54 protein-coding genes and 6 pseudogenes (2 of these 60 cut by a window edge) are annotated in these 55,723 nt (G+C 62.6%); 34 read left to right on the top strand and 26 right to left on the bottom strand.

All coding sequences use genetic code 11. From position 1 onward, the window contains the following. From iscA to AC07WT_RS24590, 9 genes are all read left to right on the top strand, one after another. Positions 1-181 carry the 3' portion of an iron-sulfur cluster assembly protein IscA gene (gene iscA, locus AC07WT_RS24630; RefSeq protein ID WP_492593489.1) on the top strand. 143 nt of this gene lie to the left of the window's left edge, so only the last 181 of its 324 coding nucleotides appear in the window; its start codon lies beyond the left edge, outside the window; the stop codon is at positions 179-181. A gap of 23 nt (positions 182-204) precedes the next feature. Continuing rightward, complete coding sequence (gene hscA, locus AC07WT_RS24625) at positions 205-2,079, top strand: Fe-S protein assembly chaperone HscA (RefSeq protein WP_494948945.1); 1,875 nt, start codon at positions 205-207, stop codon at positions 2,077-2,079. 17 nt (positions 2,080-2,096) lie between these two features. After that, positions 2,097-2,432 carry a 2Fe-2S iron-sulfur cluster-binding protein gene (locus tag AC07WT_RS24620; RefSeq protein WP_492593491.1) on the top strand — a complete coding sequence of 112 codons (336 nt, stop codon included), beginning with the start codon at positions 2,097-2,099 and terminating at the stop codon, positions 2,430-2,432. Positions 2,433-2,716: 284 nt separating this feature from the next. Further along, positions 2,717-3,853, top strand: a complete 1,137-nt coding sequence (gene nifV, locus AC07WT_RS24615) for a homocitrate synthase (protein WP_494948944.1) — start codon at positions 2,717-2,719, stop codon at positions 3,851-3,853. Positions 3,854-4,007: 154 nt separating this feature from the next. Then, positions 4,008-4,346, top strand: coding sequence for a nitrogenase stabilizing/protective protein NifW (gene nifW, locus AC07WT_RS24610; RefSeq protein ID WP_492593493.1), 339 nt, complete (start codon positions 4,008-4,010; stop codon positions 4,344-4,346). A gap of 16 nt (positions 4,347-4,362) precedes the next feature. Beyond that, on the top strand, positions 4,363-5,211 hold the full coding sequence (locus AC07WT_RS24605; RefSeq protein WP_494948943.1) for an electron transfer flavoprotein subunit beta/FixA family protein: 849 nt from the start codon (positions 4,363-4,365) through the stop codon (positions 5,209-5,211). Further along, the gene (locus AC07WT_RS24600) at positions 5,208-6,311 is read left to right on the top strand and encodes an electron transfer flavoprotein subunit alpha/FixB family protein (RefSeq protein ID WP_494948942.1); all 1,104 of its coding nucleotides are present in this window, start codon (positions 5,208-5,210) and stop codon (positions 6,309-6,311) included. The genes AC07WT_RS24605 and AC07WT_RS24600 overlap by 4 nt, the downstream gene beginning before the upstream one ends. A 119-nt stretch (positions 6,312-6,430) precedes the next feature. Then, positions 6,431-7,741 carry an FAD-dependent monooxygenase gene (locus tag AC07WT_RS24595; RefSeq protein ID WP_494948941.1) on the top strand — a complete coding sequence of 437 codons (1,311 nt, stop codon included), beginning with the start codon at positions 6,431-6,433 and terminating at the stop codon, positions 7,739-7,741. Next, complete coding sequence (locus AC07WT_RS24590; RefSeq protein WP_492593497.1) at positions 7,738-8,037, top strand: ferredoxin family protein; 300 nt, start codon at positions 7,738-7,740, stop codon at positions 8,035-8,037. The genes AC07WT_RS24595 and AC07WT_RS24590 overlap by 4 nt, the downstream gene beginning before the upstream one ends. A gap of 120 nt (positions 8,038-8,157) precedes the next feature. On the opposite strand, the gene AC07WT_RS24585 is transcribed toward AC07WT_RS24590, so the two are convergent. Further along, complete coding sequence (locus AC07WT_RS24585) at positions 8,158-9,615, bottom strand: NCS1 family nucleobase:cation symporter-1 (protein ID WP_494948940.1); 1,458 nt, start codon at positions 9,613-9,615, stop codon at positions 8,158-8,160. 654 nt (positions 9,616-10,269) lie between these two features. Here AC07WT_RS24585 and AC07WT_RS24580 point away from each other — a divergent pair. Then, on the top strand, positions 10,270-11,898 hold the full coding sequence (locus tag AC07WT_RS24580) for a hypothetical protein (RefSeq protein WP_494948939.1): 1,629 nt from the start codon (positions 10,270-10,272) through the stop codon (positions 11,896-11,898). Between the two features lie 99 nt (positions 11,899-11,997). Here AC07WT_RS24580 and gcvA read toward each other — a convergent pair whose 3' ends face one another. Further along, positions 11,998-12,891: a transcriptional regulator GcvA gene (gene gcvA / locus AC07WT_RS24575; protein ID WP_492593500.1), complete on the bottom strand. Its 894-nt coding sequence runs from the start codon at positions 12,889-12,891 to the stop codon at positions 11,998-12,000. A gap of 203 nt (positions 12,892-13,094) precedes the next feature. On the opposite strand from gcvA, the gene AC07WT_RS24570 reads away from it, so the two are divergent. The 7 genes from AC07WT_RS24570 to AC07WT_RS24540 all read left to right on the top strand — a co-directional run bounded on the left by AC07WT_RS24570 (position 13,095) and on the right by AC07WT_RS24540 (position 21,899). Beyond that, a complete protein-coding gene (locus AC07WT_RS24570) occupies positions 13,095-13,940 on the top strand; it encodes a transketolase (RefSeq protein ID WP_494948938.1) in 846 nt (281 codons plus the stop codon). Further along, on the top strand, positions 13,937-14,935 hold the full coding sequence (locus tag AC07WT_RS24565; RefSeq protein WP_494948937.1) for a transketolase family protein: 999 nt from the start codon (positions 13,937-13,939) through the stop codon (positions 14,933-14,935). Before AC07WT_RS24570 ends, AC07WT_RS24565 begins: the two co-directional genes overlap by 4 nt. Before the next feature lie 66 nt (positions 14,936-15,001). Further along, a complete protein-coding gene (locus AC07WT_RS24560) occupies positions 15,002-15,766 on the top strand; it encodes an SDR family NAD(P)-dependent oxidoreductase (RefSeq protein ID WP_494948936.1) in 765 nt (254 codons plus the stop codon). A gap of 143 nt (positions 15,767-15,909) precedes the next feature. Further along, the gene (locus AC07WT_RS24555; protein WP_494948935.1) at positions 15,910-16,953 is read left to right on the top strand and encodes a TRAP transporter substrate-binding protein; all 1,044 of its coding nucleotides are present in this window, start codon (positions 15,910-15,912) and stop codon (positions 16,951-16,953) included. Continuing rightward, positions 16,950-18,818: a TRAP transporter large permease gene (locus tag AC07WT_RS24550; protein ID WP_494948934.1), complete on the top strand. Its 1,869-nt coding sequence runs from the start codon at positions 16,950-16,952 to the stop codon at positions 18,816-18,818. The genes AC07WT_RS24555 and AC07WT_RS24550 overlap by 4 nt, the downstream gene beginning before the upstream one ends. A 105-nt stretch (positions 18,819-18,923) precedes the next feature. Then, on the top strand, positions 18,924-20,912 hold the full coding sequence (gene tkt / locus AC07WT_RS24545) for a transketolase (RefSeq protein WP_494948933.1): 1,989 nt from the start codon (positions 18,924-18,926) through the stop codon (positions 20,910-20,912). Between the two features lie 30 nt (positions 20,913-20,942). Continuing rightward, on the top strand, positions 20,943-21,899 hold the full coding sequence (locus AC07WT_RS24540) for a D-2-hydroxyacid dehydrogenase (RefSeq protein WP_494948932.1): 957 nt from the start codon (positions 20,943-20,945) through the stop codon (positions 21,897-21,899). Between the two features lie 8 nt (positions 21,900-21,907). On the opposite strand, the pseudogene AC07WT_RS24535 reads toward AC07WT_RS24540, so the two are convergent. The 6 genes and pseudogenes from AC07WT_RS24535 to AC07WT_RS24510 form a co-directional block, all read right to left on the bottom strand. Next, a pseudogene (locus tag AC07WT_RS24535) lies at positions 21,908-22,096 on the bottom strand (AMP-dependent synthetase); the annotation flags it as partial. 32 nt (positions 22,097-22,128) lie between these two features. Continuing rightward, complete coding sequence (locus AC07WT_RS24530) at positions 22,129-23,034, bottom strand: SDR family oxidoreductase (protein WP_494948931.1); 906 nt, start codon at positions 23,032-23,034, stop codon at positions 22,129-22,131. A 160-nt stretch (positions 23,035-23,194) separates the two neighbouring features. Further along, positions 23,195-23,370: pseudogene (locus AC07WT_RS24525) on the bottom strand (ABC transporter substrate-binding protein); the annotation flags it as partial. Beyond that, complete coding sequence (locus tag AC07WT_RS24520) at positions 23,345-25,591, bottom strand: xanthine dehydrogenase family protein molybdopterin-binding subunit (protein ID WP_494948930.1); 2,247 nt, start codon at positions 25,589-25,591, stop codon at positions 23,345-23,347. The pseudogene AC07WT_RS24525 and the gene AC07WT_RS24520, both read right to left, overlap by 26 nt. A gap of 10 nt (positions 25,592-25,601) precedes the next feature. Then, positions 25,602-26,075, bottom strand: coding sequence for a (2Fe-2S)-binding protein (locus AC07WT_RS24515; RefSeq protein ID WP_492593510.1), 474 nt, complete (start codon positions 26,073-26,075; stop codon positions 25,602-25,604). 57 nt (positions 26,076-26,132) lie between these two features. Next, positions 26,133-26,972, bottom strand: coding sequence for an SDR family oxidoreductase (locus tag AC07WT_RS24510; RefSeq protein WP_494948929.1), 840 nt, complete (start codon positions 26,970-26,972; stop codon positions 26,133-26,135). Between the two features lie 103 nt (positions 26,973-27,075). On the opposite strand from AC07WT_RS24510, the gene AC07WT_RS24505 reads away from it, so the two are divergent. The 4 genes from AC07WT_RS24505 (at position 27,076) to AC07WT_RS24490 (ending at position 29,959) form a co-directional block, all read left to right on the top strand. After that, positions 27,076-28,017 carry a LysR family transcriptional regulator gene (locus AC07WT_RS24505; RefSeq protein ID WP_492593512.1) on the top strand — a complete coding sequence of 314 codons (942 nt, stop codon included), beginning with the start codon at positions 27,076-27,078 and terminating at the stop codon, positions 28,015-28,017. Positions 28,018-28,346: 329 nt separating this feature from the next. Continuing rightward, on the top strand, positions 28,347-28,664 hold the full coding sequence (locus AC07WT_RS24500) for a hypothetical protein (RefSeq protein WP_494948928.1): 318 nt from the start codon (positions 28,347-28,349) through the stop codon (positions 28,662-28,664). A 167-nt stretch (positions 28,665-28,831) separates the two neighbouring features. Beyond that, positions 28,832-29,092 carry a transcriptional regulator gene (locus tag AC07WT_RS24495; protein ID WP_494948927.1) on the top strand — a complete coding sequence of 87 codons (261 nt, stop codon included), beginning with the start codon at positions 28,832-28,834 and terminating at the stop codon, positions 29,090-29,092. Between the two features lie 297 nt (positions 29,093-29,389). After that, entirely contained in the window at positions 29,390-29,959 is a 570-nt protein-coding gene (locus AC07WT_RS24490) for a YdeI/OmpD-associated family protein (RefSeq protein ID WP_492593515.1), read from the top strand. Between the two features lie 331 nt (positions 29,960-30,290). Here the strand turns inward: AC07WT_RS24490 and AC07WT_RS24485 are convergent, their stop codons facing one another. Genes AC07WT_RS24485 through AC07WT_RS24470 form a run of 4 tightly spaced genes read right to left on the bottom strand, consistent with a single transcriptional unit; the run spans position 30,291 to position 32,279 of the window. Continuing rightward, entirely contained in the window at positions 30,291-30,569 is a 279-nt protein-coding gene (locus AC07WT_RS24485; RefSeq protein WP_494951035.1) for an aldehyde dehydrogenase family protein, read from the bottom strand. A gap of 56 nt (positions 30,570-30,625) precedes the next feature. Further along, positions 30,626-31,039: a DoxX family protein gene (locus tag AC07WT_RS24480; RefSeq protein ID WP_492593516.1), complete on the bottom strand. Its 414-nt coding sequence runs from the start codon at positions 31,037-31,039 to the stop codon at positions 30,626-30,628. 37 nt (positions 31,040-31,076) lie between these two features. Further along, a complete protein-coding gene (locus tag AC07WT_RS24475; protein WP_494948926.1) occupies positions 31,077-31,949 on the bottom strand; it encodes an NmrA family NAD(P)-binding protein in 873 nt (290 codons plus the stop codon). Positions 31,950-32,003: 54 nt separating this feature from the next. After that, a complete protein-coding gene (locus tag AC07WT_RS24470; RefSeq protein WP_494948925.1) occupies positions 32,004-32,279 on the bottom strand; it encodes a hypothetical protein in 276 nt (91 codons plus the stop codon). A gap of 112 nt (positions 32,280-32,391) precedes the next feature. Between AC07WT_RS24470 and AC07WT_RS24465 the strand changes: the two genes are divergently transcribed. Continuing rightward, on the top strand, positions 32,392-32,811 hold the full coding sequence (locus AC07WT_RS24465; protein WP_492593519.1) for a winged helix-turn-helix transcriptional regulator: 420 nt from the start codon (positions 32,392-32,394) through the stop codon (positions 32,809-32,811). A gap of 375 nt (positions 32,812-33,186) precedes the next feature. Here the strand turns inward: AC07WT_RS24465 and AC07WT_RS24460 are convergent. After that, a pseudogene (locus AC07WT_RS24460) lies at positions 33,187-33,402 on the bottom strand (tyrosine-type recombinase/integrase); the annotation flags it as partial. Positions 33,403-33,501: 99 nt separating this feature from the next. Here AC07WT_RS24460 and AC07WT_RS24455 point away from each other — a divergent pair. Further along, positions 33,502-33,999: an ester cyclase gene (locus AC07WT_RS24455; protein ID WP_492593521.1), complete on the top strand. Its 498-nt coding sequence runs from the start codon at positions 33,502-33,504 to the stop codon at positions 33,997-33,999. Between the two features lie 348 nt (positions 34,000-34,347). Here AC07WT_RS24455 and AC07WT_RS24450 read toward each other — a convergent pair whose 3' ends face one another. Both AC07WT_RS24450 and AC07WT_RS24445 read right to left on the bottom strand, forming a co-directional pair. After that, positions 34,348-34,830: a lipocalin-like domain-containing protein gene (locus AC07WT_RS24450; protein WP_492593522.1), complete on the bottom strand. Its 483-nt coding sequence runs from the start codon at positions 34,828-34,830 to the stop codon at positions 34,348-34,350. 415 nt (positions 34,831-35,245) lie between these two features. After that, the gene (locus tag AC07WT_RS24445; protein WP_494948924.1) at positions 35,246-35,755 is read right to left on the bottom strand and encodes a DUF1269 domain-containing protein; all 510 of its coding nucleotides are present in this window, start codon (positions 35,753-35,755) and stop codon (positions 35,246-35,248) included. A gap of 130 nt (positions 35,756-35,885) precedes the next feature. On the opposite strand from AC07WT_RS24445, the pseudogene AC07WT_RS24440 reads away from it, so the two are divergent. The 6 genes and pseudogenes from AC07WT_RS24440 to AC07WT_RS24415 form a co-directional block, all read left to right on the top strand. Beyond that, positions 35,886-36,160, top strand: a pseudogene (locus AC07WT_RS24440) (transposase); the annotation flags it as partial. A gap of 301 nt (positions 36,161-36,461) precedes the next feature. Continuing rightward, on the top strand, positions 36,462-37,610 hold the full coding sequence (locus tag AC07WT_RS24435) for a c-type cytochrome (protein ID WP_492593529.1): 1,149 nt from the start codon (positions 36,462-36,464) through the stop codon (positions 37,608-37,610). Positions 37,611-37,623: 13 nt separating this feature from the next. Beyond that, on the top strand, positions 37,624-39,378 hold the full coding sequence (gene ctaD / locus AC07WT_RS24430) for a cytochrome c oxidase subunit I (RefSeq protein ID WP_494948923.1): 1,755 nt from the start codon (positions 37,624-37,626) through the stop codon (positions 39,376-39,378). Further along, the gene (locus AC07WT_RS24425; protein WP_494948922.1) at positions 39,375-39,986 is read left to right on the top strand and encodes a cytochrome c oxidase subunit 3; all 612 of its coding nucleotides are present in this window, start codon (positions 39,375-39,377) and stop codon (positions 39,984-39,986) included. The genes ctaD and AC07WT_RS24425 overlap by 4 nt, the downstream gene beginning before the upstream one ends. After that, on the top strand, positions 39,983-40,690 hold the full coding sequence (locus AC07WT_RS24420) for a heme-copper oxidase subunit III family protein (RefSeq protein ID WP_492593532.1): 708 nt from the start codon (positions 39,983-39,985) through the stop codon (positions 40,688-40,690). The genes AC07WT_RS24425 and AC07WT_RS24420 overlap by 4 nt, the downstream gene beginning before the upstream one ends. An 8-nt stretch (positions 40,691-40,698) precedes the next feature. Next, complete coding sequence (locus AC07WT_RS24415) at positions 40,699-41,040, top strand: cytochrome C oxidase subunit IV family protein (protein WP_172167237.1); 342 nt, start codon at positions 40,699-40,701, stop codon at positions 41,038-41,040. Positions 41,041-41,196: 156 nt separating this feature from the next. On the opposite strand, the gene AC07WT_RS24410 is transcribed toward AC07WT_RS24415, so the two are convergent. From AC07WT_RS24410 to AC07WT_RS24400, 3 genes and pseudogenes are all read right to left on the bottom strand, one after another. Then, entirely contained in the window at positions 41,197-41,754 is a 558-nt protein-coding gene (locus tag AC07WT_RS24410) for a hypothetical protein (RefSeq protein WP_494948921.1), read from the bottom strand. A 95-nt stretch (positions 41,755-41,849) separates the two neighbouring features. Then, on the bottom strand, positions 41,850-42,194 hold the full coding sequence (locus tag AC07WT_RS24405) for a DUF1488 family protein (RefSeq protein WP_494948920.1): 345 nt from the start codon (positions 42,192-42,194) through the stop codon (positions 41,850-41,852). Then, a pseudogene (locus AC07WT_RS24400) lies at positions 42,191-42,385 on the bottom strand (hypothetical protein); the annotation flags it as partial. The gene AC07WT_RS24405 and the pseudogene AC07WT_RS24400, both read right to left, overlap by 4 nt. 489 nt (positions 42,386-42,874) lie before the next feature. Here AC07WT_RS24400 and AC07WT_RS24395 point away from each other — a divergent pair. Further along, entirely contained in the window at positions 42,875-43,396 is a 522-nt protein-coding gene (locus AC07WT_RS24395; protein WP_492593536.1) for a hypothetical protein, read from the top strand. Positions 43,397-43,475: 79 nt separating this feature from the next. Here AC07WT_RS24395 and AC07WT_RS24390 read toward each other — a convergent pair whose 3' ends face one another. Further along, positions 43,476-43,628: a hypothetical protein gene (locus AC07WT_RS24390; RefSeq protein WP_494948919.1), complete on the bottom strand. Its 153-nt coding sequence runs from the start codon at positions 43,626-43,628 to the stop codon at positions 43,476-43,478. 180 nt (positions 43,629-43,808) lie between these two features. Between AC07WT_RS24390 and AC07WT_RS24385 the strand changes: the two genes are divergently transcribed. From AC07WT_RS24385 to AC07WT_RS24375, 3 genes are all read left to right on the top strand, one after another. Beyond that, entirely contained in the window at positions 43,809-45,734 is a 1,926-nt protein-coding gene (locus tag AC07WT_RS24385) for a SulP family inorganic anion transporter (protein ID WP_494948918.1), read from the top strand. Positions 45,735-46,021: 287 nt separating this feature from the next. Further along, positions 46,022-46,432: a hypothetical protein gene (locus AC07WT_RS24380; protein WP_494948917.1), complete on the top strand. Its 411-nt coding sequence runs from the start codon at positions 46,022-46,024 to the stop codon at positions 46,430-46,432. A 122-nt stretch (positions 46,433-46,554) separates the two neighbouring features. Continuing rightward, positions 46,555-46,743, top strand: coding sequence for a hypothetical protein (locus tag AC07WT_RS24375; protein WP_494948916.1), 189 nt, complete (start codon positions 46,555-46,557; stop codon positions 46,741-46,743). Between the two features lie 670 nt (positions 46,744-47,413). Here AC07WT_RS24375 and AC07WT_RS24370 read toward each other — a convergent pair. From AC07WT_RS24370 to AC07WT_RS24355, 4 genes are all read right to left on the bottom strand, one after another. After that, positions 47,414-49,183 (bottom strand): histidine kinase, encoded by a 1,770-nt coding sequence (locus tag AC07WT_RS24370; protein WP_494948915.1) that lies wholly within the window; start codon positions 49,181-49,183, stop codon positions 47,414-47,416. Positions 49,184-49,269: 86 nt separating this feature from the next. Then, the gene (nosR, locus tag AC07WT_RS24365; RefSeq protein WP_494948914.1) at positions 49,270-50,685 is read right to left on the bottom strand and encodes a response regulator c-di-GMP phosphodiesterase, NosR family; all 1,416 of its coding nucleotides are present in this window, start codon (positions 50,683-50,685) and stop codon (positions 49,270-49,272) included. A gap of 143 nt (positions 50,686-50,828) precedes the next feature. Then, on the bottom strand, positions 50,829-51,032 hold the full coding sequence (locus AC07WT_RS24360; protein ID WP_494948913.1) for a sensor histidine kinase: 204 nt from the start codon (positions 51,030-51,032) through the stop codon (positions 50,829-50,831). 212 nt (positions 51,033-51,244) lie between these two features. Continuing rightward, the gene (locus AC07WT_RS24355) at positions 51,245-52,633 is read right to left on the bottom strand and encodes a sialidase family protein (protein ID WP_494951034.1); all 1,389 of its coding nucleotides are present in this window, start codon (positions 52,631-52,633) and stop codon (positions 51,245-51,247) included. 535 nt (positions 52,634-53,168) lie between these two features. Between AC07WT_RS24355 and AC07WT_RS24350 the strand changes: the two are divergent. Beyond that, positions 53,169-53,599 (top strand): annotated as a pseudogene (locus tag AC07WT_RS24350) (DUF4382 domain-containing protein); the annotation flags it as partial. Between the two features lie 293 nt (positions 53,600-53,892). On the opposite strand, the gene AC07WT_RS24345 reads toward AC07WT_RS24350, so the two are convergent. The 3 genes from AC07WT_RS24345 to AC07WT_RS24335 all read right to left on the bottom strand — a co-directional run. Then, positions 53,893-54,297: a hypothetical protein gene (locus AC07WT_RS24345; RefSeq protein ID WP_494951033.1), complete on the bottom strand. Its 405-nt coding sequence runs from the start codon at positions 54,295-54,297 to the stop codon at positions 53,893-53,895. A 275-nt stretch (positions 54,298-54,572) separates the two neighbouring features. Then, positions 54,573-54,869, bottom strand: coding sequence for a hypothetical protein (locus AC07WT_RS24340; RefSeq protein ID WP_494948912.1), 297 nt, complete (start codon positions 54,867-54,869; stop codon positions 54,573-54,575). A gap of 12 nt (positions 54,870-54,881) precedes the next feature. Then, positions 54,882-55,723, bottom strand: partial view of a methyl-accepting chemotaxis protein gene (locus AC07WT_RS24335; protein WP_494948911.1) — the 3' portion only. 892 nt of this gene lie beyond the right edge of the window; the window shows 842 of its 1,734 coding nt (coding positions 893-1,734); the start codon falls outside the window, past its right edge; its stop codon occupies positions 54,882-54,884.

The following is a 55,723-nucleotide window of genomic DNA, read 5'->3' as shown; positions in this document are numbered from 1 at the left end:
CAACGACGAGGACCAGCGCTTCGAAGCGCACGGCGTGACCGTGGTCGTCGATCCGCGCAGCCTGACCATGCTCGACGGCACGGAACTCGACTTCGTGCGTGAAGGGCTCAACGAAGGCTTCAAGTTCCACAACCCGAACGCCAAGGCGAACTGCGGTTGCGGCGAAAGCTTCGCGGTCTGACACTCGAGCACAAGGACGCGCACATGGCCCTCCTGCAGATCGCCGAACCCGGACAAAGCGCCGCGCCGCACCAGCACCGTCTGGCGGCGGGGATCGACCTCGGCACCACGAACTCGCTGGTCGCCACCGTGCAGAGCGCGGTGGCCCGGGCATTGCCCGATGAGGACGGTGCATGGCTGTTGCCGTCGGTCGTGCGCTACACGCGAGCCGCTGAGCCGGAGGTCGGCCGCCCGGCGCAGACGCGCCAGGCCGAGGACCCGGTCAACACGATCGTTTCGGTCAAGCGCTTCATGGGACGGCGCCTGGCCGACCTGCCGGAAGCCGACTCACTGCCCTACCGCTTCGTCGACCAGACGGGCATGGTCGGACTCGCCACGGCTGCCGGCGAGCGCTCGCCCGTGCAGGTGTCGGCTGACATTCTGCGGACCTTGCGGGTACGCGCCGAAGCGTCGCTGGGCGGCGAACTGGCGGGCGTCGTCATCACGGTGCCGGCCTATTTCGACGACGCGCAGCGCCAGGCAACCCGGGACGCGGCACGCCTCGCTGGCCTGACGGTGCTGCGGCTGCTCAACGAACCGACTGCCGCCGCGATCGCGTACGGCCTCGACCACGCAGCCGAAGGCGTGTTCGCGATCTACGACCTCGGCGGCGGCACCTTCGACATCTCGATCCTGCAGTTGTCGAAGGGCGTGTTCCAGGTGCTGGCCACTGGCGGCGACTCGGCCCTCGGCGGCGACGACTTCGATCGCGCCATCGCGCAGTGGTTCTGCAACCGGCACGGTGTCGCCAGCCTCGCCATGCTGGCTCCGTCGGCGCAGCGCAGTCTGATGATGGCCGCACGCGCGGCGAAAGAGGCGTTGTCGCAGGCCGGGACGGCGGTCATCGCGCTCGCGCAGGCCGATCGCAGCATCTGGCACGCGGCGCTGTCGCGAGCGCAGTTCGCCGAACTGGGCGCCGCGCTCGTCGCACGGACCCTCGCCGCTACGCGGCGCGCGCTGCGCGACGCGAAGCTCGGCATTGCCGATATCGACGGCGTGGTGCTGGTCGGCGGTTCGACGAGGATGCCGCTGGTGCGGGACGCCGTGCAGGAATTTTTCGGTCGCGAACCGCTCGCCGACATCGATCCCGACCAGGTGGTCGCGCTCGGCGCGGCGATCCAGGCTGATGTGCTGGCCGGTAACGGCAATGGCGACGGCTGGCTGCTGCTGGACGTCTGTCCGCTGTCGCTCGGCATCGAAACGATGGGCGGGCTGGTCGAGAAAATCATCCCGCGCAATTCCACGCTGCCGACCGCGCGCGCGCAGGAGTTCACCACGTTCAAGGACGGACAGACGGCGATGTCGTTGCATGTCGTACAGGGCGAACGGGAGAGCGTCGCGGACTGCCGTTCGCTCGCCCGCTTCGAGTTGCGCGGTATCCCGCCGGCGGTTGCCGGAGCGGCGCGCGTGCGCGTGAGCTTTCAGATCGACGCGGACGGCCTGCTCGCGGTCACCGCGCGGGAACAGACCACCGGCATCGAGACGCAAGTCGAGGTCAAGCCGTCCTACGGACTGACCGACATCGAGATCGCCGCGATGCTGCAGCAGGCCATCGAGGCGTCGCTGCCCGACATGCAGTTGCGCACGTTGCGCGAAGCGCAGATCGACGCACGCCGTCTGCTCGATGCAACCGAAGCCGCGCTGGACAGCGATGCTGCGCTGCTGTCCGCCGACGAACTGGCAGCCGTGCGGCGCGCGATGTTCCAGGTCGGCGAGGCGCTGGAGACCGCTGCGCCCGTCGATCTGCTCAAGGCTGCGTCGACGGGTCTCGCGTCCGTGACCGAAGAGTTCGCTGCACGGCGCATGAACGCGTCGATCCGCAACGCACTCGCCGGACGCAACCTCGATACCCTCGTCTGAGCCGGGAACCCGACCCCATGCCGCGCATCCGCATTCTTCCCCACCCCGATCTCTGCCCGCACGGACAGGACCTCGACGTGCGGCGCGGCACGTCGCTGTGCGAGAGCCTGCTCGCGTCCGGCGTCGCGATCGAGCACGCTTGCGAGATGGTCGCTGCGTGCGCCACCTGCCATGTGTACGTGCGCGAAGGCGGTGCGTCGCTGGCGCCTCCTGACGACGAGGAGAACGACCAGCTCGACCATGCGTGGGGCCTCGACGCGCAATCGCGTCTCGCATGCTGCGTGAAGCTGCGCGACGCCGACCTGACGATCGAACTGCCGCGACATACACGCAACCTCGCGCGCGAGCATTGAGGGGATGCATCGCGTTGATCCCGTCAGCGCCGCTTGGCTGATCGCGCGCATCGCGTTGGGCATCGCGTTTGGCATCGCGTTTGGCAGCGCTTTCTGCAGTGCTGCGTTCATCGCTTCACCTGGCTGTTCGAAACAAGACATTCGCGACAGGTCTTCGTTGCGACCGTTTCATCGGAACACCGATGAATCCCGGAAAGCACCCACTGCAGGCGCCAATACAAGACAACCACGCATGGCACAGCACTTGCAAACAGTGTGATCAAAGGCCAAAAGGACAACTTCTCATGTCGAATCCGATCATCAACGACACCACGCTGCGCGACGGCGAACAGACCGCTGGCGTCGCCTTCACGGTTGCCGAAAAATGCGCGATTGCCGAGGCGCTCGCACGCGTCGGCGTACCCGAGCTTGAAATCGGCATCCCTGCGATGGGTGCCGAGGAAATCAATTGCATCCAGACCATCGTCGCGCTGAATCTCGACGCCGATCTGATGGTCTGGGGCCGTCTCACCGACGCGGACCTGGCGTCGGCCCTGCGCTGTAATCCCGACATCATCCACCTGTCGATTCCCGTTTCCGATATCCACCTTCAACACAAGTTGCGCCAGCCCCGCTCATGGGTGCTGGCGCAGGTGAATCGCGTGATCAGCGCCGCCGTCAAAAGCGGCCGTAAGGTTTCGCTGGGCGCGGAGGATGCCTCGCGCGCGGACCCCGCGTTCCTCGCCGACGTGGCGCGGCGCGCGCAACAGTGCGGCGCGCAACGCATCCGCTTTGCGGACACGCTCGGCGTCCTCGATCCGTTTTCGACCTATGAAGCGATTGCGCGACTGCGCGACGCGGTCGATCTGGAAATCGAAATCCACGCGCACAACGACCTCGGGCTCGCGACCGCGAACACCCTCGCCGCACTGCGCGCCGGCGCAACCCACGCCAACACCACCGTCAACGGTCTGGGCGAACGCGCCGGCAATGCCGCACTGGAGGAGATCGTGATGGGTGTGCGCCATATCATGGGCCGCGACACCGGCGTCGACACGACCGCGCTATTGAGCATCTCGCGGCTCGTCGAGCGGGCTTCAGGACGCCAGGTCGCGCTGAACAAGAGCATTGTGGGCGGCGGCGTATTCACGCACGAGTCCGGCATCCACACAGACGGGCTCGCGAAGAATGCCTCGACTTACGAGAGCTTCGATCCCGCCGAACTCGGCCGCGAGCGCTCGGTCGTGCTCGGCAAGCATTCGGGTTCGCAAAGCGTGCGCCAGGCTTATGACGCGCTCGGCCTGCCCGTCAGCGAAACGCTTGTCGCGCTGCTGCTCAGCCGTATCCGCCACCATGCGGCCCAGCACAAGCAGGCGCCCAGCGCCGCCGACCTGTATCGCTTCCTGATCGAGGTGCGCGACACCGCCGGGGAATTGTCATGAGCGACGACGTGGCCGGCGTCACGAAGCGCGTCGCGCACCCCGAACCGTCGGGCACGACACCGCCGTGCGCCACGAGCGGCGCCTGCGACAGGTACTGCGCCGAGCTGACGTTCTCCCCACCCCCATCCTCATCCGCTTGCGAGGAGTAAACGCGATGGAAAGCTTTGTCCAGCAACTCAAGGCGCTGTCCTCAGCCGAGGACTTTCTGCAGTTCTTCGGCATTCCGTTCGACCAGAAGGTCGTCAACGTGAGCCGGCTGCATATCCTCAAGCGCTTTTTCCAGTACATCCGGCAACAGGACGCGCTGCCGGAAAGCGACGAGCCCGCGCTGTTCGCGTCGTATCACGCGCTGCTGCTGAAGGCTTACGGCGACTTCGTCACTTCGACGCCGGCCCAGGAAAAAGTGTTCAAGGTGTTCCAGGACACCCATGGGCGGCAGCACGTTTCACTCGACAGTCTGCGCGCGTCGCTGCCCGCGCGCACCGTTGCCTGACAGGCGGAGCAAGACCATGCACATCGTCGTCTGCATCAAGCAGGTCCCGGACTCGGCGCAGATCCGCGTTCATCCGGTCACCAACACGATCATGCGCCAGGGCGTCCCGGCGATCGTCAACCCGTACGACCTGTTTTCACTCGAAGAAGCGCTGCGGCTGAAGGACCGCTTCGGCGGCAGGGTCACGATGCTCTGCATGGGGCCGCCGCAGGCCGAGGATGCGCTGCGCAAGTGCATCAGCTTCGGCGCCGACGACGCCGTGCTGGTCACCGACCGTGCGTTCGCGGGCGCGGACACGCTGGCTACGTCGTACGCGCTGGCGGCAGGCATCCAGCAGATCGCGAAGGAGCAGGCGGTGGACATCGTGTTCACCGGCAAGCAGACGATCGACGGCGACACCGCGCAAGTCGGCCCCGGCATCGCCAAACGCCTCGGGCTGCAACTGCTGACCTACGTGTCGCGCATCGTCGAGACCGATCTCGACGCGCGCACGATTACCGTCGAGCGACGCGCCGAGGGCGGCGTGCAGGTGCTCAGGACCGCGCTGCCGTGCCTGATCACGATGTTGGAGAACACCAACGAACTGCGCTTCGCGACGCTGCCCGCGATGATTCACGCGGCCGGCTATCCGGTGCGCAAATGGAACCGCGAACAGGCCGGCATCGAAGACCTCAGCAAGATCGGCCTGAAGGGCTCGCCGACGGTGGTCAGCAAGGTCTTCGGCCCGACGCCGCGCAGCGAGAAAGCCGAGCTGCTCGATCTCGACGCATCGAGTCTGCGCGACGTGTCGGTGAACCTGCTGCAGAAGATCTTCACGCGCCATCCCACCCTGGAAGCCGACCTGCTGATGAAGGAGGGATCATGAACGCACCCGCCGCCCCCGCGAAGAAACCTGCCGGCCGCGCAGGACGCAACCTCGAACTGCCGGAACATCTGAAGGCCTACAAAGGCGTCTGGGTCTTTATCGAGCACGACCGCGGACATGTGCACAGCGTCTCGTGGGAACTGCTCGGTGAAGCGCGCAAACTGGCCGACACGCTCGGCAGCCGCGTGGGCGTCGCCGTGCTCGGCGGCGCGGACGAACCGCTCGAACAGTTCGCCGCGCAAGCCTTCACTTACGGCGCGGACGATGCTTACATCGTCCACGACCCGGTCTTGCACGGCTACCGCAACGAGCCGTTCACGAAGGGGCTGACCGATCTCGTCAACCGGCATCAGCCCGAGATCCTGCTGCTCGGCGCGACGTCGATGGGCCGCGACCTCGCCGGCTCCGTAGCCACGACGCTCCTGACCGGGCTGACCGCCGATTGCACCGAACTCAACATCGATCCCGCCTCGCGCGCGCTGGCGGCGACGCGCCCCACCTTCGGCGGCTCGCTGCTGTGCACGATCATGACGCTCGCGTACCGTCCGCAGATGGCAACGGTGCGTCCGCGCGTGATGCCGATGCCGCCGCGTGACACCGCGCGCACCGGCAACATCGTCCAGGCAACGCTGGGGATGATCGAGACGGACATCGTCACGCGGCTGCTCGACTTTATCCCTGACGCGAGCAGCAACCGGATCAACCTGCCCTATGCGGACGTGATCGTCAGCGGCGGCAAGGGGTTGAAGAATCCGGAGAACTTCAAGCTGGTGTTCGAACTGGCGAATCTGCTCGGCGGCGAAGTGGGCGCGACCCGGCCCTGCGTGCAGGCCGGCTGGGTCGAAGCGGAACGCCAGGTAGGACAGACCGGCAAGACGGTGCGGCCCAAGCTCTACATTGCCGCCGGCATCTCCGGGGCGATCCAGCACCGCGTGGGCATGGAAAGCGCGGACGTAATCGTGGCGATCAACACCGACCCGAACGCGCCGATCTTCGATTTCGCGCACTACGGCATTGTCGGCAACGCGCTGCAAGTGTTGCCCGCGCTGACGCAGGCTTTTGCGGAGCATTTGTCCCGGCGCCGCAAACAGGCTGCCTGAGGAGCGCCCCCAGACCTGTCGCTGCGCGCCAGGCCCCCCGAGGGGGTGCGATCCCCCAGGGGGACTTCCTTCGGGGCGGAAAACTTGGGGCGGCCCGGCATTTTCTCAGGAGAATCACGATGAAAAAACCTTCACAGTTCGATGCGATCGTGGTCGGTGCCGGTCCGTCCGGCAACGCCGCCGCTTACACGATGGCCAAGGCAGGCCTGAAAGTGCTGCAGATCGAGCGCGGCGAATATCCCGGCAGTAAGAACGTGCAGGGCGCGATCCTGTACGCGAAGGCGCTCGAAGAGATCATCCCGGACTTCCGCGACGATGCGCCGCTGGAGCGCCACATCATCGAGCAGCGGATGTGGATGCTCGACGACACGTCGTTTGTCGGCACCCATATGCGCAGCGAGGAGTACAACAAGCCGCCCTACAACCGCTACACGATCATCCGCGCGCAGTTCGACAAGTGGTTTTCATCGAAAGTGCGCGAAGCCGGCGCACTGCTGATCTGCGAGACCACGGTGAAGGAACTCATCATGGACGGCGATCAGGTCGTCGGTGTGCAGTGCGATCGCGAGCATGGCGATGTCTACGCGGACGTGTTGGTGCTCGCCGACGGCGTGAATTCGACGCTCGCGCGCAAGGCGGGCTTTCATGGAGAGATCGAGGCCGGCAACGTCGCGCTCGCGGTCAAGGAGATTCTCTTCATGCCCGAGGAGACGATCCGCCAGCGCTTCAACATCGGCGAGGACGACGGCGTCGTGATCGAGATGGCCGGCAGGATCACCGACGGCATGATGGGCACCGGCTTCCTTTATACCAACAAGGAATCGCTCACCATCGGCGTGGGCTGCATGCTAAGCGACTTCAAGAAAAACCCCAACCGCACGAGCCCCTACGTGCTGCTCGAAAAGATGAAGCGGCACCCGTCGATCGCACCGCTGATCGCGGGCGGCGAGATGAAGGAGTATTGCGCGCATCTGATTCCGGAAGGCGGTTTTCACGCGATCCCGCAGGTCTACGGCAACGGCTGGATGATCGTCGGCGACTCGGGTGGCTTCGTGAACGCCGCGCACCGCGAAGGCTCGAATCTCGCGATGACCACAGGGCGCCTCGCCGCCGAAACGGTGATTCACGCGAAAGCTGCGGGTCACGGCTACCGCGCGGGCACGCTCAAGGCCTACAAGGCCGCGCTCGATCAGAGCTTCGTGATGAAAGACCTGCACAAGTACCGCGACATGCCGGCCGTGCTGCACCAGAATCCGCAGTTCTTCACGACCTACCCCGACCTCGTGGCGCGCGCCGCGCGCACGATGATCACGGTCGACGGCAAAGACAAGAAAAGCAAGGAGCGCGAAATCTTTTCGAGCTTCCGCAAAGCCCGTTCGCTTGCCGGCATGGTGGGTGACGCCTACAAACTCCTGAGGGCCTTCCGATGAGCACCCTACCCGTCAACGTAGAGGACAAGCTGTTCCAGAACCGTTACCGCGTCGATGCAGGACGGCCGCACATCCGCATCAAGGATGCCGACGTCTGCCTGAGCGAGTGCAGCGCGAAGAGTTGCACCTTCGTCTGCCCCGCGTCGTGCTACAAGGCCGAAGGCAACGGCGCGGTGACGTTGATCACCGACGGCTGCCTCGAGTGCGGCAGTTGCCGCATTCTCTGTACCGATCACCAGAACATCGAGTGGGACTACCCGCGCGGCGGCCACGGCATCCTGTTCAAGTTCGGTTGAGGGACACGCCATGGCAGACAGCGCAATGCTGTCGTTGTGTCAGCGAGGTAGGCTGTCTGTTGGAAGCCGATGCGATGGAGCTGGACGCGGATCATCACGTCCAGCTACCCATCAAGACCCTCAAGCGCGGGTCGGTGCGACCGCGGTACGCGGCCGCAGCGTGGCCATGATCAGGTACATGCCGCCGCCGATCAGCACGCCGAAGAACCAGCCATAGGTATTCCACCAGACCGGCAGCAGGTTGGTGAAGTTGGGCAGGAAGGTCGAAAACACGCTGCCGACCGCCGTCGCGGCCAGCGCGTTGACGTTCCAACCGCCTTCGTAGCGGTACTCGCCGTGCTCCTGGTAGAGCGCCGCGACGTTGATATTGCCCTTGGCGACCAGATAATAGTCCACCAGGATGATCCCGAGCAGCGGGCCCATCGTGGCGCCGATGGCGTTGACGAAGTGCGCGGCGTTGCCTTCCCACGGCGCGAACGGGTAGAGCACCAGCGCGATGACCGCGGCGATGTAGCCGCCCTTCTTGAAGCTGACCCGCTTGGGGAACACGTTGGAGATGTCGAACGCCGCCGAGACGAAATTGGCCACCACGTTGATGCCCAGCGTGGCGACTGCGAAGGTCAGCGCCGCGATGAGCGCCAGCACCCAGCTGTCGAACCTGGCTGAGATCTGCTCGGGGTGCAGCAGCACGTCGCCGTACACCTTGAACGCGGCGATGGTGGTGACGCCGGCGACCAGCGAGAACGCGATCAGGTTGACCGGCAGGCCCCACAGATTTCCTTTCTTCACGGCGTTGCGGTTCTTCGCGTAGCGCGAGAAGTCGCAAAAGTTCAGGTACAGCGCCGCGAAGTAGGTAATCCAGGTCGCGCCCACTGCCATCAGCGCCCAGAACGAGCCGGGCTCGCCGCTGACGCCGGCGTCTCTGGTCTTCTCGAGCAGCACGTTCATCGGAATGCCATGGTCGAACGAGAAGCCGCGTGCCTTGACGCACAGGCCGATCGCCAGGATCAGCATCGCGACCCACACCGCCGGTCCGGCCCAGTCCTGGAATTTGCGCACCGTTTCCATGCCCTTCTGGATGATGAGCAGCTGCAGCGCCCAGATGATCACATAGCAGATCACCTCCAGCCCCGAGTGGCCGAGGAAGTGCGTGCCCTTGTGGAACGCCATCAGGCTGTCGCTGCGGATCAGCAGCGCGAGCACCGCGCCCGAAGCCGCTGCCGTCTGCGCGCCGTACCAGAAGCAGGCCACCACGGCGCGCACCAGCGCCGCCAGGTTAGCGCCCCACACGCCGAAGGAGGCTCGCGCCAGCACCGGGTAAGGCACGCCGGTCTTCTCGCCGGCGTAGCCGATCAGGTTCATCAGCGCGAAGATCACCAGCGAGCCGAGCCCGATCGCCAGCACGAAGTTGATAAAGCTGCCGCACAGCAGGAACAGGCTGGCGGCGAGGTAGTAGCCCCAGAGGCTGTGCACGTCCGAGGTCCAGACGTTGAAGATGCTAAAGGCACCCCAGTTGCGCACCCTGGCGGGCGCGAGATCTTCGTTGTACAGGCCGGGAGAAGGGTTGCGAATTTCCATCTGTGATCTCCTTTGAGTTCGTGGAACTGAGGAAACACCGCCAGACGCCCCTGGGCGGCGATGCCCCCGCGTCTGAAACAAGCTCGTATGCAAGAACTGTATGTACTTTGCCGCACAGTTATGAATGGGTTAACCCTTAATCCAGATACATGCCGGCGCAAGCCAACCGTTCGATCCCACGCACAATGAACGCAATCGCAAGTTCGTCGTTGCTGTCTATATGACCGCGCCGATCAATAAAATTGTGCGCCACTCACCGTTGCTGCGTCCGGTCCTCATCCATCAGCGGCCATTCGATTGGCGACGATGCAAGTCGCTTCATCGGCCAATGGATGCGGCTGTGCCTTGTGTCCAATTCCACTCGAGCGACTGCGTTGGGGGCTAGTGGCCGAGCGGCTGCGATCGGTCTGCGCGTTCGATCCGTTCGTGAAAATGTGAAGCAGCTTAGGGTTTCCGAGCTTGTTGGCACGTATCGCCTTGGCTAGAACAAAGAGAGTTCGCCAATCAACTCCTCCTGTCAGAGTCGTCCGCGGCGACCCGAGCCCTCTCAAACAGCAATGTCACCGCGACGGGCAACACCGCCTGGCCGCCCAGCACCACCATTTGCGACGATCTCGCGTGAGGTTTGCCCTTCGCCCTGCGGAGGAGGTCATCATGCATCACAAGCAGCTAATCAGCGCATGCGTGCTCGCGGCCCTTGCGGCCGCTCCGGCGCTTGCCCAACACGAAGAACACGCCGCTGCGGAGACGGGTGGCGAGAAGTTCGGCACCGTGAAGTTCCCCACTTCATGCAGCCCTGCGGCACAAGTCCAGTTCGAGAAGGCACTGGCGATGCTGCATTCATTCTTTTACCCGTCGACGCTCAAGGCGTTCGAGGCCGTGACCCGGATCGATCCGCAATGTGCAATAGCGTACTGGGGCCTTGCGATTGCCCAGCGCCAGAATCCGCTGGTCCCGCCTTTCGACGAGGCGGCACTCAAGCGCGGCTGGGAAGCAGTGGAAAAGGGCTTGGCGCTGGATCCCAAGACCGAACGGGAGCGCGACTGGCTACTGGCAGCCGAGGCGTTTTACAAAGACTACGACAAGGTCCCCCAAAGCCAGCGAACGTTGGCGTACGAGCACGCGATGGCGCGCTTGACGCAGAAATATCCCGACGATTCGGAAGCCGCGATTTTCTACGCGCTTGCGCTCAACGAGGCCGCGCAGCCCAGCGACAAGACGTACGCTAATCAACTCGAGGCTGCAGCGATCCTGGAGAAAATCTACCGTGAGCAGCCCGACCACCCCGGTGTCGCGCACTACTTGATCCACAGCTACGACTACGCACCGCTCGCGCAACGCGGGCTGCCGTTTGCCAACAAATACGCGCAAATCGCCCCGGCGGCGCCGCACGCACTGCACATGCCCTCACACATCTACTCGATGCTCGGCATGTGGGAACCATCCATCAAGTCGAACGAAGCGGCGCTGAAGGTAATGCAGGAAGAAGCCGCCAGAAGCTGGCCGGGCGCCACCCACCCATCGGCACCCCATTCATGGGATTTCATGGAGTACGCCTATCTACAGCTGGGCCAGGACGCGCGTGCACGACAAGTCCGTGACGACGCCAATGCTGCCACGAAATTTCCATTTGACCGAGTGGCAACCTATACCGCGCTGGCAGCCATTCCGGCACGCTACGCACTCGAGCGCGGCGCCTGGCAAGAGGCGGCCACGCTCGAGCCGCGCGCCAGCCGCTGGCCGCAAGCCGAGGCAATCACGTATTTCGCCCGCGCGCTAGGCTGCGCTCGCAGCGGGAAGGCGGACATGGTGCAGACGAATATCGACATGCTCACGCAGTTGCGCGCCAAGCTCGAACAGTCAAACCAGCCTTACTGGGCCGAGCAGGTCCAGGTGCAGATCCTGGCCGCTTCGGCGTGGCTGGCGCATGCCCAGCGCAAGGACGATCAGGGGCTCAAGCAGATGCGCGCCGCGGCCGACCTGGAGGACAGCAGCGAAAAGCACGTCGCGATGGAGAACAGGCTTTACCCGATGCGCGAGCTGCTGGGCGAGATGTTGCTCGATCTGAAGCGACCTGCCGATGCGCTGAAGGAATACGAGGCATCGATGCAAGCAACCCCCAACCGGCTGCGTGGCCTGTATGGCGCGGCGAAGGCGGCAGACCTGGCGCACGATAAACAGAAGGCGCAGCTCTACTACGGGAAGCTCGTCACGCTCACGCAAAACGCGGACACGGTACGGCCGGAGGTACACCTGGCCAAGCTGTATCTTGACCAGCATTAAGGCGGCCAGCATTGACCGATGCACCTTGAAAGCTGTCGTTGAGGCATCCCCAACACCAGCCGCAATAACAGGAATAGCAAGCGCCTTTCCACCCGCCACTTAGTCTGCCTCAAGCTCCGCAAACAGCCAGTCCTGAAAGCTGCGCAGCTTCGGCAAATCCGCACGCGACTTCAACAGATTGAGCGTGTAGCCATTGACCTTCAATCCTTCGAAACCCAGCGGCGCCACCAGCGTGCCCGTCTGCAATTCCCGTTGCACCAGCAGCAGGCTCTCGAGACACACGCCCATGCCATCGGCCGCCGCGCTGATTGCCATGAAAGAGCGGTCGAAGCGTGGGCCGCGTGTGATGTCGAGGACGATCCTGCGATACATGCGCATCCAGTCCCGCCACCCCACGAGACACCCTTCGCTATGGATCAGCGTGTGATGCCGCAGATCCGCCACGCTGCGAATCGGATGCTCGCCATTCGCAAGCCGCCGCGAGCACAGCGGCACGATGGTTTCGAGCGGCAAGTCGAGCACCATGGTGCCCGCCGGCTGCAGCCGCCGCGCGCCATAGCGGATATCGATATCGACGGATTCCTTGATCAGGTCCACGGGCGCCGACGAAGCGTTCAGGCGAACGTCGATGTCCGGATGCAACGCGCTGAAACGCGCAAGGCGCGGCATCAGCCATTGCGTCGCGAAGCTCGGCGTCGCGTGCACGGTGAGGATATCGCTCTTCTCGACCCGGCCGATGTCGCGCGTCGCCTTGTCGATGCGCGCGAACGCCGCGCCGATTTCCTCTGCGTATTGGCGGCCCGTGTCAGTGAGGATCACTGCGCGATGCACGCGATGAAAGAGCCGCACGCCCAACTGGTCCTCGAGGAGCTTGATCTGATGACTGATCGCGGAAGGCGTCACGAACAGTTCGTCTGCCGCAAGTGCGAACGACGAAAGGCGCGCAGCGGCCTCGAAGGCCTGAATGGATTTGAGTGTGACCCGGTTGTGCATCGCAGCACCTGCATGAATTCAATTCACCGATGAGCCACTTTAATTCGTTTGAGCCGATCTGTTCAAGCGGATACGCTTTTACTCACTCGCAGCGCTCTTGAAACAAGGGATTACCCGAATCTGCGAGCACGACGAAATATCCCGCCACGAACCACCTGGCGTCTGGCTTCTGACAAGCCGGGCGCTGCCAGAAGGAGACACGCGTGAATACGAGCGAAGCCGGGCGCACCGCCCAACTCGCGGAACACGCCTACCGCATCCGCCGCAATGCGCTGCTGATGGGCGAAGTACAGGGCCAGGGCTATATCGGCCAGGCGCTCGACATCGCGGACGTGCTGTCCGTCGCCTACTTTGGCGCGATGCGCTACCGCCCCGAAGATCCCGAATGGGAAGGACGCGACCGCTTCCTGCTGTCCAACGGCCACTACGCGATTGCGCTTTACGCCGCGCTCTTCGAAGCCGGCATCCTGCCCGCCGATGAACTCGAAACCTACGGCAGCGACGATAGCCGTCTGCCAATGTCGGGCATGGCGAGTTACACGCCCGGCATGGAAATGTCCGGCGGCTCGCTCGGCCAGGGTCTCACGATCGCCGTCGGCCGCTGCCTTGGTCTGAAGCGCAAGGGCTCGGACGCTTTCGTGTACACGCTCTTCTCCGACGGCGAACTCGACGAAGGCGCGATCTGGGAAGGAATCATGTCCGCGGCGCACTGGAAGCTCGACAACCTGATCGCCATTGTCGACGTGAACAACCAGCAGGCCGACGGTCCGTCGACGCAGATCATGGCGTTCGAGCCGCTCGTCGAGAAGCTCGAAGCCTTCGGCTGGTACACGCAGCGCGTGGACGGCAACGATATCGAAGCCGTCGCGCGCGCGTTCGACAACGCCCGCAATCACGACAAGCCGCAGCCGCGCATCATCGTCTGCGATACGAAGATGGGTTGCGGCGTGCCGTTCCTCGAAGAACGCGAGAAGAACCATTTCATCCGTGTCGATGCGCATGAGTGGAAGCTCGCGCTCGAAGCACTCGACGCCGGGAGACAAGCATGAGTACCCTCGAAAAGAAGCCGCGCCTGAAAACCTCCGCGATGATCGCATCGATTGCGTCCGAAGGCCAGGCCACGCGTTCCGCGCCGTTCGGCCATGCGCTCGCCGAACTGGCGCGCACGAAGACGAACGTGATCGGCATGACGGCCGACCTCGGCAAATACACCGACCTGCACATCTTCGCGAAGGAATTCCCCGAGCGTTACTACCAGATGGGCATGGCCGAGCAATTGCTGATGGGCGCCGCGGCGGGCTTCGCGCACGAAGGCGCACAGCCCTTCGTCACGACCTATGCCGTGTTCGCCACGCGCCGTGCGTACGACTTCATTCACCAGACGATTGCCGAAGACAACCTCGACGTGAAGATCGTCTGCGCGCTGCCGGGCCTGACGACAGGCTACGGCCCGAGCCACCAGGCGGCGGAAGACCTCGCGCTGATGCGCGCGATGCCGAACCTGACGGTGATCGATCCGTGCGATGCGCTCGAGATCGAGCAGATGGTGCCCGCGATCGCCGCGCACAAAGGCCCTGTGTATGCGCGTCTGTTGCGCGGCAACGTGCCCGTCGTGCTTGACGAATACGACTACCGCTTCGAGCTCGGCAAGGCGAAGCTGCTGCGCGACGGCAACGACGTGCTGCTGATCTCGTCGGGCATCATGACGATGCGCTCGCTCGAAGTCGCGGCAGCACTCGCGGCCGACAACATCGGTGTCGGCGTGCTGCACGTGCCGACCATCAAGCCGCTCGATACCGCGACGATCCTGCGCGAAGCAAAGCGCACCGGCCGCATGGTAATCGTTGCCGAGAACCACACGGTGATCGGCGGGCTGGGCGAAGCGGTTGCGCGCACGCTGCTCGGCGCGGGCGTCACGCCACCGTTCCGGCAGATCGCGCTGCCCGACGAGTTCCTCGATGCCGGCGCACTGCCCACACTGCACGACCGCTACGGCATCTCGACGGAAACGATGTGCGACACCATCAAACACTGGCTCGGCTAGGCAACGCCGCCAGCCGCCACAACGACCCTACTGGATTCACTCATTTACTATCAGGAGAACAGCATCATGTCAGAGTCGCGTCTTCTCGACGGCAAGGTCGCCGTCATTTCCGGTGCGGCATCGCTCCGCGGTATCGGCATGGCCACCGCGCGGATGTTTGCGAAGCACGGCGCAAAGGTCGCCATCCTCGACCTCGACGCCTCGGCGGCACGCGACGCGGCGGCATCGATCGGCCCTGAGCATCGCGGCTACGCCTGCAACGTCACCGACCGGCAGGCGTGCCAAAGCGTCGTCGAACAGATCGTCGCCGACTTCGGCGCGATCGACGCGCTCATCAACAACGCGGGAATCACCCAAGCCGTCAAGCTGCTCGACATCGACTCGGAAAGCTGGGACCGTATCCTCGACGTGAACCTGCGCGGCGTGCTGTATCTTTCACAGGCCGTCGTGCCGCAGATGAAGAAGCAGAAGAGCGGTTCGATCAGCTGCATGTCGTCGGTATCGGCGCAACGCGGCGGCGGCATTCTCGGCGGCCCGCACTACTCGGCCGCGAAAGCGGGTGTGCTCGGCCTCGCAAAAGCGATGGCGCGCGAACTCGGCCCCGACGGCATTCGCGTGAACTGCGTGACGCCCGGCCTGATCCAGACCGACATTAACGCGGGCAAAATCGACGACGACAAGCGCGGCGAGATTCTCGCGGGCATTCCGCTGAACCGTCTCGGCGTACCCGACGATGTCGCGGGCGCATTCCTGTTTCTCGCGTCGCCGATTTCGTCGTACATCACGGGCGCCGTCATCGACGTGAACGGCGGCATGCTGATTCACGGTTGATGCAGTACAAGCGCGTGCGGCCGGGTCCGGCCAGCCGCACGTGTAAAACAGTGGCCGGGCACAGACAAGCGCGCCGCAGAGCGTGTCGTCGCAAAAAGACAATTACACCGATACATCACCAATCCGTATTGGAGGAGCACATCATGAGAACCCGCTCGATCATCCGCAGCGGCATGAACCGACGCACGTTCCTGAAAGCGAGCGCGAGCGTTGCCGCCGCCGCACCGCTCTGGGGCTTGTCGCCGCGCCGCGCATCGGCCGCCGACTTCTCGTACAAGCTCGCGACGGGCCAGGACCCGACGCACCCGGTCAACGTCCGCGCGCAGCAGGCGTGCGACAAGATTCGCGCCGCGACGGGCGGCAAGCTCGACATCAAGGTCTTCCCCGCGAACCAGCTCGGCTCGGATACCGATCTGCTGTCGCAGGTGAGAAGCGGCGGTGTCGAGTTCTTCAATCAGGCCTCGTCGATTCTCGCGACGCTTGCGCCCGCCGCAGGCATCGTCAACACGGGCTTTGCGTTCCCCGACTACGACACCGTGTGGAAAGCGATGGACGGTGATCTCGGCAGCTACATCCGCTCGCAGATCGAAAAGACGGGCATCGTCACCGTGTCGCGTCCGTGGGACAACGGCTTCCGTCAGGTGAGTTCGTCGACGCGCGTCATCAAACAGCCGGAAGACCTGAAGGGCTTCAAGATCCGCGTGCCGCAGGCGCCGATGCTCACGTCGCTCTTCAAGGCGCTCGGTGCCGGCCCTGCACCGATCAATTTCAATGAACTGTATTCGGCGCTGCAAACGGGCGTCGTCGAGGGACAGGAGAACGCGCTTCCCATCATCGCGACAGCCAAGCTCTACGAAGTGCAGAAGTCGATCAGCCTCACGTCGCACGTGTGGGACGGCTACTGGATTCTCGGCAATCGCCGCGCGTGGGAAAAACTGCCCGCCGACATGCGCGCCATCGTCACGCGCGAATTCGAGGCGGCGGGGATGCTGCAACGCGCGGACATCGCGAAGCTGAACGGCACGCTGCGCAATGACCTGAAGGCCAAGGGCATCAACCTCGTCGATGTCGATCGCCAGTCGTTCCGCGATGCCTTGCGCAAAACGAGCTTCTATAGCGACTGGAAAGCGAAGTATGGCGACCAGGGCTGGAGCCTGCTCGAAAAGTACGTCGGAAAACTGGTATGAACACCATGCACACCGTTACTTTCCCTCATCCGTCGCCGCGCCGCATCGCCGGTGCGATCGATACCGTGCTCGGGCACATCGTGGAGATTCCGGCTGCGCTGCTGGTGGTTGCTGAAATCTTCGTGCTGCTGGCGGGCGTGACGAGCCGCTATCTGCTGCACACGCCGCTCGTCTGGTCCGATGAACTCGCGTCGATGCTGTTCCTGTGGCTCGCGATGCTCGGCGCCGTGGTCGCCTTGCGGCGCGGCGAGCATATGCGGATGACAGCGCTCGTCGGCAAGGCGTCGCCTTCCGTGCGCGCGTTTCTCGACGTGGTGGCCATCGCCGCGCCGCTCGCCTTCCTGCTGCTGGTGATCGGCCCCGCTGTCGACTTCGCGCAGGACGAAGGCTTCATCACGACGCCCGCGCTCGAAATCTCGAATGCGTGGCGCGCGGCGGCGCTGCCGGTCGGCTGTGCGTTGATGCTTGCCGTCGCGTGTCTGCGCCTGATCCGCACGGCCAACTGGCAAATGACGGTCGCCGCGCTCGCGCTGGTGGCCGCGATTGCGGGCGGCTTCGTCGCGGTGAGTCAGCTGCTGCACGATCTGGGCAACGTGAACCTGCTGATCTTCTTCGTGGGCCTCGTCGCGTTGTGCGTGCTGTCCGGCGTGCCGATCGCATTCTCGTTCGGGCTCGCAACGTTCGGTTATCTCGCGCTGACGACGAGCACGCCGCTTAGCGTCGTCGTCGGCCGCATGGACGAAGGCATGTCGCATCTGATCCTGCTGTCGGTGCCGCTCTTCGTGTTCCTCGGGCAACTGATCGAGATGACGGGCATGGCCAACGCGATGATCGCCTTCCTCGCGAGTCTGCTCGGCCATGTGCGCGGCGGGCTGTCGTATGTGCTGGTCGGCGCGATGTATCTGGTGTCGGGCATCTCCGGCTCGAAGGCCGCCGACATGGCAGCTATCGCACCCGTGCTGTTCCCGGAGATGAAGGCGCGCGGCGCCAAGCCTGGCGATCTGGTCGCGCTGCTCGCCGCCACCGGCGCACAGACCGAGACCATTCCGCCGAGTCTCGTACTGATCACGCTCGGCTCGGTGACGGGCGTGTCGATCTCCGCGCTCTTCACGGGCGGCATGCTGCCAGGCATCGTGCTCGCCATCACGCTGTGCGCCGTCGTCTGGTGGCGCTACCGCAGCGACGATTTGTCGGGCGTGCGTCGCGCAACGCGCGGCGAGGTGCTGCGCAAACTGGCTATCGCCACGCCCGCGCTTGCGCTGCCGTTCGTGATTCGCCTCGCCGTTGTCGAAGGCGTCGCGACGGCGACCGAAGTGTCCACGATCGGCATCGCGTATGCAGTGCTCGCGGGCCTGCTGATCTATCGACGCTTCGAATGGGCGCGCCTGAAGCCGATGCTGATCGACACGGCCGCGCTGTCCGGCGCGATCCTGCTGATCATCGGCGCGGCAACGGGCATGGCATGGGCGCTCACGCAGTCCGGCTTCTCGGGCCAGCTCGCGCAGACGATGGCAGCCCTCCCCGGCGGCACCGCGATGTTCATGGCCGCGTCGGTGCTCGTGTTCGTCGTGCTCGGCAGTGTGCTCGAAGGCATTCCCGCCATCGTGCTGTTCGGCCCGCTGATGTTCCCGATCGCCCGGCACATGGGCATTCACGATGTGCACTACGCGATGGTCGTGATCCTGTCGATGGGCGTGGGTCTGTTCGCGCCGCCGTTCGGCGTCGGTTACTACTCGGCGTGCGCGGTGAGCCGCATCCATCCTGACGAAGGCATGAAGCCGATCGTCGGCTATATCGCGGCGCTGGTGATCGGCCTGATCGTGGTCGCCGCCGTGCCCTGGATTTCGATCGGGTTCCTGCACTGACGCACTGCGCTGCGTCTGGCAACCGGCGCAGCGCCCTTTCCACTATCCATTTTTTTCACTCAAGCGATAGCCGCCGCCCGACGGGCGCAGCGGCAAGGAGAAGTCATGTCCGCACTCATGCCGTTGCGCGAAACGCTGCCGCTCGCCAACGCGATCCGCTTTCTAGCCATCGACGCCATCGTGCGCGCCGGCGAAGGCCATCAGGGCGTGCCGCTCGGCATGGCCGAAATCGCGACGGCGCTGTTCACGCAGCATATGAAGTTCAACCCCGCCGATCCGCAGTGGCCCGACCGCGACCGCTTCGTGCTGTCGAACGGACACGGCTCGATGCTGCTCTATGCGCTGCTGCATCTGACGGGATATGCGCAGTTCGGCATCGACCAGATCAAGACCTTTCGCGAGATGGGTTCGCATTGCGAAGGCCATCCAGAATTCGATCCGGCCGCCGGGATCGAAGTGACGACGGGGCCGCTCGGACAAGGCATCGCGAACGCGTTCGGCATGGCCGTCGCAGAGGCTTATCTGAATGCGAAATTCGGTCCCGGCATCGTGAACCACTACACGTATGCGTTCGTCGGCGATGGCTGTCTGCAGGAAGGCGTCGGCCAGGAAATGATCTCGCTTGCGGGGCATCTGAAGCTCGGCAAGCTGATTCTCTGCTGGGACGACAACCGCATCACCGATGACGGCAGCACGTCGCTGTCGATCAGCGAGGACGTGAGCGAACGCTTTCGTGTCGCCGGCTGGCATGTGATCGAAGTCGACGGACACGATATGGAGACTGTTTCAGCAGCGCTGGCGGAAGCGAAACGCGATCCGCGTCCGTCGATGCTCGCCTGCCGCACCGTCATCGGGCGCGGCATTGCACGCCTGCAGGGGCAACGCGGCGGACACAGCGGCAAACTCTTTGAAGCCGATGCCGACGTCGCGCGCAACGAACTCGGTTGGCCGCATGCGCCGTTCGAAATCCCGCACGACGTACTCAAGGCATGGCGCGCCGCCGGCCGAAGCAGCGAAAACGAATATCGCGCATGGCACGAACGTCTGGCCGCATTGCCCGACGATGCGCGCGCCGAATTCGAGCGCATTCAGGCAGGCCGCCTGCCCGAGGGCTGGCAGCGCGTGCTTGACGACTATCGCCACCAGGTTGTCGAACGTGGGGAAGCCCAGGCGGGCATCATGATTTCTGCCGAGATCAACGATCTGCTCGCGCTATTGCCGGAACGCATGGTCGGTTGCGCGGACCTCGAAGCGCCGACCAGCCACAAGCGCAGCCTGCATGCGTTCACCGCCGAGGATCGCAGCGGCGCATACGTGCACTGCGGCGTGCGCGAGCATGTGATGGGCGCGATGGCGAACGGCATGGCTGCGCACGGCGGCGTGATACCGCTTGCCGTCACTTACCTCGCCTTCTCCGACTATGAGCGGCCCGCCATGCGTATGGCCGCGCTGATGGGCCTACCCGTGAAGTTTGTATTCAGTCACGATTCGATTGGCGTCGGCAAGAACGGGCCGACGCATCAACCGGTGGAGATTCTTGCATCGTTGCGCGCGATGCCGAACATGTATGTGTTCCGTCCCGCCGATGCCGTCGAAGCCGCCGAATGCTGGGCGCTCGCGTACGAACATCGCAGCGGGCCGAGCACGATGGTGTTCGCGCGGCAGACGCTGCCGCTCGTGCGCACGCGTCATAGCGCCGACAATCTGTGCGCACGTGGCGGCTATGTGCTTGCCGAGGCCGAAGGCGGCAAGCGGCGTGTCACGTTGCTCGCGACAGGGTCGGAAGTCGCGCTCGCCGTCGCTGCGCGCGAACAGCTACAAAAGGAAGGCGTGCCGACCGCGGTCGTTTCGCTGCCGTGCTGGGCGTTGTTCGACGAGCAGGACCGCGGGTATCGCGACGCGATGCTCGGCGTGAATACGGTGCGCGTCGGCATCGAAGCCGCCGTGCGCTTCGGCTGGGACCGTTATCTCGGCGAGCGCGGCGGTTTTGTCGGCATGACGGGATTTGGCGCGTCGGGGCCGGCCGATGCCTTGTACGAGCACTTCGGCATCACGCCGGCGCATATCGTCGCAGAAGCGCGGCGTCATTTCTAATCCGCTTCAATCCGCTCAACAGGATCCAGCATGCAAAAGATCGTCTTTCTCGACCGCGCCACGCTCGCACCGCAAATCAGGCTGCCGCGCCCGGCATTCGAGCACGAACTCGTCGAATACGACCATACGCAAGCCGGTCAGGTCGCCGCGCGCCTCGATGGCGCAACCATCGCGATCACAAACAAGGTGCCAATAACTGCCGACGTGTTCGCGAAGCTGCCGGCATTGAAGCTGGTGGCCGTCGCGGCCACGGGCACCGACTGCGTCGACAAGGACGCATGCAAGAGGCATGGCGTCGCGGTTTCGAACATTCGCGGCTACGCGATGAATACCGTGCCCGAGCATACCTTTGCGTTGATGCTCGCGCTGCGGCGCAATCTGATCGCGTATCGCGATGACGTGCTGAACGGGGAATGGCAGAAATCCGGGCAGTTCTGTTTCTTCAATCACGCGATTCACGACCTGGGTGGCATGACGCTCGGGATCATCGGCGAAGGCGTGCTCGGCCAACGCGTCGCGGAGATTGCGAAGGCGTTCGGCATGCGTCCGCTGTTCGCGGCGCACAAGGGGCGCGAAGGGCTCGGACCGCTCTATACCCCGTGGGACGAAGTGCTCGCGACAAGCGACATCATCACGATTCACAGCCCGCTTACGCCGCAAACGCGCGGCATGCTGGCGATGCCGGAATTCCATGCTATGAAGCGAAAGCCGCTCATCATCAATACGGCGAGAGGCGGGCTTGTGGATGAAGAGGCGCTGGTGCAGGCGCTTGACGACCAGTTGATCAGTGGCGTGGGGTTCGATGTATTGGCGAGTGAACCTCCGGATGCCAATAATCCGTTGATGCGAATCGCGGGGCTGCCGAACGTGATCGTGACACCGCATGTGGCGTGGGCTTCGGACGAGGCGCAGCAGAGGTTGGCGGATCAGCTGATGGAAAACATTGGCAGCTTCGTGCGCGGGGAGTCGGTGAATAGGGTTGTTTGAGGGGACCCCGACAGCGATTTCAGCTGATCGAACGAATACTTCGTCGCCTTCCCCTCATGGTCCTCATAAATGAGGGCAAGGCGCCCGCTACCGTCGGCCGACTTGTCGCAGGCGTCCACACCGATGTTGTAGTTTGCAGGGATATTCCACGCAAAGTCCGCTGTAACACTCCTGTACGTCTGTCCTTCTAGCTTCATCTCCGCCCCCAACTATCAAAGTACCTCTGTGCTTAGTCCTGGAGCCCTTTAGGCGGTTCGTAGCGAGGGAACCCGTTATATTCGGTGATTCGCTCAGCGTTGGCGAGCGGCCAGGAATGTCGGGCGTTGGGAACCCCGCCGTCCACGCGGATCACTGTACCGTTAATGAAGGCCGAGGCCTCCGAGAGTAGGAAAACCGCAGCGCTCGCGAGCTCAGATTCGGTACCAAAACGTTGAAGCGGCACTTTATGCTTCAGTTGGCGAAGCAATGCCTGGTATTCTTCGTTATAGCTGTCCATGCCTGCGGAGGCGATCCACCCCGGCGCCACGGCGTTCACCCGAACGCCGGCATGCCCCCATTCACAGGCTGCCGTCTCGGTCAAGTTCCAGACACCCGCCCGTGCGGCGCCCGAATGACCCATCCCGGGCATGCCTCCCCAAATATCCGCGAGCATATTCACGATCGCACCACCGTGACCCGCCATCCATTGGGTAAAGCACTCGCGCGACATGAGGAATGTCCCGTGCAAGTTGTTACGCACTACAGCGTCCCAGCCATTCAGTGAGATTTTTTCCAGCTTTGCTGGGAATTGTCCACCGGCACAATTAAACAGGCCATCGATGTGACCGAAGTCCGCGAGAGCCGCCGCAACCGTCTGTTTCACGCTGGCTTCATCGCGAATATCGCAAGAATATAAGCCGATTCGGTCCGCACTTTCCGGATAGTCCACATTAAGCTCGTCACGAACCGCAGTCAGTTTGTCCGGATTCCGTCCGACCATGATCAGCGTCGCGCCCAGCGAGGTAAGCTCATGCGCCGTGCAGCGACCAAGGCCACTTCCGGCACCGGTTATCATCACAACTTTTCCATCAAACAGGCCCGGTCGAAACACCGACCGGTAGCGGGCACTGACTGGTTCATTTACGCGGTCCTTCATATCGTCTCTCCGAATTGGCGATGCGGGCGCCCGGCCTTTGCTGCCGACTGTTCCGTAAAAAGGAACTCCGTGAATCGGCTGCAGGTTCAATCATGTTGCTCGATCACAGTCCGAGCTTTGCCTGCAAATTAGTACCTTTAAAGACCTGAAATACGAGAAATTAATTGCATAGTTTGCAGCGCGTCTCTGCCTTGGTGGTAAAGGCCTGCTCGCCAGGGATAGTGGCTCGGCAGGCGTTTTAACCCGCATCAGATACATATCGTGAATCATGCTTCCATCTGGGTGGATATCCGCCGCTGACTGCATCGGGTCAGGCCAGGTTGAACGGCAACTGGCGCTGCGGCTTGCCGGTCAGCCGTGCGATGGCGTTGGCAAACGCCGGCGCCAGCGGTGGCAGGCCGGGCTCACCCATGCCGGTGGGTGCATCGGCGCTGGGCACGATGTGGACATCGAACTCCGGTATGTCGGTGATGCGGGCCACGGTGAAGTCGCCGAAGTTGCTCTGCTGCACTTCACCGTCCTTCAATGTGATGGCAGCGCCAGGCAGACACATAGACAGCCCCATGACCGCCGCGCCCTGCACCTGGGCCTCGACACTGCGCGGGTTCACGGCCAGGTTGCAATGCACCCCGCCGGTGACGCGATGCAGCACCGGATGCCCCTCTTGCACCGAGGCCTCCACCACATAGGCCACCACCGAGTCGAAGGACTCGTGCACGGCCACGCCCCAGGCGCGGCCGCTGGGCAACTGCTTCTTGCCATAACCGCTCTTGTCGACCGCCAGTTGCAGCGCGGCACGGTGGCGCGGGTGCTTGTCGCCGAACAGGCGCATGCGGTAAGCCACCGGATCCTGCCTGGTCGCGCGCGCGATATCGTCGAGCAAGGTCTGCATCACGTAGGCGGTGTGGGTGGAACCCACGCTGCGCCACCACAGCACGGGCACGTTGGGCCTGGGATGGTGCACGGTCAAGCGCATCGGCAGCGGGTAAGGACCGCGCATGCCCTCTGTGGCTGTGGCGTCGACGCCGTTCTTCACCTGGAATTGCTCGAATACCGTGCCTGACGTGATGGACTGCCCGACGATGACATGGTCCCAAGCCAGCACGTTGCCGCGCTCGTCGAAGCCGATGCGTGCGCGGTGCAGATGCATCGGGCGATAGTAGCCGCCCTTGATGTCGTCCTCGCGGCTCCAGAGCGTACGCACCGGCACGTTCAGGCCAGCGGCGCGAGCGGCCTTGGCGACTTCGCAGGCCTCGACCACGTAGTCGCTCGTGCCCACGAAACGCCGGCCAAAGCCGCCGCCCGCCATCTGCACGTGCATCTTCACCTGCTCGGGCTTGAGACCCAGCGCGCGCGAGGCCGCGACACCGTCCAGACCTGGACACTGGGTGCCGACCCACAGATCGGCGTGCCCGTCCGATAGATGGACAGTGCAGTTCAGCGGCTCCATCGGCGCGTGGGCCAGGTAGGGGAACACGAACTCGGCTTCCAGCTCGTGCGGGGCAGTGGCCAGCGGTGCCATATCGGCGTCGAACTGGCGTGGGCCGGGGCGAGCGGCCAGCTCGCGGTACTGGGCCAGCAACTGTTCGCTGCTCACCTTCTCCACCGAGGCCGTGTCCCACTGCAGCTTCAGCGCATCGCGTCCCTGCTTCGCCGGCCAATAGCCGTCGGCCAACACGGCCATCCCTTCGCCACCGCGGTCCAGCGGTACGCGCAGCACTGCCTTCACTCCCTTGATGGCGCGCGCGGCGCTGTCGTCCACCGTGGTCAGTCGCGCGCCGAACACGGGCGGATGCGCCACCACGGCAGTGAGCTGGCCGGGCAGGTGTGTATCGATGCCGAAGTCCTGACGTCCGCTGCTCTTGGCACGCGCATCGAGGCGCGTGGTGGGGCGGCCGATGATGCGGAAGTCCTTGGGGTTCTTCAGCGTGACCTTCTCGGGCACGGGCAGCGCCATCGCGGCCTCGGCCAGTTCGCCGTAGGTCAGCTTGCGACCGCCCGGGCCCAGCACCGTCCCGGCTTGCGTGCGCAGCGCGGCAACGTCCACGTTCCAGCTCGCTGCCGCCGCGGACAGCAACATTGCCCGGGCACGCGCGCCAAGCTCGCGGTACTGCGTGAAGCTGTTCTTGACCGAATGGGAACCGCCGGTGAGGTGAATGCCGAAGAGCGGGTCAACGTAAGCAGCGTCGTTCGAACCGTGCTGGCTGCGCACCAGATTCCAGTCCGCGTCGAGTTCCTCGGCCAGGATCATCGGCAACGCAGTCTGCACGCCCTGGCCGAACTCCAGCCGGTTGACCGTCACCGTGACCTCGCCATTCAGGGAGATCTGCACGAAGGCCGATGGCTGTTGCGTTGGCTTCAGGGCGCTGGCCGCCTGTCCGTTGCCGGTGGTTTGGCCAATGGCCCGGTAGGGAAACACGCCAAGCGCCAGTCCGCCGGCACCCGCCAGCTTCAGGAAGCTGCGGCGCGGCAGCGTGGCGGCTTCGTCGGCTTGGCCCCGGGTCAGCAGGCGCTGCAGCGCGCGCGGCATTTCGCTGTAGTCGAAATTGGGCAACATGGCGGTTCCTTCAAGCGAGGGCCCTGGCGGCGTCGGCCACCGCGGCGCGGATGCGGGCGTAGGTGCCACAGCGGCATATGTTGCCGGCCATGGCCGAGTCGATCTCGGCGGCGGTAGGTTGCTTGCCGCGGGGCAGCGACTTCAGGAACGCCGTGGCGCTCATGATCTGGCCGCTTTGGCAGTAGCCGCACTGCGCTACATCGTGCTTGACCCACGCTGCATGCACGGCGGCGCCGACTTTGTCGCTGCCATCGGTGGTGGCTTCGATGGTGGTGATCTGCCTGCCCTCGGCCGCCGAGATCGGCGTAATGCAGGAGCGGATGGCCTGCCCGTCCAGGTGCACCGTGCAGGCGCCGCACAGCGCGGCGCCGCAGCCGAACTTCGTGCCGGTCATGCCCAGCGTGTCGCGCAAGGCCCAAAGAATGGGGGTGTCCGGGGGGACGTCGACCGTGTGCTCACGACCGTTGACGTGGAGCGTGCTCATGATGGGTCAGTCCTTCGCAGGTGAGGTGTGTCGTGGCAAGGGCAACTCGCCTCGCGATCAGAAGCTGCCGTCCGTCGACCTCGAAAGCGCCTCGAAGGCGTGCACTGCCTTCAATCGAGCCTCCACAGCCGGCCCGACCGCCGCCAGTGCATCGCTTCCGGCCACGAACACTCTGGGCGGAGTGTCCATGCCCACAAGCTTTACCAGCACCTGGCCGAGCTTGTCCGGATCGCCTGGTTGCCTGCCGGCGTAGAGAGACCACATCGCCTCGGCGCTGACCTCGGCGGCTGCGTAATCGTCGATCCGTTTGTCCGGCCATTTGGCGTTGGCTGCGTCCAGCAGATCCGTGCGGAAGAATCCAGGCTCGACCACCGTGATCTTGATGCCGAACTTTCCGACCTCCTCGGCCACGGCAAGTGAAAGGCCCTCCACGGCAAACTTGCTCGCGCTATAGGCGCCGCAGTGCATCAGGCCGACAGCGCCTGCCACGGAACTGACGTTGATGATGTTGCCTGAGCGCTGCTTGCGCATGACCGGCAGCGCTGCCCGCATCACGTTGCTCACGCCCCAGAAGTTGGTCGCGAACAGGTGTTGAATGTCTTGCGTTCCCAGTTCCTCGAAATTGCCCAGCAGGCTGTAGCCGGCACAGTTCACGACTACATCGATACGACCGAACTTTTTTTGCGCTTCGTCCACCACGGTCGTTGCCTGGGCCTCGTCGGAGACGTCCAGCCGGAGAACCTCCAGGTTCTCGCCGGCGACGTCGCGCAAGGCATTGCGCACTTTCTCCAGGTTCCTGCCCGTGGCGACGACGCGATCACCGGCCTTCAACGCGGCCCTAGCCGTGCCGGTGCCGATACCGCTGCCTGCACCCGTGATAAACCAGACCTTGCTCATGCTCGAACTCCTTGTTCCTTTTCTATGCCCTTCACTCTAGGCAGATCGATTGAGAAGAAAAATACCCTAGTACTGAATACCGTTTGAAGATATTCTTCAAAGAATGAGACTCAACCAGCTTGATGGACTGCTCGCATTCTGGAAGGTCGCAGAGCACCGCGGGTTCTCTGCCGCCGCGGCAGCGCTCGAGGTCTCGCCTTCTGCGCTCAGCCAGGCGATCCGCCATCTGGAGGCCCGGCTCGGCGTCAGGCTTCTCAACCGGAACACGCGCAGCGTCAGCCTCACTGAAGCCGGACAGGCATACCTGACCCGGATTGGGCCAGCGTTGAGCGACGTGCTAGAAGCCGGAGAGCAGCTTCATGAGCTTCAGGGCCGGCCATCGGGCGTTCTGCGCATCAACGCAGCGCGAATCTCGACCGCCATGGTCCTCCAGCCGCTGTTGGCCGGGTTCCTGAAAGCCTACCCGGACGTCCAGGTCGAGCTGACCAATGATGAGGGCTACGTGGACATCGTCGAAAGAGGGTTCGATGCAGGCGTTCGAATGGGGGAGAGTGTCCAGAAGGACATGGTGGCCCTGCCTCTCGGTGGCCCGGTTGCGGTATCCATCGTTGGATCGCCCGAGTACTTCAAGGAGCATCCCGTTCCACAGCACCCCTCCGATCTGGTACACCACAACTGTGTGCGGTTCAGGTTTTCAGGCAGCGGGGCCATTCACAAGTGGGAACTCGAGGTCGACGGCCGTATCGTCGAGTACGAGATCAGCGGCAATCTCACGATCAGCGACTCATTGTTCTCGGTTGAGGCTGCGCTGGATGGGATTGCACTGGCGTACACGTTCGAGCAGCTCGCGCTTCCTCACATCCGGGCCAGGAAGTTGAAACGCGTCTTGAGCAGCTTCTCACCGACGTTTCCCGGGTTCTACCTGTACTACCCGAGCAGGCGGCAGCAGCCTGCCAAGCTGAAGGCTCTGGTGAACTACGTACTGGCGCATTCCAGTCCCGAGACGATTGGAATGTCAGCGACCGTGCCCGCGACAGACGTGTAGTAGTACGTCCATTTTTTCGGTGACCGAAAGTCTGCGTCGGACCGATAAGTTCCGGACGAAGGTTGGCATCGCGCGACCATTAGACGGTGGAAAAAACCGCCGACTGTACCGACGGCCATTCGAATCAGGATGCAAAATTCGAATGGCCGGTTTGCCCCAATCAATGGTCAACCGTTACACGAACGTGATCGGCCGCTTGTGGCCGTCTGTTGCCTGTCGTTGCCACGGCATCCAATCCCTTTCAAGAGCGGGCACGAGCGGCCTGCTATTACGGCTTTCGTGGTTGCAATGGGGCTACACTGAAAGAGCAATCGAAGCAGGAGAAAGCCATGACAAACTCTGACCCTACAAGCACCTTCCGAGGGCTGCCGCTTACCGCGGAACAGGACGCGGAAGTAAGACACTACATAAAGGTCCGAACGCAGCGTGGCCTGCCGTGGGATACGTCTGAACTGAACGCGATGCTCAAAGACATGCTGCAGCCCCCAGGTGACGGCAACGACGAACTCGATGCCCCGGCAGACGAAACGAAAGCTGCCGCCGAGCGCGCAATGGCGTCGGTTGACGAAGCGATGGAACCCATCGAGGCGAGCGAGGAACGGAATGCGGCCATGGAGTCGGAAAGCATGAAAGGGCCCAAGCGATAGAACGGCAAGCAATTATGACGCTTGCTTCCTGGCAGCACCGATACGGGGGCGATTACGACGCGTACCTCATGGGTAGGGTGCGCAGATTTCCACACTTGAGCGGGTGTCGTCGGTCCTCATAACGATAGGGCTCCACGACGTCTCCGTTGAACACAAGGGGGCCGAACATGCGGCTGATCGAACCGGATGAACACAAAGACTTTCTAGCGACCCTGGAGCGCAGTGGTTTGGCAGAAAGCGATTTCGCTCTTCTGGAAACAGATACGACGGACCCGAAAGGTGACGAGAACCTTGGTCTACAGGGCTACGTCACCATAGCCCGGCTATCGACGCAGGTTACGAAGGAATACGTGATCGGCGACGAAAGCAATTGGCTACAGCATTTCGCGAAAGATCTCGAAGCGGGCGTCTTCAACAGGCCGGAATGAGAATTCGAATGCTATCGAAGTGCAGGTGAAAGATGACCTGGCCACGCGGGTACTCGGACAAAAAGCGGCATATTCAAGCCGCACTCGGCAGAACAGCTTCGTCTCCGGCGCACCGGCTGCGTCTGGCCGGGCTGCGGCCGTCGGCACTGACGGCCCTCGACCCAAGACGGCCGGCCGGCGAGTGGCTACTATGCGTGCGGTCTTCGGCCGAACACCGGACGTTGAGGTCCGTATAAACGCTGCTAGACTGCGGACGAAGCACCCCCGCACAGAACTCCAACCATTCGGCATAGTGACATGACTGAATTCCCTCTAACGTTTATCAGCCAGACCGAATGGGAAGGCTGGTTAGGGCAAAACGGCGGCACTTCGACCGGAGCATGGCTGCGCCTAGCGAAAAAAGGCGCCGAGCAGCCAACCGTAACGTACGAACAGGCGTTGGAAAGCGCCCTCTGCTATGGCTGGATTGATGGTCAAAAACAGGCCGAGAGCGAGAAATACTGGTTGCAACGCTTCACTCCACGCTCCGCAAAAAGCATCTGGTCCAAACTTAACAAAGACAGGGCTGAAGCGCTAATTGCCGCAGGCAGAATGCGCCCACCTGGCATGAGGCAGATCGAGAAAGCTAAGAAGGACGGCCGCTGGGAGGCAGCCTACACGTCGGCCGGTAACTCGATAGTGCCGGGCGACCTACAGGTAGCCTTGGACGCAAATCCGGGAGCCAAGACGTTTTTTTCAACACTGAATAGCCGCAACCGCTATGCCATCCTGTTTCGCGTACAGAATGCCAAAAAGCCAGAAACACGGGCGCGTAAAATCGAGGAGTTCGTCAACATGCTGAACCGTGGCGAAGCCTTCTATCCCTAGATCCTTTCACTTCTGACGGAAATTTTGCCGAATGGACATGTAACCTCTAATGACCGCTTCGGCCGAGCAGTCATCATTCGCGGGTACACGCCCGAGGGGCCGCTCCTGGCCGGTCCCTGCCTGACGACGATCGACAGCACGCGACCCTGAGCGGCCGTTGAGCTTCACGGCGGCTGAACGACGGCTTCTTGCGGTTCAGGGGACATTGGGAGCCAAAAACTTGCGGGGGGAGCCGGGCTACCTCTCCCCCCGCCGGGAACGCGCCAGTACGTTCACGATTGTCCGTGGACGACAATGCGCAGGTCGTGCCTTGCATCAGCGTTGAGCGGATCTACTTCCGGACCAACACGGTTTTCGGATTGGTGAAGAGCTGCCGGCCTTCAAAGCCATGCTCCGTGCCGAGGCCGGATTGCTTGTGGCCTCCGAACGGAATATCGACGCCTTGGGTGTGGATTTCATTCACCCGTACCATGCCCGTCTCCAGACGATTCGCGACAGCAACTGCTGCCTTCGTGCCGCGACCCCACACCGAACCGCACAATCCGAAAGGGCTGTTGTTTGCACGCGCGATCACATCTTCCACATCGTCATAAGCGATGATTGGAACAATGGGACCGGTAATAGCATTTCCGGCAGGCTTTTAAGTTCTTCAGAGCCGCGTAACGTTTAGGCCCGTGCCATGGAACCGGCAGCGAGCCGCTTGCGCCAAGCGATCCAGCCGACAACAATCGACAGTGTCGCCACGACAAGCGGCGCCACCCCATGCCCGTATTCGCCGTGGAGTGCGACGGTCGCGAGCGCAGCCAACATCACGGTGCAGCCGAGCGCCGAGCCCCACAGCCGCGTCCGTGCCCGCGCCAGCAGGACGGCGGTCATGAGTTCCAGCGAACCGGTCACGAAATGGAACCAGTGCGGATATCCCCACTTCAGGTATTCCTCAATGATGGATCGCGGGCCGACGATGTTGCTGAGCGATCCCACGACGAAAAAAGCGGCGAGAACCAAAGGTAATACTTGGCGCCAGGAAATCTTGGAGAGCCGTCCGGTGCCGCCCGTTGCACCCAAAATAAAAACCTTCATGTTAGACCTCGATCTTTCTTGGTGTGAATGCCGCAGTTCATGGCGTAGCGGCCTTGTGGGCCGCCGCAAAGACGTCGCGAGGCGACGTCGTGCCCGCGACATGCTCCGTACCCTCGACGCCGAGGTCCATCCAGCCCGCGTTGACGGCCTCGAACATCGCTTCGGCCGGTCCGGTCTGGCCCTTCGGGATGCCGAACTGTTCGAACGCTGCCGGCCACCCGACCCGCGGGATGGCAAAGGCCTTGACGTCGCGCTGCATGACTTCGCCCAGTTGAGCCGCGACTTCATCCGCGCTGACCATCGAGCCAAGCTCGACGACGCGATGCCCGGACCACGCCGGCCCGGTCAGCAGCGTCGCCACCTCGGCGCCGATATCGTCGGTCGCGACCATGGTCGATTTCCGACTCGTCGGGTTGTAGTAGACGGGGAGCGTGCCGCCCTGGGCAACGTGCAAGCCGTAAAGGAAGTTTTCGAAAAACCCGCCGGCTCGCACATAGGCGGTCGGCAATGTCAGGTGGCGAAATCCTTGCTCCAGAAGCGACAGGGCCGTGATCATCCCCAGCCCGCTGGTTCTGTTCGCCCCCATCGACGAGAGCACAACCACCCGCGGCGGCGCTGCCTTGGTCAGCGCCTCGACATAGTTCGCGATCACGCTCTTTGCTTCTTTGAAATCAGGCGAGGGTGCCCAGACAGCTGGCAGCATGACAAATGCACCTTCGACCCCTTCGAGCGCCCGCTCGACGGCGGCCGCATCATTCCAGTCGCCGTCGACCAGTTCCACACCTTGATCCGCCCAATTCGTCGCCTTCTCGCGATTGCGGACCATTGCGCGTACTTTCTTACCTTGCGCCAACAGATGTTGGGCCGTTGCGCCGCCCACGCGTCCCGTAATTCCCATTACCAAAAACATATGTTTCTCCTGAAATTAGTATTGCCTTTAAACGCCAACTCGCGATCGGGAGATTCATCCAAATACGCTGTTGTTGGAAAGAATGATGTCGCCCAACCCATCGATGGAGATGATCAGCAGGCGCTCGACTCTGGCAAAAGCCGCGGCGAGCGTGGTTGGATCGTTGAAATCTGCTTTAACCTTCGCGGCGAAGCGACTCAATTTCTGCGGGCTACAGCAGGATGCGGTGATATTGGAATCTCCGGCATCCATCAGCAACTTCACAGCACGGCGGCCCAGATGTCCGCCGGAGCCTGGGTATAGAAGGCGGGCGGGAACAGGGTCTGACATGAGAGCTCCTTAAGGAATGGTCTATGTTTGAGGGCAGGTCTATCATAGAGACCTATGCCTCGCGCCGTAAGGAGGCAGTTTTTTGTTACCAGAAGAGTTAAAGGGAACCCGAATGAGCACCGCACAGAATGCGATCGAGAGATTCAGCCGATATCAACGTCAATTGAGCGATGCCCAGTCCGCACACTGCGCGGTTCGCGACGTGCTCGACCGCATCGGCGACAAATGGAGCATGCTCATGATCATGGAACTCGCGACGCGATCGCAGCGCTTCAGCGAGCTTCACCGGGCCATCCCTGACATTTCCAAGCGCATGCTTACTCAGACACTCCGCGATCTGGAGCGCGACGGACTAATCACCCGCCATGTTTTTCCCACCAGGCCGCCGACCGTCGAATATCGTCTGGCCCCGCTAGGCCAATCCCTATTGGACCCGATGGCGGCCCTCATCGATTGGGCCGATCGTCGTTATTCCGACATCCATGCCGCGCGCGTCCGCTTTGACGGCGCACCCGGTGATGTCCCGCGCTAGATGCTCAGCCCGATGTGAGGTGGGGGCGAAAGCCTGAAGCGGGCAGTTCATATGTCCTGGCTTTGCAGATGGCGCGGAAGGACGTATCACGCGTTCCGTGCTCGTCGCCTCCGCTGAAAGAGGACCAACTTACCAATCAAAAAAAGACCGCCGTGAAATCTGAATTTGCTGTTTGGCCAACTTGGGAGGCCCGGGGCAGCATTCAGAATTGTTTTGCGACCGGAACCGCGGCTGTGAACGCGCTACCGGCGTCACGTCGCCCGGTTAATGTCCGTTGTCGACGGATCTGCGGGCGTCCAACCGTCCATGAGCAGTGGTCGACGAAGATCCGATTGTGGCCGGACAGCGACCGATTACCGTCCGGCCGACCGCGGCTCAAACCTCGGTCTGCTCTGCCATCTCGAGCGCATCATCGACCTCGATGCCGAGGTATCGCACCGTACTTTCAAGTTTCGTGTGACCAAGTAGCAGCTGTACCGCTCGCAGGTTTTTCGTGCGGCGGTAAATCAGCGACCCTTTGGTTCGACGCATGGTGTGCGTCCCATATGCCGTATCGTCAAGCCCGATCGACCCTATCCAGCGATGCACCAACGCCGGAGAACGCGGCTCATCTGATGCTGTCGACAATTCTTGACTCTGCGTGAATGGGCGAATACGCTCGTACGCCCTGACTCTTGAAAAGGAGCGCTCATGGACAGGCGAAACATGATGCGCGGCCTGGTGATTTCCGGTGCCGGATTCTCGGTCATGACGCCGTCGCTGGCCGCGCCAGACCTGATGGTAAAGACTCTCGCTGAGCAATTCGCCGGGACTTTGAGCGCGCATGATATCGACGCGTTCGCGGCGCTGTACGCAGACGATTTCGTCAATCACCAGAGAACTGCCGCCTTGCCGCCTCCGCCAGTCGGCACGCGACCAAAGGATGCGGTGGTGGCGTACTTTGCGAGCCGCCTCAAAGGAATGCCCGACCTCGCCGTGTCGATCGAGGTGATGGTGGGCAATGGGGATATGTTCGCGGCCAGCTTCGTCTACGAGGGCACGCATCAGGGCGTGTATTTCGGTATCGCGCCGACCGGCAAGAAATTGCGGTTCACGTCCTGCGACATCTTTCGTGTCGCCGACGGAAAGATCGCGGAGCACTGGGGTATGGGCGACATCGCGGGCACGCTGGCGCAATTGAAATCGTAAGAGACGGCGGCGACGTCAGTTCAGCAGGGGGCTCCACGACGGGTCGCTCGCAGAGGACGGGGTTGGCACAGCGAATTCCTGGCGGCCGAGAATGCCCATCATGTAGATTTGGCGACGTTGATGCCGCAGGTGTTTGCCTGCGGCGTCCGCTTCATATCCACAGGATTCCTCCACGGGATAAGGGCTTGAATAATCCCGCAATGCGAATTCAATCCGAGCCTGGAACCTTTAATTAGCAACACTATCGGCACGGTAAGTGCCCGTCAGCCAGAAAGGGCTGATCGATAAAAACCAGCCCCACTTGCTCGGGGCTGCGGCATGCAACAACGAACGCGCTTCAGCGCAATGCTACTTGACGCGCGCCCAGACTACGTCACTCTGGCCACCGCCGCTCGATGGTGCGTTGACGGTATAGGTCAGTTGATCCCCGGAAACCTTGAACGCCCGCTTGAACGTACTGCCGTCGTAATTCGCGAATGTGCTGACCTCGACGTTGAATGTAATGGTTTTGTCGTTCGCGTCCACCGTGTACTTGCCGAAATGCGCGATGCTGCCGCCTACGATCGCCTTATTTTCCTCTGCGGTCCCTTTGACTCGCGTACCCGCGGCGACTTTCGGCAGCGTCGCGCGTGCGAGGATGATGGAATAGTGGCCGTCCGGTCCCAGGATCAGCTGGCCGCGCGGATTGTCGCCGAACTGCGCGGCCGAGACGAGGGTATAAGTGCCGGCGACGCTCCTGGCGTCCTGCGCGGCAGCGTTCCCGGTAGACAATGCGAATGCCGCGATCAGCAGCAAAGCGGAAACTGCGGAAAGGTTGTTGCTGTTATTCATGGTCATCCTCGCAGGTGTTTTGGCGCCACGGGCTCAGCCCCAAGCGTCCTTAAACAGGATAGGTGAGTTAGAGCAGATTAGAGAAGCCGTGGTCGAATTTTGTCTCGGTGCACCGCATCGAGAAGGCAAGCGGCCGCTCTCTCCTGCTTAATTCCGTACGAATTGTTTTGCAAATCGTGGCACGAACCTATCCGGCTTTCACCCGTACCCACTACTACATCCAGGATGCTGATAGGAACGGCACGAACTACCTGTCTGTCCATGCGGGGGGCGTTCACTATGGGTCTATGCTGACTGTCCGCTCCTGGCCGATCACTGCCTCATGCGTTCGGCACAGATTGGCCGGCCTCTGCCTTTCTGCAATCGGCTGCAGTCGACCCAAAGGGGGCGCCGATGGCCTCGTCTCGACTGTTTCTCAGGGGAAGATCGGTGTCGTGGGCTCCGCGCCTTCGAGATCGGCCGTCGGAAAATGCTGCGCGACCATCTGCTCGATCTCCTGTTCGCGCGATCCAGGCACGTCGGCCATGATCAAGAGCTGGCCGTCACGTATGGCGCCACGAAAGCGCTCGAGTCGTGCATTCGGTTCGTCGACGCCGATCATCGCGGCCGTCCAGGCCCCGAAGCCGGCACCTGCCAACGTCAATGCGACGACGGCTCCGCCCGCAATTGCGAGCTCCGCGGGAGGAAACACCAGTGCCACGAGGCCGAGAAGCGCGCCGGTCGCACCGCCGAGCGCCACGCCGCGTTCGAGCGCGTGCACGACGTCGCTGCTTTGCAGCAAGGATGCCTCGGGTAACTGTTCGAGTGCGACACTGTGATTCGCGAGGACATGGATATGTCGCCATGTGATCCGCGCCCGCAGCAAGTCGTCTACGATCGCCTTCGCCGTCGTCGTGTCAGGTACGAGGAAATAAAGACGTCTCATGTCGGCTCTCCATCAATCAAGCATTCCCCCAACGGGTCGATGCTGTTTATCGTACGCCTGCCGCAGGCAATCAGGGGGCGTAGGTGACCTGCCCTGGAATTTTCGGACCAGCTGAAACTTGAGAGAATGGAAGCACGGGATCAGCGAGCAGACGATCTACAACTGGCGGCAGCATTTCGGCGGTCTGGAGGCTACCGATGTGAAGCGGCTCAAGCAGCTCGAGCAGGAGAATGCGCGGCTGAAGAAGATGCTGGCGGAGCGGGATCTCGAGCTGGACGTGATGAAAGAGATCAACGCAAAAAAGTGGTGAGCGCGCCCGCCCGACGCCAGCAGGTTGCCTGCGCGAAAGCACGGGGCCTGTCGGAGCGACGTGCGTGCACGCTGATGTCGGTCGCGCGGTCAGCGCGCACGTCGCACACGTGAACAGACCCTAAACACCTGGCGCCCTCGGGAGACGGCCGCCTCGGCAACCAATGCTGGAGGCGGCCGTTTTGCATTGCATCGCAGCAAGTGACTCCTCCATTCGCGCGATCCGTATATGGGGCGCGCTTCCCCCTTGCGCTGCCTTGCACGATGCAGAGGAGAGGACTACCTTTGCTCTATAGACGTGCCGGCGCAGACAGTACCGAAGTACGGCAAGGCGGCACAACGACGCCAGGAGCGTTTTGTTAGCGGCTCCAGCGAGTGACACGCAGCGAGGTGGCCTATGTCGCTTGCGATTGCCCTGATCCTGATCATCGCATTGGCGGTGGGGTTTCACTTTGCCAGTCCCTGGTGGATCACGCCGATCGCCTCGAACTGGGTGCGCATGGACGACATGCTGACGATCACGATCGTCATTACCGGCGCGTTTTTCATCGCGATCAACCTGTTCATCGTGATCGCACTGGTGCGCTACCGCCACCGCAGGGGTCATCGCGCTGCTTACGAGCCGCACAACAAGCGGCTGGAATGGTGGCTGATCGGCCTGACCGCTGTCGGCGTGGCAGCGTTGCTGGCACCGGGGCTCTTCGTCTACGCGGACTACATACGGCCGCCGCGCAACGTGCTGCAGATGGAAGTGTTCGCCCAGCAATGGCAATGGCGCTTCCGCTTTGCCGGCCCCGGTGGCAAGCTGGGCACGACGGACGTGCGCTACATCAGCAACGACAACCCCTTCGGCCTGAACCCCGGCGACCCCAACGGCCGTGACAACTACCTGATCGAGACGCCCGAGGTGCACCTGCCGCTCAACCGGCCGATCCTGGTCCTGACACGGTCGCGCGACGTGCTGCACGACTTCTACGTACCGCCGTTCCGTGCGCGCATGAACATAGTGCCCGGCATGGTGACCACCTTCTGGTTCACGCCGACCAAGGCAGGGCGTTACGACATCCTGTGCGCGCAGCTTTGCGGTATCGGGCACGCCAACATGCGCGGCGTGGTGGTGGTGGAAGACGAAGCATCGTTCTCGCGCTGGCTGGCGCAGCAGAGCACGTTCGCGCAGCGGCAGCAGGCCAAGGTGCAGGCCGCACCCGCCGCTGCAGGCGGCAGCGCCCAGGCGCTCGCTGACCAGGGCAAGACGCTCGCAGAGGCCAAGGGCTGCATCGCCTGCCATACCGTGGACGGCAGTCCGCGCGTGGGCCCCACCTGGAAGGGCCTGTACGGCAAGACCGAAACGATGGCCGACGGCAGCACCGCGAAGGTGGACGAAGCCTATCTGCGCGCCTTCATCCGCGACCCGAAGGCCCGCGTCGTGAAGGGCTTCGCACCCATCATGCCGAACTTCGACCTGAGCGAGCAGGAGCTGACCGCGCTGGTGACCTACATCGAATCGCAAGGCGGCCCGGCCGCCAGCAGCGCAGCCCAACCCTAGCGGAGCAGACGCAATGTCCTACGCGCACACCGACCACGTCCCGCAAAGCTTCTGGACCCGCTATGTCTGGAGCCAGGACCACAAGGTCATCGCCGTGCAGTATTCGCTGACGGCCATCGCCATCGGCCTGGTCGGCCTTGTGTTGTCGGACCTGATGCGGTTGCAGCTCGGCTTTCCGGGCAAGTTCAGTTTCATCGACGCCAACCACTACTACCAGTTCGTCACCATGCACGGGATGATCATGGTGATCTACCTGCTGACGGCGCTGTTTCTGGGCGGCTTCGGCAACTACCTGATCCCGCTGATGCTGGGCGCCCGCGACATGGTGTTCCCGTTTCTCAACATGCTGAGCTACTGGGTCTACCTGCTGGCCGTGCTGGTGCTGGTGGCGAGCTTCTTCGTGCCAGGCGGGCCGACCGGCGCGGGCTGGACGCTGTATCCACCCCAGGCCATCCTGCCGGGCACGCCGGGCGTGGAATGGGGCATCGTGTTGATGCTGGTGTCGCTGGCGATCTTCATCGTCGCGACAACGATGGGCGGCTTGAATTACGTCACCACCACGCTGCAGGCGCGCACGCGCGGCATGACGCTCATGCGCATGCCGCTCACGGTGTGGGGCATCTTCATGGCGACCATCATGGCGCTGCTGGCGTTTCCGGCGCTGTTCGTGTCGGCGGTGATGATGCTGCTCGACAGGACACTCGGCACCAGCTTCTTCATACCGGCCGTGGTGTCGATGGGGCAGACGCTCAAGCATGCCGGCGGCAGCCCGCTGCTGTTCCAGCACCTGTTCTGGTTCTTCGGGCATCCGGAGGTCTACATCGTCGCGCTGCCGGCCTTTGGCATCGTGTCGGACCTCATCAGCACGCACGCGCGCAAGAGCATCTTCGGCTACAAGATGATGGTGTGGGCCATCATCATCATCGGTGTGCTGAGCTTCGTGGTCTGGGCGCACCACATGTTCATCGCCGGCATGAATCCGTACTTCGGCTTCTTCTTTGCCACCACCACGCTCATCATCGCCATCCCGACCGCCCTCAAGGTCTACAACTGGGTGCTGACGCTGTGGCGCGGCGATATCCACCTGAGCGTGCCGATGCTGTTTGCCATCGGCTTCATCAGCACCTTCGTCCTGGGTGGGCTGACCGGGCTCTACCTCGGCAACGTGAGCGTGGACATTCCGCTGTCGAACACGTACTTCGTGGTGGCGCACTTCCATATGGTGATGGCCGTGTCGCCGATCCTGGTGGTGTTTGGCGGCATCTACCACTGGTATCCGAAGGTAACGGGCCGCATGCTCAACGACACGCTCGGGCGCGTGCACTTCTGGGTCACCTTCCTCGGCACCTATGCGATCTACTTCCCGATGCACTATCTCGGCATCCTGGGCATGCCGCGGCGGTATTACGCGTATGAGGGCTACAGCTTCATTCCACCTTCGGCGCAGACGCTCAACACGTTCATCACCGTCATTGCGCTGATCGTTGGGGCGGCGCAGTTGCTGTTCTTGTACAACCTGGGGTGGAGCCTGGTGCGCGGCAAGCGTGCCGACAGCAACCCGTGGCGGGCCACCTCGCTGGAATGGCAGACGCCGCAAACGCCGCCAGTGCACGGCAACTGGGGCGCCGCGCCGCCCGTCGTCTACCGCTGGGCGTACGAATACAGCCCGCCGGGGCACGAGGAAGACTTCGTCCCGCAAAACCAGCCGCCTGCGACGGCGCCTGAACCGGCCCACCCGGCACTTCAACCCGGCGAGGCACGCGAATGACCACACTGCCCCGCTCCTTCGTTCCTGACGCGCCACCTGTCTTGCCGAATGCGAGCCGCATCGGCCTGATCGTCTTCATGGCGGTGGCAACGACATTGTTTTCACTGCTGCTGCTCGCCTATGGAATGCGCATGCGCGAGCCCGACTGGCAGCCGATCCCGCATCCGGCGCTGCTGTGGTGGAACACCGGCGCGCTGGTGCTGGCAAGCATTGCCATGCAGCGTGCCCGGCAGATGACCTTACACCGCGCGGCGTGGCTGGTGTCCAGCGGTGTGCTGGCGGCCGTGTTCGTGATCGGACAACTGACCGTCTGGCGCATGCTGTCGGCGGCAGGGCAGACCGTCACCGTCAATCCTTCCAATAGCTTCCTCTACCTGCTCACCGGCCTGCACGGGTTGCATGTGCTGGGCGGGCTGGTGGCCTGGGCGGTGACGATCGCGCGTCTCCAGCGCGGGGACCCCTTCCGAGCCCAGCGCGCCATCGTGCTGTGCGCCATCTACTGGCATTTCCTGCTGGCTGTCTGGCTCGTGCTGCTGGCGGCGATGTGGTGGATCACCCCTGGGTTCGTCGCCGCCATCTGCGGGCCGCTGTATGGAGCCGCGCCATGACCACGCCCACGCTCCCCACCGAATCCGCTGCCACCACGCCCACCGACGCCGGGCCTGACGGCTGGCGCGGCATCGTCACGGACTGGTCGGCCGACCGCCAAGCCTTCAAGGTGCCGTGGGGCAAGGCGATGATGTGGATCTTCCTGCTGTCGGACACCTTCATCTTCAGCAGCTTCCTGATCGGCTACATGACGGTGCGCATGTCGACCACGGTGCCGTGGCCCGACCCTTCCAAGGTGTTCGCGCTCACTGTGGGCGGCGTGGATGTGCCCTTGCTGCTGATCGCCATCATGACGTTCACCCTGATCAGCAGCAGCGGCACCATGGCGATGGCTGTCAACTTTGGCTACCGGCGCAACGCAAAGCGCGCCGCCGCACTGTTGCTGGCGACCGCGCTGCTGGGCGCGACCTTCGTGTCGATGCAGGCCTTCGAATGGACCAAGCTGATCTTCCATGAAGGTATCCGCCCCTGGGGCAACCCGATGGGCGCGGCGCAGTTTGGCGCGTGCTTCTTCATGATCACCGGGTTCCACGGCTTTCACGTGAGCTGCGGTGTGATCTACCTGCTGCTGATCGCACGCAAGATCCTGCAGCCGGGGTTTACCGAGCACGGCAACTTCCAGATCGTGGAGATTGCCGGCTTGTACTGGCACTTCGTCGACCTGGTGTGGGTGTTCATCTTTGCGCTGTTCTATTTGTGGTGAGGCAGACCATGGACCACACCGATCCCGCCCATCGACCCGACGCCGCGCACGGCCAGCAGCATCCGATCGGCATCTACCTGAAGATCTGGGGCCTGCTGTTCGTACTGAGCACGATGTCGTACATGGTGGATTACTTTCACGTGCAGGGCCTGCTGCGCTGGGCGCTGATCGTCGTGCTCATGATCGCCAAGGCCGGGCTGATCGTGTCGATTTTCATGCACATGATGTGGGAGCGGCTGGCGCTGGTGTACGCCATCCTGATACCGCCCCTGTGCCTGCTGGTGCTGCTGGTGCTGATGGCTGCCGAAGCGCATCACACCTTCGGCATGCGGGAACTCTTCTTCCACTGACCCCTTCGCCGACCGTCACGCAGCAGCGGGGTTCATGGATCTATCCGCATGGGGCGTGCCTGGAACGCACCGCTCTGAATACAAAACGACCCGACAAATGCCGGGCCGTTTTTGTTTCCTGGCTCGCTGAAAATCTCAGCGAAAAACACCTTCAAATCAGGCGTGCTTCTCACTGAATTCGTTGAGCGGCACAGGCTGCCTGAGCGGATCGAAGTCGGCCCACCGCCCTTGTTGCCAGCGGCCGGTCGCGCGTTCGATCGCCGCGCCTCCCGCATCGCGCAGCACCCGTGCGGCGTCCAACTGGCTGTCCGGCGACACGTGGACGGCCACCAGCACGCCGGAATCACGGGTTTCTTCGTTGCCGGCTTCACGCGTGCGCACCATCGCGCCGACCAATGAACCGACATACGCACTCGCCCCGGCCGCGATCAGCGACACGATAAGCGGCGCCGAAAACGCCGCGAAGATCCCGACGCCGACCACGGCGCCAACCGCTGCGCCAATCGTGATGCCTATCTCGGCACCCTTCGGCGCCTCCCTCGCGTTTGCGTCGGTGCTGGTATCGCCGCCGGGCCGAAAACGTGCGTGCTGGCCGGGCGGATTGACGAAAAACAATGTGACGTCCTCCTCGACGAAACCGGCATTGAAGAGCCGTTGCGCCGCGTCTTCAGCGGCGGGGAATGTCGTAAAGCGTGCTGCGACGATGAGTGACATGTGGCCTCCTTCCATCGTTGACTAGCGGTTGCAGACTATGCCGCCCCACCTCACCCGCGCCGAGGCACAGGTGCATGCGGTGGCACGCGCCGGGACTATGCCGTGGTGCCGCGATCGGGTTCCATGCCGTCCACTCTGAACAGTCCACTATGTAACACTACGCCTTTGCCGCCGTTCTGGTCGATCGCTTCCGCGCAAACCGAACGGATACGATTGCGGCCGTTGTCGAAAGCAGCCATTAAGGCGGATTCCAGCGCGGAATGGGCGCCGAAATGATCTTCCAGCGCCTCGGCGGTAATTGCGCATTCAACCGGCTCGCCGTCGACGCGCGCCGTAAAGCGCACTGTCAGATTCGCGCCGTCGAAGACCGGCTGGTCGTCGGGAAAAGTGATGTGCATAAGGGAATCCTCATAGGCTGGCCGCAGCGGAATCGCACTCATGGCGAACCCTTCATTGCGCCAGCGAGTTGCTGCGCCATCGCGGGGTGACGTTTGATGGTCGGCAACGCGTGCGTGGCTGCGGCCTTCAATTGCGCATCGTCGGCCTTGACGAAAGCCTGGGCCTGCGGCAGCAACCGGATCGTGTCGCCGTTCACCACACCGCCTGGCAGAACGACTGCGTCGAAGCCGTCGACGGCGAGCACCGCCACCTTGTAGCCATTCAGCCTGTTAGCCATGCGTTTTCGCCTTCAACGTCGATGCAGGGAGCGGGCGCCTGACACCGCATGTTTCCTTCGTCTCCCTACTTAGTCCGCAAAAAATATGCCCACACAGAAGCGCGCGGAAAGCGACGCGCCGTTTGCCGGGCGGGCAGGGTCCGACAGCGCCATCCCGGCAGCGATCTGTTGTGCTTTCGATTTCGCAGGCATTTGATCCTCCACTGCGAGCTAAAAAATTAATTATCGATCCGCTGACAGGTCTGCCGCGGACAACCCTCCTACCTCTCAGCAACTGACGTGCCTCAAGGGTCTCCTGCACGTACAGTTCATCACGCCACGTCGTCGCCAGAACGAGGATCATCCGTCGGGGTGGCGATAGCCATGCGGCGCTATCAGTCTCGCGAGCTGGAGGACTAGAATGAATTATCCGAATCAATCGGGAGAGAAATTGTGCAACTTCACATGGATTCCCATCATTTCACACACGGCCAGCCCGACTGGCGGGCAGCCGTGCTGGCAGGCGTCATCGCGGGCGCTGTGTTCCTGGCGTTAGGGGTTATCCTGATGGCACTGACGACGGGCGGAAGTCTGCTGGAGCCCCCACGCATGGTCGCCGCGATCATGCTGGGACGAGGCGCATTGCAATCGCCGCAAGCATTCTCAATTGGCATCGTGCTCGCGGCCTTTGTGGTGCATTTTGCCCTTGCCATCGTATTGGCGCTTATCCTCGGTCTGATCATGACGTCATTCAACCTTGACTCGAGCATGGGGATGGCTTCACTGGCGGGTGGCGCTTTCGCTGCAGCCGTTTACCTGATTAATTTCTACGGCATGACACGGTTTTTTCCGTGGTTCGCAGAAGCGCGCAACTGGGCCAGCCTGTTCGTTCACATCGTCTTCGGTATCGTGACGGCGAACCTGTACATGAGACTGGAGCGCAACACATCTCGCAGGGTCAAGGCGGACGCGGGCGGCCCGTCGTAGTCCGGTGCCGTGCTGATCGACCGGTCTCCAGAGCAGATAAGGCTCGCCGCGCAACAACATGAGCACCTCGTCGAGATCGTCATGCTCGGCCACTCCGGTGAAAGCGCCGGTCGACATGTGCGAGGATGCTGCGCGATAGACGCGTCGCACGTCCCTGAATCATCCGGTCGGAGACGCGTGAGAGCACATACGACGCGGCGAGCACCGCCAGCACCGTCGCGACGAAGAGCACGAGCGACGTCTCCCGGCCGCTCTGCCCGAACACGCCCTCGAAAAAGTGCGACGTCGCGTAGACGCAGATGAAGTGCCACAGGTAGATACCGTAGCTTTCGCGGCCCAGCGCGTCGGCACAGCGACGGATGTACGCCCGACGAGCATCGTCGCCCGACGCGGAGCTTCCAACCCAACCGCGATGATCGGTTCATGCGATCATCAGCAATGGCTCGACGAACCGTTCGCATCCGATTTCATTTTCCTCGCCGGGGACCCGAAGCCGTGCTTCACGGTTGCGGGGTGGATCACTGCGACCCGCATTTCCGATCACCAGCCGCTCGGGTTCGACCTGCGCTGCCCCGTGAAACCAGACACCAGTAAGCCCGAGCGGCCATCGAATCACGCCGGGCGTATCGTATCGCGCTGGCTCAACGGGCTTGCTGTGGCACGGAACTACCGGCTTGCATGGCTGCCCCACGACGCGATCGCGGGCCTCAGCCTAAGCGCCGTCCTCGTGCCTGCGGGAATGGCCTACGCGGAAGCCGCCGGTTTGCCCGCCGTATCCGGGCTCTATGCATCGTTCGCGGCGCTGCTTGCCTACGCCCTTTTCGGCCCGAGCCGGATCCTCGTGCTGGGTCCGGACTCCGCGCTGGTCGCGCTGATCGCCGCGAGCGTCGCGCCGCTTGCACACGGCAATACGGAGCACGCGCTTGCCCTCGCGGGCGGCCTTGCTCTACTGTCCGGCGCGATCTGCATGGTGGTCGGCATGCTTAAGCTGGGCTTCGTCACCGAACTGCTGTCGTTGCCGATCCGCTACGGCTATCTCAACGGCATCGTGCTGACGATCGTACTCGGACAAACACCCAAGTTGCTGGGCTTCCAGGTGCACGGCGCTTCATTCCTGCAGCAGGTGAGCGAACTCGTGAGCGGCGTAGTCGCGGGCAAGACCAATGAACTGGCCGTTACGATCGGCGTCGCGGCGCTCGTCGTGATCCTGGGCTGCAGGCGCTACTTGCCAAAGGTGCCCGGCGTGCTCATTGCGGTCGCGGGTGCGTCAGTAGCGGTCGCCGCGCTGGATCTCGCAAAGCGCTTCGGGATTGCGGTGGTCGGCAACGTCCCGCAAGGGCTGCCGGCGCTGCGCATTCCGGCGCTCGCACTCAACGACTGGGCGGCGCTTCTCGGCGGTGCTGCCGCCGTCGCGCTCGTTTCGTTCACCGATATCAGCATCCTGTCGCGCACCTATGAGGCGCGCAGCGGGGAAGCAGTCAATCGCAACCAGGAATTCGTCGCGCTTGGGCTCGCAAACATCGCGGCGGGCATCGCGCATGGGTTCGCCGTGAGCGCGAGCGGTTCGCGCACACCGGTCGCGGAGGCGGCGGGGGCGAAGACGCAGGCGACGGGTGTCGTCGCCGCGTTGATCGTCGCGGGGCTGTTGCTGTTCACTCCACAGGCACTGCGTAACACACCGCAGGCAGCACTTGCCGCGGTCGTTATCGCCGCCTGTCTCGGGCTGCTCGAGGTGCGCGGCATGTGGCGGCTTTATCGACTCAGGCCGAGCGAGTTCGTGCAATCGATCGTTTGTCTGGTCGGCGTCGCGATGATCGGGGTCGTGAACGGCATCGGCGTTGCGCTTGCGCTCGCGGTTCTCGGCTTCCTGTGGCGCGGGTGGCGTCCGTATTCCGCTGTGCTTGGTCGCGTCGATCAGATGAAGGGCTATCACGATGCCGCCCGCCATCCGGAAGCCCGCCGCATTCCCGGGCTCGTCCTGCTGCGATGGGATGCGCCGCTTTTCTTCGCAAACACGGAGATTTTTCGCGAGCGCATGCTGCAGGCAGTGCGCGAAGCGCCGACGAAAACCGCGTGGATCGTGATCGCAGCTGAGCCGGTGACAGACGTTGACCTCAGCGCCGCCAATTCGCTCGCCCGACTCCATGACGAACTGCTTGCATTGAACGTGACGCTATGCTTCGCGGAGCTGAAGGGGCCTGTGAAGGACAGCCTGAAGCATTACGGCCTGTTCGAGATGATTGGCGAGCAACACTTCTTTCCTACTGTCGGGCAGGCGGTGAACCGCTATCTGGAGTCGCATCCGGTCGGTTGGCACGACTGGGAGGATGAGGCGTAGGCGTCCCGCACTACCAAGGCAGCGTGGTATTTATGCTGGTGTACACGGGATACAGCTGTTCAACTCGCGTCGGTGACCGCACAGGCCTGCTCCGCACAAGTGAGACGCTCAACGGCGATGTTTTGTGCGGCCGTCGGTGAGCGCCACGCCATACCCCGTGGCTCGCCTTGATGAACCGACATCTACTTGCGGTAACTTCATGAAACGGCGGCGTGCGATGAACGGCGTCGATCGCGGCGCTGGCACTAAACTATTAGTGTCGGTATGGTCCGAGGAGGTGTCCATCGATGGCAATCGAAGTCAAGGATCCCAACTACGAGTTCGGCGAGAAAGCGGCATATGTCACCGTCAACGGCGTCAAGTATGCGGTCGTGCGCGCGGACGCCTGGTTCGACCAGGTCGGGTCCGGGAACGCCCCTGCGTCGTGTGGCAAATCGCTGTCGGTTCCGCTGGGGGACGTAATCAAGGGCAGTGGAAAATTTTACGGCGTGAAAACTGTCAAGCTCGCCCTCAACCCGGTCCATCCGGCCTATCACGCAGCGGTGCACAGGGCGACTTACTACCCTGCAGATCATGTGACGTTCACGGCCGTCTCCAGGAAGAAGCTGCGCCCTGGCAGTTCGGCGCATGGCAAAACCGGCCGTGTCGGGCGTGGCAAGGTCGGCGTGGGCGGCATGCGTACCAAGTCGCACGGCTGACGGCGCGCGGGTCGAGTCGCATCCTCTCCAGTTCGAGGAACTAGCGGGACGCGTCCCGCATTTCTTTGGTCGCCTTCGCCTTGTCCTTCCGCCAGCTTAGGAAGTTAGTCACCGCAGCCACGATGAACGTGACGATAGTGGAGGCCGACGACGCAATGAGTGTCTTTTCCTCAGTATCTAGCGAAGGCGTTGTCGGTTGGTATTGGGAAGCGGATGAGAATGGGACTGCCGGGGCGCTTGCCGACGAGGCTTGTGATGCGCTTTTCAACTGCACGACGGTTACTTGCGGCAGCTGGTTCGCCGACATGTAACGCACGAATAGGGCGGCTGTTATGCAAAAAAAGCCCACAAAGAGACCAAGGAATAACCGACAAAACAGCTCGACCCTAGTGGAGTTTGCCACGCCTGCCTCCGTCTTCGTCGACGGTTACCGCACCCTTATATTGCGCCAGAATCTCGCGCGCCGCGAGTCAACGTTGGAAGGCGATGCGAACCTCTTTCTCCCTGTCCGCAGGCGCGATCTACGTGGCTTGCGAATACTTCGAAATTCGCTGCTGCGATGGCACCGGTGCAGCGCAATCGTGATTAGCCGGTCCCCGTGCAGAGCCCACCAAGCTGTCAGCACGGCAAGCACGGGCGAGACTACAATTCCCCAGCTAAAACCCTCTTCGAAGCGTGCTCGGCGCTTCTCGCTCATCTGGCGCAGGGCGTTCTCCAGGAAATTGTCCTTGTCCACTTGCAGCTCCAATAAGAGTCCCTTATGCCCGCCCCACTATCAGGTTCGAACGTTATATCGGCAAGCTTCAATGAAAGTTGAGTGATGTACGATATTCTATGTATCGTCCCTTGACACCGGTTCCGCATGTGGACATACGCCAGGCGCCAAATGGTCTCATTTCAAAGGTCGTCAGCAATGGCATGTCGCTGACGACCTGACGCGATCAAAACGAAAAAGCCGAACGGAATGACTTGTGGGCGCCATCATGCCGGGCTCTGCGAGGCATGCACATCCGCATCCACCAGATTGCGCCGGACTGGCAGCCGGACTGTGAAGGTCGTACCTCGCCCGGGTTCGCTGGCGACGTCGATGGCGCCATGATGGCGTTCGACGATGCCATGCGAAACGGACAGCCCCAGACCGGTACCCTGCCCGACGGGCTTCGTCGTGAAAAATGGATCGAAAATCCTGCGCGTCACGTCGGCTGGCATGCCTACGCCCGTATCGGAGATCGCAATCGACACCATCTGGTCATCGCACGACGTGCGAATCGTGATCACGCCACGCTCCCGGATAGCCTGAGCCGCGTTCACGAGCAGATTCATGAACACCTGGTTCACCTGCGACGGCAGGCACTCCACGTGCGGCAAATCCCCATATTCCCGCACCACCTGCGCCTTGTACCTGATCTCATTGTGTACGACATTCAGCGTGCTATCGAGTCCCGCGTGCAGATCCACGATACTCCACGTGTCACTGCCAGGGCGCGAGAAATCACGCAGGTCCTGCACGATGCGGCGCACCCGCATTGCACCGTCGATCGATTCGTCAACCAGTGCCAGGATGTCCACGCGCACGTAGTCAATGTCCGCTTCTTTCCATGCGGCGGCAACCGCGACGCGAGCGCCGGAATCGAGTTGCCCGACGAGCGCTTCCTGCATGGTAATCACTTCGAGCAGGCTCTGAACCCATGTTTTGAGCGTATTGAGGTTGGCGCTCACGAAGCCGATCGGATTATTGATCTCATGCGCAACGCCTGCCGCGAGCTGACCGATCGACGCGAGCTTTTCCGATTGCAGTAACTGGACATGCGTTTCCTCGAGCTCATGCAGCAATCTGCGCTGTTCGTCCTTTTCCTGCTCGAGGCGTACCTGTGCCGTCTTGCGCTCCTCGATCTCCCGCTCCATTTTCTGGCGCGTGAGCTGCAGCATGTGCGTCGTTCGTTCGTATTGCCGCAGCGCCCCTTCCAGTTCGCCGGTCCGCTTCTTCACCAGTTCTTCGAGGGTGTCGGCCATGCCGCGCAGAAAGGTCGTGCGTGCGTCGAAGCGCGATAGCATCAACGTGACAATCAGAATCGCCAGTGTGAACAGCGCGATCGTCGTCGCCAGCCAATGTGTATCGATGCCGTTGGCGGCGCCGCACACCGAGCCCAGCGAAAAATGCGCGGCCGCCATGGCCGTGTAATGCATGCCCGTAATGGCAATGCCCATGATGACGGCCGCGCCGACCTTTCTCGCGGTCCCGTGCCGCTCCTTGAGCGCGCTCAGCGTATATGCAATCCATAGCGCGGCCGTCGACGCGGCGACCGCAATGACGATGGACGTGGCGAACAGTGCCGGGTCGTAGTCGATCCCCGGCTGCATCTGCATCGCGGCCATACCTGTGTAGTGCATGCCCGCAATGCCGATCCCAATCAGCAAGCCGCCCGCGATCAGACGGAAGCGCGTCAGCTTCTGGTGTGTCACCACACTCAGCCCGAAGTACGACACCAGCACTGCGATCGCGAGCGACGCGCCGGTCGCACCCAGTTCGTATCCCAGTGGGATCGGTAGCGCAAAAGCCAGCATGCCGACGAAATGCATGGACCAGATGCCGGTCCCCATCGCCGCTGCGCCGCCACCCAGCCATGCCCGCCTGAGCTTCGGCTTTTCCAGGAGCGATATGAACGCGGCCAGGTCGAGTGCCGTATACGCCGCCAGCGTAGCAATGATTAGCGATAGCAGGACGAGCCAAAGATTGTATATGCCGTGCATATTCGATAACTCAAACTGGATGAACAGGCCGTCGTTATGCGCGCGATCCGCGCGACCTGGGCCGCAGTCTGCTTACACCAGTGCGGTCATGGGTGAGCCGCGCCGGCAGGCGCAGACCTCGCCGCCGCGGTTGGGCCCGCGTGGACCAGAATGGCGAAAGGTGCGTCTTCCTGCGCCTCGAAGCGCATGATCTGCTCGATCTGATGCGCGGACATGACGCTGTCCTTGGTCATCAGCAGAACACCGCGGCCGGTGCGCAGGTCGTCGGCGAGGCGCATGCCTTCCGCGAGTTGCGAAGCTTTGATCTCCGAGACGGGTGTTGCAATTTCCAACGCCGCCGCATCCTTTATCAACGCCACAAAGCGGTCGATGATCTGCGGGTCGTAACGAATACCCGCCTGCGACTCGAGCACCCCGGCCGCCTGCGCCCTGGAGAGAGGCCGCTTCGCGATGTCGCCGTGACGCAGCCCTTCGAAATCGCGGGCTATAGCGACAATACGCGAGCCTAACGGAATGTCGGCCCCGGCCAGACCGTCCGGCATGCCGCGACCGTTGAACCGCTCATACTGGTGCAGGATGATCGATGCGACCTGATGCAATTGCGCAACCGGCGTCAGCACCATCTGCGCGCGCTGCGGATGCTGATGAAATAGCCGGCTTTCCTCCGCCGTCATCCGGTCGAGCGGCTTGTGCGTCAGTTCGTCGGGCAGCGACAGTTTCCCGATGCCGTGCAGCAGGCCGGCAAAAAAAACGTCCTGGGCTTGCAAACCGCTCATGCCGGACGCCAAAGCCAGCTGCCGCGCGAGTTCGCCGATGCGCAGCGACTGACCGCCGAGCACGCCGCAACGCAACTCGATCATGCTCGCGCAGACCTGCACCATCGCCGTGAAATTGGTTTTCAGGTCCTGTTGTGCGTCTTCGAGGAACAACACGGTCTGACGGATTTCTTCCGTGCGTGACAGCACCTGGCTTTCCAGTCCCGCATTGAATGCGCGCAGTTCGTCGTTCTGCTTCTGCGTGAGCGCGGTCAGCCGCGCGGTCTCCTTACTCAGCCGCCTCTGCTCGAGCGCCTGGGCGACCGTCAGCAGCAGATCCTGATCGTCCCACGGCTTGTTGAGATAGCGATACACGCCACCTTCGTTGATGGCCCGGACCACAGAGTCGATCTCCGAGTAGCCGGTCAGCAGGATGCGCATCGTATCCGGGTAGAGCGCCTGCGCGCGTGCCAGAAAGTCCGCGCCGTTGATGTGCGGCATGCGCATGTCGGAGACGATCAGATCGACCTCGGTTGAGGCGAGCACCTCGAGTGCTGCCTCACCGCCTTCCGCAGTGAGCACCTCGTACCGGCGCATTCTCAATAGACGCTTGAGCGCCGAAAGGATACCGGGCTCGTCGTCGACCAGCAGGACGACGGGGACGGTCGCCATGTCGCTGACCGGCTGCCCGGGTTCGATTGCAGACTTCGGTGCAGGATCATTACCTGCTTCTGCAGATTCCATCATGATGCCTCCCGCTTCGTTCCTTCCTGGTTCTCCTGCGATATCGGCCCAGGCTGCGGCTCCCGTAGTAGGGGAAACGCCAGACCGATAGCCGGCGCAGCGTCATTCGGCATGCTCCCGCCCCGCGCCAGCCATCGCTTCGCTGGTCACGCGGTTAGCGGCTCGACGTTCAGTGCAGCGCTACGGTTGAGCGGCGACCAGACGTGAAAAACGCTGCCTTTACCGACTTCGCTTTTCACGTCGATCGTGCCGCCATGCTTCCTGACGATACCGTAGGCCAGCGACAGGCCAAGCCCGGTGCCCTGCCCTATGGGCTTCGTGGTGAAGAACGGATCGAAAATGCGGGGCATCTTTTCGTGCCATTTTTTCTTGATATCGGCTCGTGACGTGAGTTCCTCGATGGGGAAAAACGCCAGGTCAAACAGCATAGTCCCGAACAGTCAGAGGTGATGGTCGTGCAACGTAGGCGGTTGGCTAGCCTGCGCGCGCATGCTCTCGTGCACTCCCGTGCGACCGCCCAGCTGTATCTGGGCGGTCGGCGCTCCGGCCAGACTGCCCGACGCTACGGCGCAACAAAGAAAACATCCGTGCGATTGGATGTGTTGCCCGAGTTCGTTTGCACAAAGAATGGCAGGAACGCATTTCCTCGCGCTTCCAGACCTGAATAGTCCCCGAGGAAGAATCCCTCCGCTACCGGCGCCGTCTTCAGATCGAACGGACCGGACAGCCGCAGTTCGCTACCGAAGCTCCCCCCGCCGTCGGTTGAGGTCGTTTGCCAGTAGTTTGTCGGCAGCGTCGACTTGTTATCCGCCGCCAGGTCCCGGAAGTCGTAGTACGTGACGGCGACGGTGCCTGTGGAATTGACGCGAACCGACGGATTGAACGCTGGCCGCCCTGAAGGTGTGTTCACCCGGATAGGCGCGCTCCACGACGCGCCGCCGTTCGTCGACGTCGAGAAGGCGATTTCGTCGTATTGGCCGCCGTTGAACCGCGAGTCCTGCCAGACAACGTAGAGTTGCCCCGTTGCTGGATTGATTGCCGGCTCGGGGATGATGTCGCCGGTGCGCACTGGTTCGCCGGTGTTGGGATCCGTGACCGGGACGGTCTCCAGACCGGCGATGATCTGCGGTTTCGTCCACGTTGCGCCGTCGTCGGTCGATTTGATGAACGCAACCTTGCCGGCCGCTTTACTGAACGGCGGACTGATCAGATCGAAAAAGTCGTACAGCGTGCCGTCCTGCGAGTTGACCACGATCTGGTTGCCGATCGTCTGCTGCCGTGACGGCACGGTCGCGATGACCGACGGCGAACTCCACGTGATACCTCCGTCCACCGTTTTTGAGAAATATGCCGGTCCACGGAAAGCGGCGGTATGCAGATTGGCATAAGGGTTGCCGTTCGGTAGTTCGAGCCGGTCCCAGACCGCATAGGCGACGCCTGCCTTGATCGGATTGGCGGTCACCGATTCCTTGTCATTGAAGAACTGCGTCGTGGGCTCGTTGTCGGCGATGAGGACGCTCAGATTCCCCCAGCTCTGGCCGCCGTCCCGTGAAACGGCAGCGGCGACTGCATTATTGTTGTTGGACTGGTTAAACGAGATGGAGACGGAGTAGGCCGTCCCATCCGGCCCGATGGATACCCAGGGGTCAGAGGCGCGCTCGTATCCGAGCCCGCCGGCGCATGCGCTGAAAGGCAGATTCGTCTGTTGCCACGTCTGACCGCCATCCAACGAGAAGCCTGCAACCAGGCCGTGCGCACCGCCATTCGACCAGCGATCCTGCTGCCACGCGCCGATGAGATTCGAAGGATGGGCGGGATTCACGGCGACCCAGGGTTCGACCTCAGCGTTCACGTACAGCGTGCCGGGCCCGCCGACCGTACAGCCTGCAAATGGGCTGGGACCCGAGACCAGGGTGGGCGCCCCCCAGCCTGTGGTGCTGGCCGCCAACATGGCGGCAAGGGGAAGTCCGATCAGAAATGAACCAGGCTTGTTGTGTCTGCGTCGCATGGAAGACTCCTCATCTATATGCGACCCGCAACAGCAAAAGCGATAGTGTCACGGCAACCGCCGGACGACCCGATTGACATTGCGCCCTTTGCCGCAGACCGTCACGACGGCACTGTCGGCACACATCTTTTGTCATTGTCATTCGCCGATATCCACTGCCGCTTCCATGTTGCAGGCCGCGAGCGCTGGACACCGCCAACGCGTCGGCTACGACTCCGTCTACGAACCAGTCAGCATTCCCTCGTGGTCTGCATGTCGCCATGCCTTGGCGTTCCTCACCCGCCAATGACGACTGCCAGGAGGAATGGAACTGAATTTAGGTCGTACGAAAGACGGCGGCATGAAATTTTTTGTAACATACTGCACGCGACGAGGCGCGCCGCCCGCCCGCAACCCTATGCACACAACGAAAATTGACGCGCGTCGCGACTGTGCGAAACCTGTCTCCAGAGCCCAGCGAAGTAAGCAGATGCAACATGTTGCAACGACAACGGGCCAATTCGTGCTGACGCCGCTGATCCAGAGTTCGACGAACGGCAGCTACGACATCGCGATCGTCGACAACACGCTGCCGAATGGCCACGCGACCGGCATCGTCCGTTCGGTGCCGGGGCGGGCGTGGTGACGCCGGGTGCGCAAGCGCTGGTGCGTGCGTTGCAGCCGATCGGCTCCGCCAGCTATGAAATCACGTCGGTGAATGCGAATCTCGACACGGGTGTGTACACGTTGCAATTGCCGGCAGCCGCTCCGCAGATGGGAACCTACAGTGGCGTGCTGCCTGTTGCGCTGTCGGCCGTGCCGGGCGCGGCGGGCCAGTACACGGTTGAGGCGGACAGCTCGACTGGGGCAACGCAATCGTCGGCGGTGAACGTCTCTGCCGGTAGCCAGACGAACGTCAATTTCAGTTTCCAAGCTCAATGGGAAAGGGAAGAAACAATGTTTCTTCCCTTAAGAACCCTAAGAACGATATGAAAAAAAATTCTCTGTCTCTTGAAGGTAAGCGCCGGCCTGCTCAGTGGCTGTGCCGTGTATGTGCCGTGTATGTGCCGGATCAGCCCGGCGTCGTTGTTGTGCCGCAAAGCCGGCCGCAAGGTGGGCCGGGCAACGGCTTCTGTCCGCCCGGACAGGCGAAGAAGGGTAACTGCTGACGAGACTGGCGATGGACGACAGCAGAGGGCGCCGGCGGCGCCCTCTGCGTGCTATCAGTTCGAATGGCTCACAGCGATGTGCTGACTGTGGTGAAGATTCGTGCTCACCCGCGCAAGTGAGCGTGAGTGGGCGTGGCTTGCATGACTAGCGTGAACACTGGCGCGACTCGTTTGCGCGTCGGCGCGGTCCGCCTGCGTGTCCGATCGATCCGCCGCGCGGGCAAGACCGACATCATGGTCGGCTGAACTAAAGCCGTTAGTATTGCTTACCCCCTTGCTGCTCATGTGGCCGGCGGACATGCCGCCCGCGTTGCCACCCAGACCACCGTGTCCTGCACCCCCGCTGCTTCCCCCTCCGCCGCTTCCACCGTTTCCGCCTCCATTGCCACCCGCTGCTGCAAAGGCTGACACGGACGCAATAGCCACGAGGCTGGCGGCAATCCATTGCACTATTTTCATATTCGCTTTCTCCAAAGTCTGCCCGAATGCTTCGATTGTACGAACGATGCGCGCCGGCAACCCAGGACAGTTGTAATCAACTGTAAGTAGCATGGTCGCGTAGCCACAGACGCGGTTCCCAGCGATGCAGGCTGCGCGTGCGAGACTCCCGGAATAAAAAAGGCGTGGTGCGAACACCACGCCGAAAGGTCCCAGCGTCGGAGCGTTATGCCAGAACCCGTGATCAATTGCAGCCCCGGTGTTTAGCTGGACAACCAGCATGCAGGCGAGCGACGCTATCCTTGAGCCGTGCTCTTCCTGTCCAGCGCCTTCAGTAAGTTATTCGTCTGTTCCAGCAGCGTTGAGTGATATTCGGCAGGCAGGGATAGGTCGTCCGTGAGCGACATCGCGTCTTCAATCCCGAGCCGGAATGACGTCATGATCTCCTTGCATTGGGTCGGCGTGAGGCGTGGGAGTGTGGCATCAACGAATTTGCACATCACTACAAGCTGTGCGCCGAAGCGGGAAACGGCCTGGCCGTTCGACGAGACGAAGTTCGTGAGTGAACCCGGAAGCGCGTCTGTGTTGTTCAAGACCATCGCCCCTCAGAACGTTTGCCAGTCGGCGCCACTCGCGTCCGCCGAGGCGGTCATGCCCGCACTGGTCGTGACGTTGGCGGCCTGAGGAACTGTTTTCGGTTTGGCCGGTGCGGTGCGACGGGTGACTGGCGTCTTGCGAACGGACGGGCGCGGCTTGCTCTCCAGAATGGCCACACGCGACGCGGTGACTCCAGTCTCCGTGACCCTGAACACCGAGACGGCGTCCTTCAGGCTCATGGCCTGTTCTTCAAGTGACTGCGCTGCTGCTGCCGCCTGCTCGACGAGCGCCGCGTTCTGCTGGGTCACTTCGTCCATCTGGTTGACGGCCTGATTCACCTGCTCAATGCCGCGGCTCTGTTCCTCAGAAGCTGCCGCGATCTCACCGACGATATCGGAGACCTGCTTGATTGCCTGCTTCACCTGTCCCATGGTCGCACCCACTTCGGAAGCCTGCCGCGCACCGCCCTGAATCATAGCCACCGACGAGCCAATCAGTTCCTTGATCTCCTTGGCCGCGGCGGCGGAGCGTTGCGCCAGACTGCGCACTTCACTGGCGACGACGGCGAAGCCGCGTCCCTGTTCACCCGCGCGAGCCGCTTCGACGGCGGCATTCAGCGCAAGAATGTTCGTCTGGAAGGCAATGCCTTCGATCACCCCAGTGATTTCCGAAATCCTGGACGAGCTGCCGCTGATCTGACCGATAGTCGCGACCATTGACTGGACCGCTTCATTGCCGGTGTCAGCCATGTCAGTGGCACTTGTTGCCAGCGTGTTCGCCTGACGGGCATTGTCGGCGTTCTGCTTCACTGTTTCCGTCAACTGCGTCATGCTGGCGGCCGTCTCTTCAA

Source organism: Paraburkholderia sp. GW821-FHT02A12, from assembly GCF_059422005.1.
This window is presented reverse-complemented; position numbering and strand designations above follow the sequence as displayed.

Coding starts and splice junctions, on each gene's coding strand:
- AC07WT_RS24530 (WP_494948931.1), bottom strand. CDS start 23,034: ATGAAGGACCGCGTAAATGAACCAGTCAGTGCCCGCTACCGGTCGGTG.
- AC07WT_RS24505 (WP_492593512.1), top strand. CDS start 27,076: ATGAGACTCAACCAGCTTGATGGACTGCTCGCATTCTGGAAGGTCGCA.
- AC07WT_RS24470 (WP_494948925.1), bottom strand. CDS start 32,279: ATGTCAGACCCTGTTCCCGCCCGCCTTCTATACCCAGGCTCCGGCGGA.
- ctaD (WP_494948923.1), top strand. CDS start 37,624: ATGTCCTACGCGCACACCGACCACGTCCCGCAAAGCTTCTGGACCCGC.
- hscA (WP_494948945.1), top strand. CDS start 205: ATGGCCCTCCTGCAGATCGCCGAACCCGGACAAAGCGCCGCGCCGCAC.
- AC07WT_RS24620 (WP_492593491.1), top strand. CDS start 2,097: ATGCCGCGCATCCGCATTCTTCCCCACCCCGATCTCTGCCCGCACGGA.
- AC07WT_RS24555 (WP_494948935.1), top strand. CDS start 15,910: ATGAGAACCCGCTCGATCATCCGCAGCGGCATGAACCGACGCACGTTC.
- AC07WT_RS24425 (WP_494948922.1), top strand. CDS start 39,375: ATGACCACACTGCCCCGCTCCTTCGTTCCTGACGCGCCACCTGTCTTG.
- AC07WT_RS24450 (WP_492593522.1), bottom strand. CDS start 34,830: ATGAATAACAGCAACAACCTTTCCGCAGTTTCCGCTTTGCTGCTGATC.
- AC07WT_RS24480 (WP_492593516.1), bottom strand. CDS start 31,039: ATGAAGGTTTTTATTTTGGGTGCAACGGGCGGCACCGGACGGCTCTCC.
- AC07WT_RS24420 (WP_492593532.1), top strand. CDS start 39,983: ATGACCACGCCCACGCTCCCCACCGAATCCGCTGCCACCACGCCCACC.
- AC07WT_RS24370 (WP_494948915.1), bottom strand. CDS start 49,183: ATGCACGGCATATACAATCTTTGGCTCGTCCTGCTATCGCTAATCATT.
- AC07WT_RS24490 (WP_492593515.1), top strand. CDS start 29,390: ATGACTGAATTCCCTCTAACGTTTATCAGCCAGACCGAATGGGAAGGC.
- AC07WT_RS24375 (WP_494948916.1), top strand. CDS start 46,555: ATGAACGTGACGATAGTGGAGGCCGACGACGCAATGAGTGTCTTTTCC.
- AC07WT_RS24550 (WP_494948934.1), top strand. CDS start 16,950: ATGAACACCATGCACACCGTTACTTTCCCTCATCCGTCGCCGCGCCGC.
- AC07WT_RS24385 (WP_494948918.1), top strand. CDS start 43,809: ATGATCGGTTCATGCGATCATCAGCAATGGCTCGACGAACCGTTCGCA.
- AC07WT_RS24345 (WP_494951033.1), bottom strand. CDS start 54,297: ATGAAAATAGTGCAATGGATTGCCGCCAGCCTCGTGGCTATTGCGTCC.
- nifV (WP_494948944.1), top strand. CDS start 2,717: ATGTCGAATCCGATCATCAACGACACCACGCTGCGCGACGGCGAACAG.
- AC07WT_RS24515 (WP_492593510.1), bottom strand. CDS start 26,075: ATGAGCACGCTCCACGTCAACGGTCGTGAGCACACGGTCGACGTCCCC.
- tkt (WP_494948933.1), top strand. CDS start 18,924: ATGTCCGCACTCATGCCGTTGCGCGAAACGCTGCCGCTCGCCAACGCG.
- gcvA (WP_492593500.1), bottom strand. CDS start 12,891: ATGCACAACCGGGTCACACTCAAATCCATTCAGGCCTTCGAGGCCGCT.
- AC07WT_RS24475 (WP_494948926.1), bottom strand. CDS start 31,949: ATGTTTTTGGTAATGGGAATTACGGGACGCGTGGGCGGCGCAACGGCC.
- AC07WT_RS24380 (WP_494948917.1), top strand. CDS start 46,022: ATGGCAATCGAAGTCAAGGATCCCAACTACGAGTTCGGCGAGAAAGCG.
- AC07WT_RS24500 (WP_494948928.1), top strand. CDS start 28,347: ATGACAAACTCTGACCCTACAAGCACCTTCCGAGGGCTGCCGCTTACC.
- AC07WT_RS24585 (WP_494948940.1), bottom strand. CDS start 9,615: ATGGAAATTCGCAACCCTTCTCCCGGCCTGTACAACGAAGATCTCGCG.
- AC07WT_RS24590 (WP_492593497.1), top strand. CDS start 7,738: ATGAGCACCCTACCCGTCAACGTAGAGGACAAGCTGTTCCAGAACCGT.
- AC07WT_RS24435 (WP_492593529.1), top strand. CDS start 36,462: ATGTCGCTTGCGATTGCCCTGATCCTGATCATCGCATTGGCGGTGGGG.
- nosR (WP_494948914.1), bottom strand. CDS start 50,685: ATGATGGAATCTGCAGAAGCAGGTAATGATCCTGCACCGAAGTCTGCA.
- AC07WT_RS24355 (WP_494951034.1), bottom strand. CDS start 52,633: ATGTTGGCGGCCAGCACCACAGGCTGGGGGGCGCCCACCCTGGTCTCG.
- AC07WT_RS24580 (WP_494948939.1), top strand. CDS start 10,270: ATGCATCACAAGCAGCTAATCAGCGCATGCGTGCTCGCGGCCCTTGCG.
- AC07WT_RS24405 (WP_494948920.1), bottom strand. CDS start 42,194: ATGAGTGCGATTCCGCTGCGGCCAGCCTATGAGGATTCCCTTATGCAC.
- AC07WT_RS24600 (WP_494948942.1), top strand. CDS start 5,208: ATGAACGCACCCGCCGCCCCCGCGAAGAAACCTGCCGGCCGCGCAGGA.
- AC07WT_RS24510 (WP_494948929.1), bottom strand. CDS start 26,972: ATGAGCAAGGTCTGGTTTATCACGGGTGCAGGCAGCGGTATCGGCACC.
- AC07WT_RS24445 (WP_494948924.1), bottom strand. CDS start 35,755: ATGAGACGTCTTTATTTCCTCGTACCTGACACGACGACGGCGAAGGCG.
- AC07WT_RS24560 (WP_494948936.1), top strand. CDS start 15,002: ATGTCAGAGTCGCGTCTTCTCGACGGCAAGGTCGCCGTCATTTCCGGT.
- AC07WT_RS24565 (WP_494948937.1), top strand. CDS start 13,937: ATGAGTACCCTCGAAAAGAAGCCGCGCCTGAAAACCTCCGCGATGATC.
- AC07WT_RS24360 (WP_494948913.1), bottom strand. CDS start 51,032: ATGCCCCGCATTTTCGATCCGTTCTTCACCACGAAGCCCATAGGGCAG.
- nifW (WP_492593493.1), top strand. CDS start 4,008: ATGGAAAGCTTTGTCCAGCAACTCAAGGCGCTGTCCTCAGCCGAGGAC.
- AC07WT_RS24520 (WP_494948930.1), bottom strand. CDS start 25,591: ATGTTGCCCAATTTCGACTACAGCGAAATGCCGCGCGCGCTGCAGCGC.
- AC07WT_RS24415 (WP_172167237.1), top strand. CDS start 40,699: ATGGACCACACCGATCCCGCCCATCGACCCGACGCCGCGCACGGCCAG.
- AC07WT_RS24395 (WP_492593536.1), top strand. CDS start 42,875: ATGGATTCCCATCATTTCACACACGGCCAGCCCGACTGGCGGGCAGCC.
- AC07WT_RS24605 (WP_494948943.1), top strand. CDS start 4,363: ATGCACATCGTCGTCTGCATCAAGCAGGTCCCGGACTCGGCGCAGATC.
- AC07WT_RS24455 (WP_492593521.1), top strand. CDS start 33,502: ATGGACAGGCGAAACATGATGCGCGGCCTGGTGATTTCCGGTGCCGGA.
- AC07WT_RS24465 (WP_492593519.1), top strand. CDS start 32,392: ATGAGCACCGCACAGAATGCGATCGAGAGATTCAGCCGATATCAACGT.
- AC07WT_RS24540 (WP_494948932.1), top strand. CDS start 20,943: ATGCAAAAGATCGTCTTTCTCGACCGCGCCACGCTCGCACCGCAAATC.
- AC07WT_RS24410 (WP_494948921.1), bottom strand. CDS start 41,754: ATGTCACTCATCGTCGCAGCACGCTTTACGACATTCCCCGCCGCTGAA.
- AC07WT_RS24495 (WP_494948927.1), top strand. CDS start 28,832: ATGCGGCTGATCGAACCGGATGAACACAAAGACTTTCTAGCGACCCTG.
- AC07WT_RS24595 (WP_494948941.1), top strand. CDS start 6,431: ATGAAAAAACCTTCACAGTTCGATGCGATCGTGGTCGGTGCCGGTCCG.